Source organism: Halorussus salinus (assembly GCF_004765815.2).
GTDB classification, from domain to species: domain Archaea; phylum Halobacteriota; class Halobacteria; order Halobacteriales; family Haladaptataceae; genus Halorussus; species Halorussus salinus.
Genome location: NZ_ML974128.1, coordinates 486,636 through 542,917, shown reverse-complemented (window position 1 = coordinate 542,917; position 56,282 = coordinate 486,636). Strand labels below are relative to the sequence as shown.

General features: G+C 65.5%; 55 protein-coding genes (1 of these 55 only partly in view). 28 read left to right on the top strand and 27 right to left on the bottom strand.

Features of this window, described 5'->3' with window-relative positions; all coding sequences use genetic code 11:
* Positions 1-640 carry the 5' portion of a Single-stranded DNA binding protein gene (locus EPL00_RS10820; protein ID WP_135852696.1) on the bottom strand. 629 nt of this gene lie to the left of the window's left edge, so the window shows 640 of its 1,269 coding nt (coding positions 1-640); it begins with the start codon at positions 638-640; its stop codon lies off the left edge, out of view.
* Positions 641-787: 147 nt separating this feature from the next.
* On the opposite strand from EPL00_RS10820, the gene EPL00_RS10815 reads away from it, so the two are divergent.
* Positions 788-1,519, top strand: coding sequence for a hypothetical protein (locus EPL00_RS10815; RefSeq protein ID WP_135852697.1), 732 nt, complete (start codon positions 788-790; stop codon positions 1,517-1,519).
* A 4-nt stretch (positions 1,520-1,523) separates the two neighbouring features.
* Here the strand turns inward: EPL00_RS10815 and EPL00_RS10810 are convergent, their stop codons facing one another.
* Complete coding sequence (locus EPL00_RS10810; RefSeq protein ID WP_202932600.1) at positions 1,524-2,852, bottom strand: arylsulfotransferase family protein; 1,329 nt, start codon at positions 2,850-2,852, stop codon at positions 1,524-1,526.
* Positions 2,853-2,922: 70 nt separating this feature from the next.
* On the opposite strand from EPL00_RS10810, the gene EPL00_RS10805 reads away from it, so the two are divergent.
* Positions 2,923-3,585, top strand: coding sequence for a 2,5-diamino-6-(ribosylamino)-4(3H)-pyrimidinone 5'-phosphate reductase (locus tag EPL00_RS10805; protein ID WP_135852698.1), 663 nt, complete (start codon positions 2,923-2,925; stop codon positions 3,583-3,585).
* A gap of 26 nt (positions 3,586-3,611) precedes the next feature.
* On the opposite strand, the gene EPL00_RS10800 is transcribed toward EPL00_RS10805, so the two are convergent.
* Positions 3,612-3,767, bottom strand: a complete 156-nt coding sequence (locus EPL00_RS10800; protein WP_162224198.1) for a hypothetical protein — start codon at positions 3,765-3,767, stop codon at positions 3,612-3,614.
* 194 nt (positions 3,768-3,961) lie between these two features.
* Entirely contained in the window at positions 3,962-4,261 is a 300-nt protein-coding gene (locus EPL00_RS10795) for a DUF7545 family protein (protein WP_135852699.1), read from the bottom strand.
* 146 nt (positions 4,262-4,407) lie between these two features.
* On the opposite strand from EPL00_RS10795, the gene EPL00_RS10790 reads away from it, so the two are divergent.
* Together EPL00_RS10790 and EPL00_RS10785 are read left to right on the top strand one after the other, a co-directional pair.
* On the top strand, positions 4,408-4,983 hold the full coding sequence (locus EPL00_RS10790; RefSeq protein WP_135852700.1) for a TetR/AcrR family transcriptional regulator: 576 nt from the start codon (positions 4,408-4,410) through the stop codon (positions 4,981-4,983).
* Entirely contained in the window at positions 4,980-6,449 is a 1,470-nt protein-coding gene (locus EPL00_RS10785) for an MATE family efflux transporter (RefSeq protein ID WP_135852701.1), read from the top strand. Before EPL00_RS10790 ends, EPL00_RS10785 begins: the two co-directional genes overlap by 4 nt.
* Positions 6,450-6,473: 24 nt before the next feature.
* Here the strand turns inward: EPL00_RS10785 and trxB are convergent, their stop codons facing one another.
* On the bottom strand, positions 6,474-7,790 hold the full coding sequence (gene trxB / locus EPL00_RS10780) for a thioredoxin-disulfide reductase (RefSeq protein ID WP_135852702.1): 1,317 nt from the start codon (positions 7,788-7,790) through the stop codon (positions 6,474-6,476).
* Positions 7,791-7,958: 168 nt separating this feature from the next.
* Between trxB and EPL00_RS10775 the strand changes: the two genes are divergently transcribed.
* Positions 7,959-8,243, top strand: coding sequence for a DUF357 domain-containing protein (locus tag EPL00_RS10775; protein ID WP_135852703.1), 285 nt, complete (start codon positions 7,959-7,961; stop codon positions 8,241-8,243).
* Between the two features lie 115 nt (positions 8,244-8,358).
* Positions 8,359-8,955: a COG4315 family predicted lipoprotein gene (locus EPL00_RS10770; protein WP_135852704.1), complete on the top strand. Its 597-nt coding sequence runs from the start codon at positions 8,359-8,361 to the stop codon at positions 8,953-8,955.
* 52 nt (positions 8,956-9,007) lie between these two features.
* Here the strand turns inward: EPL00_RS10770 and EPL00_RS10765 are convergent, their stop codons facing one another.
* Positions 9,008-9,715: a hypothetical protein gene (locus EPL00_RS10765; RefSeq protein ID WP_135852705.1), complete on the bottom strand. Its 708-nt coding sequence runs from the start codon at positions 9,713-9,715 to the stop codon at positions 9,008-9,010.
* A gap of 162 nt (positions 9,716-9,877) precedes the next feature.
* Between EPL00_RS10765 and EPL00_RS10760 the strand changes: the two genes are divergently transcribed.
* Positions 9,878-10,057: a DUF7836 family putative zinc-binding protein gene (locus EPL00_RS10760; RefSeq protein WP_135852706.1), complete on the top strand. Its 180-nt coding sequence runs from the start codon at positions 9,878-9,880 to the stop codon at positions 10,055-10,057.
* Here the strand turns inward: EPL00_RS10760 and EPL00_RS10755 are convergent, their stop codons facing one another.
* Positions 10,058-10,465 carry a translation initiation factor IF-2 subunit beta gene (locus EPL00_RS10755; RefSeq protein WP_135852707.1) on the bottom strand — a complete coding sequence of 136 codons (408 nt, stop codon included), beginning with the start codon at positions 10,463-10,465 and terminating at the stop codon, positions 10,058-10,060.
* Between the two features lie 250 nt (positions 10,466-10,715).
* Between EPL00_RS10755 and EPL00_RS10750 the strand changes: the two genes are divergently transcribed.
* Positions 10,716-10,955, top strand: coding sequence for a UPF0058 family protein (locus tag EPL00_RS10750; RefSeq protein WP_128475973.1), 240 nt, complete (start codon positions 10,716-10,718; stop codon positions 10,953-10,955).
* Between the two features lie 268 nt (positions 10,956-11,223).
* On the opposite strand, the gene EPL00_RS10745 is transcribed toward EPL00_RS10750, so the two are convergent.
* Positions 11,224-11,682 (bottom strand): DUF555 domain-containing protein, encoded by a 459-nt coding sequence (locus EPL00_RS10745; protein WP_135852708.1) that lies wholly within the window; start codon positions 11,680-11,682, stop codon positions 11,224-11,226.
* 85 nt (positions 11,683-11,767) lie between these two features.
* Between EPL00_RS10745 and EPL00_RS10740 the strand changes: the two genes are divergently transcribed.
* A complete protein-coding gene (locus tag EPL00_RS10740) occupies positions 11,768-12,670 on the top strand; it encodes a DNA-3-methyladenine glycosylase family protein (protein WP_135852709.1) in 903 nt (300 codons plus the stop codon).
* 27 nt (positions 12,671-12,697) lie between these two features.
* Here the strand turns inward: EPL00_RS10740 and EPL00_RS10735 are convergent, their stop codons facing one another.
* Positions 12,698-13,867, bottom strand: coding sequence for a zinc-dependent alcohol dehydrogenase (locus EPL00_RS10735; RefSeq protein WP_135852710.1), 1,170 nt, complete (start codon positions 13,865-13,867; stop codon positions 12,698-12,700).
* Positions 13,864-14,568: an SRPBCC family protein gene (locus EPL00_RS10730; protein ID WP_162224197.1), complete on the bottom strand. Its 705-nt coding sequence runs from the start codon at positions 14,566-14,568 to the stop codon at positions 13,864-13,866. The genes EPL00_RS10735 and EPL00_RS10730 overlap by 4 nt, the downstream gene beginning before the upstream one ends.
* 105 nt (positions 14,569-14,673) lie before the next feature.
* On the opposite strand from EPL00_RS10730, the gene EPL00_RS10725 reads away from it, so the two are divergent.
* Positions 14,674-14,976, top strand: a complete 303-nt coding sequence (locus EPL00_RS10725) for an acylphosphatase (protein ID WP_135852712.1) — start codon at positions 14,674-14,676, stop codon at positions 14,974-14,976.
* A 129-nt stretch (positions 14,977-15,105) separates the two neighbouring features.
* Here EPL00_RS10725 and EPL00_RS10720 read toward each other — a convergent pair whose 3' ends face one another.
* Complete coding sequence (locus tag EPL00_RS10720) at positions 15,106-16,569, bottom strand: hypothetical protein (protein WP_135852713.1); 1,464 nt, start codon at positions 16,567-16,569, stop codon at positions 15,106-15,108.
* Between the two features lie 472 nt (positions 16,570-17,041).
* On the opposite strand from EPL00_RS10720, the gene EPL00_RS10715 reads away from it, so the two are divergent.
* Both EPL00_RS10715 and moaC read left to right on the top strand, forming a co-directional pair.
* Positions 17,042-18,484 (top strand): NAD(P)H-hydrate epimerase, encoded by a 1,443-nt coding sequence (locus tag EPL00_RS10715; RefSeq protein ID WP_135852714.1) that lies wholly within the window; start codon positions 17,042-17,044, stop codon positions 18,482-18,484.
* Positions 18,477-19,025: a cyclic pyranopterin monophosphate synthase MoaC gene (gene moaC / locus EPL00_RS10710; protein ID WP_135852715.1), complete on the top strand. Its 549-nt coding sequence runs from the start codon at positions 18,477-18,479 to the stop codon at positions 19,023-19,025. The genes EPL00_RS10715 and moaC overlap by 8 nt, the downstream gene beginning before the upstream one ends.
* 6 nt (positions 19,026-19,031) lie before the next feature.
* On the opposite strand, the gene EPL00_RS10705 is transcribed toward moaC, so the two are convergent.
* The 4 genes from EPL00_RS10705 to EPL00_RS10690 form a co-directional block, all read right to left on the bottom strand.
* Positions 19,032-19,289, bottom strand: coding sequence for a hypothetical protein (locus tag EPL00_RS10705; protein WP_135852716.1), 258 nt, complete (start codon positions 19,287-19,289; stop codon positions 19,032-19,034).
* Between the two features lie 68 nt (positions 19,290-19,357).
* Complete coding sequence (locus EPL00_RS10700) at positions 19,358-20,071, bottom strand: DUF7344 domain-containing protein (RefSeq protein ID WP_135852717.1); 714 nt, start codon at positions 20,069-20,071, stop codon at positions 19,358-19,360.
* A 193-nt stretch (positions 20,072-20,264) separates the two neighbouring features.
* A complete protein-coding gene (gene hflX / locus EPL00_RS10695; RefSeq protein ID WP_135852718.1) occupies positions 20,265-21,560 on the bottom strand; it encodes a GTPase HflX in 1,296 nt (431 codons plus the stop codon).
* Positions 21,557-21,913 (bottom strand): DUF2209 family protein, encoded by a 357-nt coding sequence (locus tag EPL00_RS10690; RefSeq protein ID WP_135852719.1) that lies wholly within the window; start codon positions 21,911-21,913, stop codon positions 21,557-21,559. The genes hflX and EPL00_RS10690 overlap by 4 nt, the downstream gene beginning before the upstream one ends.
* Positions 21,914-22,212: 299 nt before the next feature.
* Here EPL00_RS10690 and EPL00_RS10685 point away from each other — a divergent pair, with 299 nt between their 5' ends.
* Both EPL00_RS10685 and EPL00_RS10680 read left to right on the top strand, forming a co-directional pair.
* Positions 22,213-23,490: an RNA-guided endonuclease InsQ/TnpB family protein gene (locus EPL00_RS10685; protein ID WP_135852720.1), complete on the top strand. Its 1,278-nt coding sequence runs from the start codon at positions 22,213-22,215 to the stop codon at positions 23,488-23,490.
* A 158-nt stretch (positions 23,491-23,648) separates the two neighbouring features.
* Positions 23,649-23,963, top strand: coding sequence for an FUN14 domain-containing protein (locus EPL00_RS10680; protein ID WP_135852721.1), 315 nt, complete (start codon positions 23,649-23,651; stop codon positions 23,961-23,963).
* On the opposite strand, the gene EPL00_RS10675 is transcribed toward EPL00_RS10680, so the two are convergent.
* The 3 genes from EPL00_RS10675 to EPL00_RS10665 all read right to left on the bottom strand — a co-directional run bounded on the left by EPL00_RS10675 (position 23,926) and on the right by EPL00_RS10665 (position 25,572).
* Positions 23,926-24,297, bottom strand: coding sequence for a hypothetical protein (locus EPL00_RS10675; protein WP_135852722.1), 372 nt, complete (start codon positions 24,295-24,297; stop codon positions 23,926-23,928). The two genes, EPL00_RS10680 and EPL00_RS10675, sit on opposite strands and share 38 nt — an antisense overlap.
* Positions 24,298-25,023 carry a ribosome assembly factor SBDS gene (locus EPL00_RS10670; protein ID WP_135852723.1) on the bottom strand — a complete coding sequence of 242 codons (726 nt, stop codon included), beginning with the start codon at positions 25,021-25,023 and terminating at the stop codon, positions 24,298-24,300.
* A 69-nt stretch (positions 25,024-25,092) separates the two neighbouring features.
* The gene (locus EPL00_RS10665) at positions 25,093-25,572 is read right to left on the bottom strand and encodes a phosphate-starvation-inducible PsiE family protein (protein ID WP_135852724.1); all 480 of its coding nucleotides are present in this window, start codon (positions 25,570-25,572) and stop codon (positions 25,093-25,095) included.
* A gap of 161 nt (positions 25,573-25,733) precedes the next feature.
* On the opposite strand from EPL00_RS10665, the gene EPL00_RS10660 reads away from it, so the two are divergent.
* Positions 25,734-26,114: a hypothetical protein gene (locus EPL00_RS10660; protein WP_135852725.1), complete on the top strand. Its 381-nt coding sequence runs from the start codon at positions 25,734-25,736 to the stop codon at positions 26,112-26,114.
* A 54-nt stretch (positions 26,115-26,168) separates the two neighbouring features.
* Here the strand turns inward: EPL00_RS10660 and EPL00_RS10655 are convergent, their stop codons facing one another.
* Both EPL00_RS10655 and EPL00_RS10650 read right to left on the bottom strand, forming a co-directional pair.
* Positions 26,169-26,618, bottom strand: a complete 450-nt coding sequence (locus EPL00_RS10655; protein WP_135852726.1) for a UPF0179 family protein — start codon at positions 26,616-26,618, stop codon at positions 26,169-26,171.
* A gap of 40 nt (positions 26,619-26,658) precedes the next feature.
* The gene (locus EPL00_RS10650; protein ID WP_135852727.1) at positions 26,659-27,105 is read right to left on the bottom strand and encodes a DUF5820 family protein; all 447 of its coding nucleotides are present in this window, start codon (positions 27,103-27,105) and stop codon (positions 26,659-26,661) included.
* A gap of 332 nt (positions 27,106-27,437) precedes the next feature.
* Between EPL00_RS10650 and EPL00_RS24030 the strand changes: the two genes are divergently transcribed.
* The 5 genes from EPL00_RS24030 to EPL00_RS10630 all read left to right on the top strand — a co-directional run bounded on the left by EPL00_RS24030 (position 27,438) and on the right by EPL00_RS10630 (position 35,937).
* Positions 27,438-27,569: a hypothetical protein gene (locus tag EPL00_RS24030; protein ID WP_274380992.1), complete on the top strand. Its 132-nt coding sequence runs from the start codon at positions 27,438-27,440 to the stop codon at positions 27,567-27,569.
* 575 nt (positions 27,570-28,144) lie between these two features.
* Positions 28,145-30,208 carry a PrkA family serine protein kinase gene (locus tag EPL00_RS10645; protein WP_135852728.1) on the top strand — a complete coding sequence of 688 codons (2,064 nt, stop codon included), beginning with the start codon at positions 28,145-28,147 and terminating at the stop codon, positions 30,206-30,208.
* A 128-nt stretch (positions 30,209-30,336) separates the two neighbouring features.
* Positions 30,337-32,610: a PrkA family serine protein kinase gene (locus EPL00_RS10640; RefSeq protein ID WP_135853225.1), complete on the top strand. Its 2,274-nt coding sequence runs from the start codon at positions 30,337-30,339 to the stop codon at positions 32,608-32,610.
* Positions 32,601-33,911 (top strand): YeaH/YhbH family protein, encoded by a 1,311-nt coding sequence (locus EPL00_RS10635; protein WP_135852729.1) that lies wholly within the window; start codon positions 32,601-32,603, stop codon positions 33,909-33,911. The genes EPL00_RS10640 and EPL00_RS10635 overlap by 10 nt, the downstream gene beginning before the upstream one ends.
* A 40-nt stretch (positions 33,912-33,951) precedes the next feature.
* On the top strand, positions 33,952-35,937 hold the full coding sequence (locus EPL00_RS10630) for a SpoVR family protein (RefSeq protein ID WP_135852730.1): 1,986 nt from the start codon (positions 33,952-33,954) through the stop codon (positions 35,935-35,937).
* 9 nt (positions 35,938-35,946) lie between these two features.
* On the opposite strand, the gene EPL00_RS10625 is transcribed toward EPL00_RS10630, so the two are convergent.
* From EPL00_RS10625 to EPL00_RS10615, 3 genes are all read right to left on the bottom strand, one after another.
* The gene (locus EPL00_RS10625) at positions 35,947-38,190 is read right to left on the bottom strand and encodes a PQQ-binding-like beta-propeller repeat protein (protein WP_135852731.1); all 2,244 of its coding nucleotides are present in this window, start codon (positions 38,188-38,190) and stop codon (positions 35,947-35,949) included.
* A 106-nt stretch (positions 38,191-38,296) separates the two neighbouring features.
* Positions 38,297-38,872 carry a hypothetical protein gene (locus EPL00_RS10620; protein WP_135852732.1) on the bottom strand — a complete coding sequence of 192 codons (576 nt, stop codon included), beginning with the start codon at positions 38,870-38,872 and terminating at the stop codon, positions 38,297-38,299.
* Between the two features lie 431 nt (positions 38,873-39,303).
* Positions 39,304-40,506 (bottom strand): amidohydrolase, encoded by a 1,203-nt coding sequence (locus EPL00_RS10615; protein WP_135852733.1) that lies wholly within the window; start codon positions 40,504-40,506, stop codon positions 39,304-39,306.
* A gap of 516 nt (positions 40,507-41,022) precedes the next feature.
* Here EPL00_RS10615 and EPL00_RS10610 point away from each other — a divergent pair.
* Positions 41,023-42,888 carry a S9 family peptidase gene (locus EPL00_RS10610; protein ID WP_135852734.1) on the top strand — a complete coding sequence of 622 codons (1,866 nt, stop codon included), beginning with the start codon at positions 41,023-41,025 and terminating at the stop codon, positions 42,886-42,888.
* 54 nt (positions 42,889-42,942) lie between these two features.
* Positions 42,943-43,227, top strand: a complete 285-nt coding sequence (locus tag EPL00_RS10605) for a hypothetical protein (RefSeq protein WP_135852735.1) — start codon at positions 42,943-42,945, stop codon at positions 43,225-43,227.
* Here EPL00_RS10605 and EPL00_RS10600 read toward each other — a convergent pair.
* The gene (locus tag EPL00_RS10600; protein ID WP_135852736.1) at positions 43,215-45,392 is read right to left on the bottom strand and encodes a serine hydrolase domain-containing protein; all 2,178 of its coding nucleotides are present in this window, start codon (positions 45,390-45,392) and stop codon (positions 43,215-43,217) included. The genes EPL00_RS10605 and EPL00_RS10600 overlap by 13 nt on opposite strands.
* A 334-nt stretch (positions 45,393-45,726) precedes the next feature.
* Between EPL00_RS10600 and EPL00_RS10595 the strand changes: the two genes are divergently transcribed.
* The 5 genes from EPL00_RS10595 to EPL00_RS10575 all read left to right on the top strand — a co-directional run bounded on the left by EPL00_RS10595 (position 45,727) and on the right by EPL00_RS10575 (position 49,489).
* Positions 45,727-47,097, top strand: coding sequence for an NAD(P)/FAD-dependent oxidoreductase (locus EPL00_RS10595; RefSeq protein WP_135852737.1), 1,371 nt, complete (start codon positions 45,727-45,729; stop codon positions 47,095-47,097).
* A gap of 82 nt (positions 47,098-47,179) precedes the next feature.
* Positions 47,180-48,241 carry a dipeptidase gene (locus EPL00_RS10590; protein WP_135852738.1) on the top strand — a complete coding sequence of 354 codons (1,062 nt, stop codon included), beginning with the start codon at positions 47,180-47,182 and terminating at the stop codon, positions 48,239-48,241.
* Positions 48,242-48,313: 72 nt separating this feature from the next.
* Complete coding sequence (locus tag EPL00_RS10585; protein ID WP_135852739.1) at positions 48,314-48,574, top strand: AbrB/MazE/SpoVT family DNA-binding domain-containing protein; 261 nt, start codon at positions 48,314-48,316, stop codon at positions 48,572-48,574.
* Positions 48,571-48,957 (top strand): PIN domain-containing protein, encoded by a 387-nt coding sequence (locus EPL00_RS10580; protein ID WP_135852740.1) that lies wholly within the window; start codon positions 48,571-48,573, stop codon positions 48,955-48,957. The genes EPL00_RS10585 and EPL00_RS10580 overlap by 4 nt, the downstream gene beginning before the upstream one ends.
* Positions 48,958-49,060: 103 nt before the next feature.
* Positions 49,061-49,489, top strand: coding sequence for a GtrA family protein (locus EPL00_RS10575; protein ID WP_238398175.1), 429 nt, complete (start codon positions 49,061-49,063; stop codon positions 49,487-49,489).
* Positions 49,490-49,594: 105 nt separating this feature from the next.
* On the opposite strand, the gene EPL00_RS10570 is transcribed toward EPL00_RS10575, so the two are convergent.
* From EPL00_RS10570 to EPL00_RS10560, 3 genes are all read right to left on the bottom strand, one after another.
* Complete coding sequence (locus EPL00_RS10570) at positions 49,595-50,938, bottom strand: S8 family peptidase (RefSeq protein ID WP_135852742.1); 1,344 nt, start codon at positions 50,936-50,938, stop codon at positions 49,595-49,597.
* Positions 50,939-51,050: 112 nt separating this feature from the next.
* Positions 51,051-52,637 (bottom strand): S8 family peptidase, encoded by a 1,587-nt coding sequence (locus tag EPL00_RS10565; protein WP_238398174.1) that lies wholly within the window; start codon positions 52,635-52,637, stop codon positions 51,051-51,053.
* Between the two features lie 264 nt (positions 52,638-52,901).
* Positions 52,902-54,053: an acyl-CoA dehydrogenase family protein gene (locus EPL00_RS10560; RefSeq protein ID WP_135852743.1), complete on the bottom strand. Its 1,152-nt coding sequence runs from the start codon at positions 54,051-54,053 to the stop codon at positions 52,902-52,904.
* A gap of 115 nt (positions 54,054-54,168) precedes the next feature.
* On the opposite strand from EPL00_RS10560, the gene EPL00_RS10555 reads away from it, so the two are divergent.
* A complete protein-coding gene (locus tag EPL00_RS10555) occupies positions 54,169-56,148 on the top strand; it encodes a 3-hydroxyacyl-CoA dehydrogenase/enoyl-CoA hydratase family protein (RefSeq protein ID WP_135852744.1) in 1,980 nt (659 codons plus the stop codon).
* Positions 56,149-56,282: the final 134 nt, after the last annotated feature.

Genomic DNA, 56,282 nt, shown 5'->3' with positions numbered 1-56,282 from the left:
AGTCGGTGAACGGGAGGCGGGCGCTCTCGTCGGCGAGGACGCCGCTCTTGATTTCGGTCTCGCCGTCGCGGCCGTCGATGGTCTTGGTCTCGACTTCGACCACCTGCACGTCGAGGTTGATGCCCCGGTCGCCGGGTTCGAGGTCCGCGAGGTCCGCGTCGCCCCCGACGGGGTAGGACACGTCGATGCCCTCCTCGAAGGCGACGTTCGTACTCTCACCGAGGTTCAGTTCGGGGTCGCCCTCCCACTCGCGGACGCCAGCGTTGCCCGCGGTAATCGTGTCGCCCGCCGAGAGACCGAAGTCCTCCCACGCGGTGTAGGAGATTTTCCCGGTCTCGTCGGCGAGTTCGCCCTCGTGGATGGTCTGCTCGTTGCCCTGATACCGAATCGAGCGTTTGCCGACCGTCAGCACCTTCGCGGTGACGGTGACGTTGCTGTCCTCGGTGGAGATGTCGGCCACGTCCGCGCGTGAGGGTTCGCTGGAACCTCCGCCGCCGTCGCCGTACTTCCGCCGGAGACTCTGTTTCGCTTCGTCCACCGGGACGCTGTACTCCACTAAGTTTTCGAGGTCCGCCTTGACCTCCTCCTTGTCTACGCCGAGGTCGGAGGCGAGGTCCTCGGCATGGTCGTCCAAACTCATCACCGGAACTTTGCCCGGACGGATTAAAAGTGTTCGTCACGGGGGTCGGCCGTCGCTTCCGCTGGTCGCGTCCGACGCCTCTCGGCTCTCGGACCGGTCCGCTCGCCGAAATTGTCATGTATCTGTCCGTCGTGCGTGCGTGGACGGATGGTCTCTGCACACGACGCCGGAATCGGGTTGGCGATACTCGGCGTCCTCCTGCTGTTGAACCCGATGTACCTCTACCCCGACGGCGGACCCGACCGGGTCACGTTCGAACTCCGAGCGGAGCGAGTCAACGCGTCCGCCCTCGACGATTCGAACCTGATAGCGACCGGCGACTCGGCCGTCGCCGCCTGCACCGGGACCGCACACCGACGGTCGTGTCTGTTCGAGCGGCGGGTCGGAGCGAACGGGACGCTCACCGTCGAGGAGACCCGACTGTATCGGGACGGGGACGGCGAAGTGGCCGTCTCCGCGGACTACCGGTACGTCTACCTCGACGGCGAGTTCTACGAACCGCGGGCGGAGGCGGTCGGCGGGTCGGCGGTCCTCCGTCTGGAGCGAGTGAACCGGACGGTGTTGGTGCGAGCGTTCAGCACCGAATTCGAGGCGGCACCGCCGCTCGTCCGACGCGCCGTCCGGAACGGGTCGGCCGCGAAGACGCTCACCGTCACCGAGCGGACTCCTCGGGAGGCGACGGTGGACCGGATTCGGCTCGCGACGCCCGCACTGGTCCGATACGATGGGGAGTACGTCGCGGTGCGGCAGGTCCGATACGAGCGGCGGCGCTTCGCGCTGGCGAAGTACCTGAGTTACCTCCAGACGGCCGCGTTCTTCGTCGGTCTCGGTCTCGTCGTCTACGCGTTTCAACTCCCGCGAATCGCGACCGAGGAGTAATCGTTCACTCCCGACGAACCGGCCACTGGAACGACAGCGAAACCGAGGAGTGCCGGTACTCCAACCCGGCCCACGCCAGCGCCGACAGGACGAGGAGGACCGCGGCCCCGGCGTCGCTCAGACCCATCCAGACGGGCAGGACGAACGAGATGCTGTTGCTGACCTTCCGGGGCGTGTACCCCGCGACGGAAGTCGTGTTGCCGTCTCTGTCGGTCGAGTCGGTAACACGCGAGTCCAAGTCCGCGGCGACGGCGCTCGGCCCGCCCGCACTCTCGTCGCCGGTGCCGAGGCGTTCGAGTTCGTAGGGCGCGTAGAAGGGGGCCTCCCAGACGACCGCGCCGGTCTCGTCAACCTCCAGCACGCGGTGGGCGTTGGTGTCGGCGACGAGCGTGTTGCCGTTCGGGAGGCGGTCGGCGTCGCGGGGCCACTTCATCTCGTCGTCCGACCAGACCCACGACTGCTCCCACGAGCCGTTCACGCGCTGGTACTCCACGAGGCGGTCGTTGAGCGAGTCGGCGACGATGACCGCCGGACCGCCTTCGGACTCGGGGATGTAGTCGGGGTTGTGCTGTTCGTAGAGGATTTGATGGGCACCGTCGGAGCCGAGCGTCCAGTTCTCCTGCACGCCGGTCCGGCGGTCCACGAAGACCACCGCGTCCTGATTCCGGAGGCTGGTCATGTACCGGCCGTCGGGCAGTCGCTCCACGTCGTTGAGATGCGCCCAGTCGGCCGGGTAGGGACCGCCGCCCGAGATTGGGTAGGCCTGCTTGGTGGACCACTCCCACGTCGTCATCCCGGTCGTCGTGTTGACGACGTACATCTCGTCGGTGTTGATGGCACCCACCAACAGTCGGTTTTCGCCGAGTCGGTCCACGTCGTGCCAGTTGGCTCCTCGGTCGGCGGGGATGACCCGCGAGTAGATGCGCTCGATTTCGCCGGTCGTGAGGTTGAGTCGCTCGACAACCGAGACGGTACACTTGCCGTTGCAGTCGTCGCCGTCGTAGTCGCGCTCGGCGACGTACTCGACGGTCGTCTCGGTCCCCTTCACGGGGTCCACGTCGAAGTAGCCGTGGAACGTGTCGTTGTGATAGAGGACTCGTCCCTCGGGACCGAACGCCACGAGCGCGGCGGACTCGCCTTTCATGCCGTGTCCGGCGACGACGGTGACGTTCCCGGTGGCGGGGAACACCGCGGTCCGCTCGTCGGCCGGGAGGTCGGCCTGTCGCTCGTAGGTCGTCACCGCGGCGTTGGCGGGCGACGAGACGTAACTGTACCCGAGCGTGCTGGCACAGACGAGGACCAAGAGGGCGAAGACGACACGATAGCGGCGCACACCTCGAAGTACACGGTCCGAGACATAAATCGACCGAAAGCGGTTTTCCGACTGACGCGTTAGCGGGGGTATGCGCGTGGTCGTCAACGCCGCGACGAGCGCCGACGGGAAACTCTCGTCGAAGCGCCGCGAACAGATAGCTATCAGCGGTCCCGACGATTTCGACCGGATGGACGCCCTCCGGGCGGAGAGCGACGCGGTGATGGTCGGCGTCGGAACCGTGCTGGCCGACGACCCGCACCTGACCGTCGAGGAGCCCGAGCGACAGGTCGCCCGGCGAGAGCGCGACGCGAGCGCCCACCCGGCCCGCGTCGTCGCCGACTCCCGAGCGCGAACCCCGACCGACGCCCGGATTCTGGACGACGAGGCGACGACGTACCTCCTCGTCTCGGAGGCCGCGCCCGCCGAGCGAATCGAGGAGCTAGAGGCCGCGGGCGCGCGACTCGTCACCGCGGGCGACGAGCGCGTGGACCTGACGAGCGCGCTCGCCTCGCTGGAGCGGGAGGGCGTCGAGCGACTGATGGTCGAGGGCGGCGGCGAACTCCTCTTCTCGCTGTTCGAGGCCGACCTCGCCGACGAACTCCGGCTGTACGTCGGGTCGAAACTCATCGGCGGCCGGGACGCGCCCACGCTGGCCGACGGCGAGGGGTTCGTCGAGGAGTTCCCGGAGTTGGAACTGGAAGACGTAGAGCGCGTAGACGACGGCGTTCTCCTGCGGTACGCCGTCGAGTGAGTGAGAATCGAGCGCGCGAACCGCAGTCAGTCGTCCATCCGGTCGATAGCGAGCGTGTGGCCGGTTCGTTGGCCGTGGTCGATGAGGACCTCCGCGGGTTTCTCGTCGTCGTCGCTCGCTACGACTTTCTCGAACGGGCAGTCCCGACAGTGGACTCGAATCCGAGTTCCTTCCTCGCCCATTTGTGTCGTCCGAAAGGGTATTCGGCGGCCTCGGTGGAGTGATTGTCCCCTGCCATACAACCGGTTTCTTAATGCCCGGTGAAACAAGAGCCGCCTCGATGAGGTGGCCGGACCGGACGACGAGAAGTCACCGTCCGCGTCGGGCTAACCGCTAAACGCGATTGTCTCGAAGAAAGGGGAGTCCGAGCGACGACTCAGTGAGAGTGGCCGGTCATCTCGCCGAACGTCTGGCCGAAGCGCTCCTCGAACAGTTCCATCGTCTTCTCCTCGTTGGCGAGAACGTCGTCGTCGGGCTCCTCGGGCGCGTGGTGGACGAGCGCGTGGGCCTGCTGTGCGAACGACAGCATCGTCAGGTCGCCCAAGACCTCGGTGTCGGTCTCGGAGTCGTCCTCGCGCAGGAGGTCCACGACGCCCGTCGGGAGCGTCAACTCCTCGGAGTCGCCCTCCGGCGATTCGATGGTGTACGTCACCGTCTCGACTTCGTGGTCTGTCATACCCTCCCCTTCCGCGGGCGAACGTAAAGATGTGCGGGTATCGAGACACGACGCCGCGGGCCTCGTCGTTTCGCCCGCGGACTGACCGAGGAGGTGTTTCGATTCAGAACCCTTTTGACTGACTAGTCAGTAAGTTCCGATAGCAAATGGACGCAGAGACAGCCGACCAAATGATGGAGGCGACGTACCGAGCCCTCCGGGAACACGGGTACGCCGACCTGACGATGCAACGCATCGCCGACGAGTCGTCCGTGTCGAAAGCGACCTTCCACTACCACTTCGACACGAAAGAGGAGTTGCTGAACGCCTTCCTCGACCACCTGTTGGAGCAGTTCGAGGGACGACTCGCGTGCGAGGCGAGCGACCCCGAGGAGCGACTGGACACGTTTCTGGACGCGATTTTCGCGCCCGCCGAGGACGCTTCCCCCATCCCGTTGATAGAACTTAAATCGCAGTCGCCGTACCACGAGACGTACCGCGAGCGGTTCGTGGCGATGGACGAGCGACTCCGAGAGGTCGTCGCGGGCGCGGTCCGGGACGGCATCGAGTCGGGGCAGTTCGACGAGGCCGACCCCGACGAGGTGGCCCGGTTCGTCGTCACGGCGATAAACGGCGCGCACGTCCGGGAAGTCGCGCTCGGTGAGTCCCCGAGCGAGACCCGGCGACTGGTCGAGGAGTACCTCGAACGGCGACTCGGACGGCGACCGGAGGTGGCCGCGTGAGCTTCTTCAAAGGGCAGGAAGAACTCGACCTCACCGAGGGCGGCATCCTCAAGCCCCTCGTCTTCCTCTCGCTCCCCATCGTCGTCACGAACCTGATGCAGACGGCGTACAACCTCGCGGACACCTTCTGGCTCGGCCAGTACTCGACCGAGGCGCTGGCGGCCATCAGCTTCGCCTTTCCGATGGTGTTTCTGCTCATCTCGCTCGGGATGGGGCTGTCGGTCGCCGGGAGCGTCCTCGTCGCCCAGCACACCGGGGCCGACGAGACCGAGCAGGCGGAGTACGCCGCGTCCCAGACCGTCTCGTTCGCGTTCATCGCGTCGGTGATTCTCGGCGCGGTCGGCTACCCCTTCGTCCGGCCGTTCCTCGACTTCCTCGGGGCCTCGCCGGAGGTGCTTCCCGGCGCGACCGCGTACATGCAGGTCGTCGCGCTCGGACTCCCGTTCATGTTCGGGTTCTTCGTGTTCATCTCGCTGATGCGGGGCGCGGGTGACACGCTGACGCCGATGTTCGTGATGTTCGGCACGGTCGTCCTCAACGTGGCCCTCGACCCGTTCCTCATCAACGGCTGGAGCCTCGGCCCGATAGCGTTCCCGGAGATGGGCATCGAGGGCGCGGCGGTCGCGACGGTGTTCTCCCGGAGCGTGGCGATGGTCGTCGGCGTCGCCATCATGCTCTCGGGGGACCGCGGCATCCAGATCAATCTCCGGGACATGCGACCCGACTTCCAGTACCTCCGGAAGATTCTCCAAATCGGCATCCCCGCGAGTATCGAGGGGACCGGCCGCGCGCTCTCTATCAACGCGCTTTTGCTCATCGTCGGCCTGTTCCCGACGACCGTCGTCGCCGCCTACGGCATCGGGACGCGCGTCTTCTCGGTCATCTTCCTCCCGGCCATCGCGGTGGCGCGCGGCGTCGAGACGATGACCGGCCAGAACATCGGCGCGGGCAAGTACGACCGCGCGGCGAAGGCGAACTACCTCGCCGCCAAGGGACTGTTCGCCGTCCTCGCGGCCGCGGGGGTCCTCATCTTCCTCGTTCCGAGACCCATCGTCGCGGTGTTCACCGACGACCCCGCGGTGCTGGCCTCCGGCGCGACCTTCCTCCGGTACGTGTCGCTGTCGTTCGGCTTCATCGGCATCATGCGAGCGTTCACGGGCGGGTTCCGCGGCGCGGGCAAGACGATGGTCGCGGCCGCCATCGCCATCACGACGCTGGCGGGGATTCGACTCCCGGTCTCCTACGTCGCCTCGCAGTTCCGCCTCTCGATTCCGTTCGTCCCCACCGAGGCCATCTTCGGCGTCGAGGGCATCTGGGTCGGCTTCTTCGTCTCGAACGTCTTGGGCGCGACCATCGCGTACCTGTGGTTCTCGCGGGACACATGGCGCGAGGGCGACGTGCGGGGCACGCCGGGTCCGGGTCCCGCCAACGCCGACGACGGCGAACCGGCGGTCTCGGACGACTGACCCGAACCGAAAGAAAGAGCCTCCTCAGTCGTCGCTCGCGGCGGCCTCGGTCGCGCCTTCTTCGACTTCGAGTTCGGCGGTTTCGAGGTAGTCGTCCGCGTCGAGCGCCGCCTTACAGCCCATCCCCGCGGCGGTCACGGCCTGCTGGTAGTGGTAGTCCACCACGTCGCCAGCGCCGAAGATGCCGGGGACGCCGGTCTTCGTCTGGCCGCCGCCCTTGCCGCCCTCGGTCTGGATGTACCCAGCCTCGTCCATCTCGACGCCGGTGTCTTCGAGGTAGTCGGTGTTCGGCGTGTGGCCGATAGCGAGGAAGACCGCGCCCACGTCCATCTCGAACTCCTCGGTCTCGGGGTCGTCGAGTTTGTCGGTCGGGTAGCCCTCGGGGTTGCGAACCAACTCGACGTAATCGACGCCCTCCTCGACCGAGCCGTGAATCTCCCGGACTTCCGCGTTCTGGATTATCTCGATGTCGCCCTCCTCGACCTTCTCGTGGGTCCGGTCTATCCAGTAGTCCTCGGCGCGGAACTCCTCGCGCCGGTGGACCAGATACACCTTCGAGGCGAACTTCGTGAGGAAGTTGGCCTCCTCCATCGCCGCGTCGCCGCCGCCCACGACTATCATCTCCTCGTCGCGGAAGAAGGCTCCGTCGCAGGTCGCGCAGGTCGAGACGCCGTAGCCCATCAGGTCGTCCTCGCCGGGGATGCCCAGCGTCCGGGCGCTCGCGCCGGAGGCCGCGATGAACGCGTCGGCGGTGTACACGTCGCCGTTCGAGAGTTCGACGCGGTACGGACGCGACGAATCGTCTACCTCCTCGATGACGCCGTTCTTGACCTCCGCGCCGAACCGCTCGGCCTGCTCTTTCATGTTGTTGATGAGGTCCGGGCCGCTGATGCCCTCGGGGAAGCCGGGGTAGTTCTCCACGTCGGTCGTCAGCGTCAACTGACCGCCGGGTTCGTCGCCCTCCAACACGAGGGGGTCGTTGTTCGACCGCGCGGCGTAGATGGCCGCGGTCAGGCCCGCGATACCGCTCCCGGAGATGACGAGCTTGTGATGTTCGGTCCCGCCGTCGGCCGTGGCGATGCCCAACTTCTCGTCCAACTCGCCCGACTCGTCCAAGGCTTGGGTGTCGTCCCAGCCGCCGATTAACTCGTCGTCGATGAATACCTCAGGAGCGGTCTGGCGACCGTTCGCGCGCTCGACCATCTCGTCGAACAGTTCGTCGTCGCCGGTCACGTTGTACGTCTCGTACTCGACGCCCTTCCCGTCGAAGAGGTCCTTCGCTTTCTCGCAGTACGGACAGTCTTCCTTCGTATAAATCTCGACGTGCGGGTGTTCGCTCATAGTGCAATATTGCTACCGGGAGGGTATTTAGCTTGTGTTGTCTCCTCGATTTTCCGGTTCCTCGGTTGCCAGCGAGTCGGCGGGCGGGCCGATTTGTAGCCGTCGAGAGCCGGGGGATTCGGACAGCCTCTCGAAGCTCTTACCCCGGTACCTTTCTTCGTACCACGTATGCCCGCCGACCTCGAGGAGAAGACCGACCGATACGAGGGCCTGCTCGCGGAGGCCCTCGACGCCGCCGAAATCGCGCCGCCAGAGGAGACCCCGATGGGCGAGGCCGCCGCCGAGTGTCTGGAGATGGCGCGTTCGTACCTCGAAGACGGTCGTCACTTCCGGGAGAACGACGACCTCGTGAACGCGCTCGCCTCCTTTTCCTACGGTCACGCGTGGTTGGACGCGGGTGCGCGCGTGGGCCTGTTCGACGTGCCGCGCGAGGGACACCTCTTCACCGTCTGATTCGGCGAACCCGCGGTCCGACGTGTAACTCTCCGGGCCCGAAACGGTGAATTTGGCCGAAACGTAACGGGAACTTTCGATAACCGATTTGCGGAAGTTCGTGATAGATGCTAGCATGGCACTGACGAGGAGAACGCTCCTGCGAGCGTCCGGACTCGGCCTCGTGGGGTCGAGTATCGGGTTCGCGGGCGCGAGTGAAAATCGACAGGAGACCGAGACCACCGGGCGGGCACAGGAGACGACGACCCAGCAAGAGGAGACCCGGTTCACGTTACAAGTGACGACGCATCCCGAGTACGGCGTCGTCTTGACCGACGGTGAGGGGATGACGCTCTACCGGTTCACGCAGGACGAGGGCGGCGAGAGTACCTGCTACGACCAGTGCGCCGAAGCGTGGCCGCCCCTGACCGTCGAGGAGTCCCCGACCGTTCCCGACGGACTGGTCGGCGATGTCGGGACGACCGAGCGCGAGGACGGGTCGCGACAGGTCACGTACAACGGAATGCCGCTGTACACGTTCGCCGAGGACCAGCGCCCCGACGACGCGAACGGGCAGGGCGTCGGTGACGCGTGGTTCGTCGTGAACCCGGCCTGTCCGGGAGCGGCCGAGACGACGACCGAATCGGGCCGAGAGGAGACGGAGGCGACGACCGAATCCGGACGAGGAGGCACCGAAACGACCACCACCTCCGGGGGCGGCGGCCCGTACTGACTCGTCGGAGTCCCGATTTGGTGGAAAATAGATTACTCGCCCGGAGGCGTCGTCAGTGCGACGACTGGCGACGCTCGGTCTCGCGCTGGCTCCCGTGACCGTGGCGACTCCCGTAGCGGCGGTCGCGCTCGCTGGTCCCGCGCTCGCCGCCGTGGCGGTGTTCGCGCTCGCCGCGAGTCTCGTCGCGGAACTCCGACTCTCTCGGGTCGCCGTGACGGTCGGGACTGCCCCGCTGGCCGGTCATCCGACCCGAGACGCCCTCCTCGTTGTGACTCCCGCGCTGGCTCCCGGTCCGCGAGGAGTCCGCGCCGTGGCCGCCCTGTCGGCGGTCGGCTTTCCCGTAGTGGTCGCTGTCGGGTCGGTTCGACCGCTCGCTACCGTTTCGGTCGCCGCCGTGGGTCCGGTTGCTTCCCCACCGGTTCGCGTGTCCGTGCCCGGTCTCGTCGTGGTTCGGCTGGCGGTCGGACCGCGAGCGACGGTCCTCCTCGTGGGACTCGTGGCCGGTCCGGTGTCCGGTGCGACGCTCGTGGTCGCGGTCGGCGGCGTCCCCGTAGTCGTTCGTGTGTCGTTCGTCCGCGGGGTGGTCGCCGCTCCGGGTCTGCTGGTCTCCTCGTCGCGTCCGGTCGTCGTCTCGTCGCGTCTGGTCGCTTCGGTCCTCGTCCAACTCCGTCCAACTCTGGTGACGAGTTTCTCGGCTCTCGTGTAGTTCGTCCTCGTCCGCCGCGTCGCGCCGTCGCCGTTCCTCGTGTGGATTAGCCATGTTCGAAACCCCCGCGAGGAGGTTGCGCGAGAACGTCCTTAGCCGTACTGGCTGATGGTTCGAAACCGCCAAAACGACCGAAGGCACGACGACGCCAGCGGTTTCAACGAGTTGGCACTCCGCGACAAGTTTTTTCTATCAGCCACGCGCATGGTTCTTTGTATGAACGAAACGTACGTGCGGTTGCTCTGTCCGGAGTGTGGCAAGGACTGGGAAGCGTCGCCGGACGACCTGCCGGACCCCACCGACACGTTCCACTGCCCGAACTGTCACGCCTCGCGGCGGATGTCGGAGTTCACGCGGACCGAACGGGACTTGGAGACGCTCAAGCAGTTCAAGTAGTCAGTCGCTGGTCGCGGAGCGGGCACCGCACGCCTCGCACCGCAACAACAGCGCGCCCTGTTCTCGTTCGAGTTGCGTGTCGGGCAGACCGCACTCCGGACAGACGACGAACTCGTCGGCGTACTCGTCGATGGCCTCGTCGATGCGCCGCTGGCCGAACTCGCCGGTCAGGCGCGCGCGGCCGCTCTCGTCTATGTGCGCGCTGGTCCCTAATTCGTCTTGGAGGAATTTCAGCACGCGCTCCTCGTCGCGGCCGAGTACGTCGAGCGTGTCTTGGAAGTTCTCGTAGACGGTGACGTTGCCCTCTTGACGCACGTCGGCGTCGGGCACGTCGAAGCGGTCGCCGCCCTCCTCGATGTCGGGAGTCTCGTCCATCGCCCGTTCGAGGTGGTCGTCGTAACCTTCCATAGATGGTCCAACGAGTGCAATCCGATAAAAACTTTTCAGACTTGCACCGAATCCGAACGGAACGGGCGTTACGCCCGACCAAGCTTGCATTTCCCCATGAAACGAATACAACTGTGTGCAACAATAGTCCAATACCGTGTTACTGCCTATCACCTGCGATTACGGCGGTATCGAGAGGAGTAATGCGTACTCCGTGTTAACGGGACTCAAGATAATACTATAACCCTGCAACTGTTAGCGTCGTTTGGTTATGAAGAAGCAGGAACTCATCCACCTTCACGGGCTGCTCGCGGAGGTCGGGAACTACTTCGAGGCGGAGAACAGCACGGAAATCGACTTCGACGAATACGAGTCTCTCGGCGTACGACCGACTTCTATTCATAAATCGAAAACCGACCACAAAGCAGCAGTATTCGCGATGGCAAACGCGATCACATCCGAGATGACCGAAGCCGAGGCGGACGAGAAAGTCGCCGCCAAGGCCGACTGAACTGCGGCGCGACGCTTCCTCAGAACCTCGACCCCACACCGTAGCGGCGGCGCTCTCCTGTGAGCGGTAGTGTCTTCCTACGAACGGCAGTTCCCTCCTTCGAACGACGTTTCTCCGACCCTAACTGGACGGATTCGATTCCCGAAAACCGAGAGCAGTCAGGTCACCACTCCCGAATCGTGAGAAGACAGAGCAGTCGTTACCGCGAGGAGACCCGAGTCGGACCCGCCGGTCGCGCCCCGCGACCGGAGACGAACGGCGTCGAACGTTACTCGATGAGGTCCTCGAACTCCGGCAGGACCTCGTCGTCTTCGTCGCGGTCGCTCGTCTCGACCTCGGACTCGTCGTCGCCGTCGTCGGTCTCGGCCTCGGATTCCTCGTCGTCGTCCTCCTCGATGACTTCGACTTCGAGGACGGTCAGCGGGATGTTTTCGAGACGCTGGCCGATCTCCTTCCGGGCGATGCGCGAGGCGTGTTCCTCGCGCTCGACGTTGAACACAGTCATCTCCAGTTCGAGCGCGACCAAACTCTCGTCGGCCGCGATGAACGCCGGTTCGAGTTCCTCCCCGCAGTGGGGGCAGGACCGCTCGCCCATGTTGATCTCGACGTAGTTGAGGTCGGGGTTGAGCAACTCGCCGGTCTTCGAGATGGCGATCCGAACTGCTTCGTCCGGCGTCTCCACGTCGTAGACCGGAACCGCGGCTTCCACGACAACTCTGCAGTTCATGACGCATAGAAGTAGTAGCGCCAACAGTATCAACTTTGGCCCTAAAGCGAAAGGTTTGCCCGTGTCCGGCGCTTGGGGTCCCGCGATGGAGTCGGGTTCGATACCGGTCGAGAAGCTATCGGGCGGCGTAGACGTACAGGCGACCGTCGAGAGCGGCCAGACGTTCTGCTGGCGACGGGAGGACGACCGGATGTACGAGACCGTCGGTCCCAGCGGCGGGTCGGCGTGGTACTCGACGGTCGTCGGGGGCCGCGCCGACCACCCCGAGGTCGTCCGCGTCCGCCAGCGTGACGGGGTGGTCGAGTGGGAGGCGACCACCGACGCCGACTCGCTGGTAATCGAGCGACTCCGGCTCGACGACGACCTCCCGGCCATCTTCGAGGAGATACCCGACGACGACCTCCTCGATTCGGCCATCGACGCCTACCGAGGGCTTCGCATCGTGGACGACCCGTTTTTCCCCTGCCTGATTTCGTTTATCTGCTCGGCCCAGATGCGCGTCGAGCGCATCCACGAGATGCAGACCGCCCTCGCCCGCGAGTTCGGCGACGAAGTAGTCTTCGACGGCGAGACCTACCACGCCTACCCGACGCCCGACCGCCTCGCGCGAGCGACCGAGGAGGAACTCCGCGAGTTAGGCTTAGGTTATCGCGCGCCCTACGTCCAGCGTTCCGCGGAGTTGGTCTCCTCGGGCGAGGCGACGGCTGACGACGTTCGGGGACTCGACTACCGTGAGGCCCGCGACGAGATACAAGCGTTCGTCGGCGTCGGCGACAAGGTGGCGGACTGCGTGCTTCTCTTTTCGCTGGGCTATCTCGAAGCGGTCCCGCTCGACACGTGGATTCAGACCGCCATCGGCGAGTACTACCCCCACTGCGAGCGGGGGTCGTACGCCGCCACCTCGGACGCGATTCGGTCGGAGTTCGGCGGCGAGTACGCCGGGTACGCCCAGACGTACGTGTTCCACTACCTGCGGAATCGGGAGTGAGTTTTCGAGAAGAGAGAAAAGAGCGTTTCAGGGCCGGAAAACGGCTCTGACACAGCCGTCTTCCTTCTCTTTGAACATCTCGTAGCCGCGAGGTGACTCTTCGAGCGAGAACTCGTGAGTCGCCAGATACGAGGGGTCCATCCGGCCCTCCGCGACGTGGTCGAGGAGTTCGGGGACGTACCGCTGGCCGTGCTGTTGGGCGGTGCGGATGGTCAGCCCCTTGTTCATCGCGACGCCGAGCGGGAACTTGTCCATCACGCCGTAGACGCCCAGAATCGAGAGCGTACCGCCCTTCCGACAGGCGACCATCGCCTGCCGGAGCGCCTCGCCGCGGTCGGTGTGGAGTCGCATTCGCTGTTTGGCCTCGTCGTAGGCGTGCATCGGGCCGGTGCCGTGGGCCTCCATCCCCACCGCGTCGATGCAGGCGTCCGGGCCGCGCCCGCCGGTCATCGCCTTAAGTTCGTCCACGACGCTGTCTACTTCGGTGTAGTCGATGGTCTCGGACCCCGCCTCGTTTCTGGCCATCCGGAGTCGCTCCGGGAACCGGTCGATGCCGACGACGCGCTCGGCACCCATCAGCGCGGCACTCTGTTGGGCCATCAGCCCCACGCCGCCGCATCCCCAGACCGCCACCGTGTCGCCCTCCTCGATGTCACAGAAGTCCGCGCCCATGTAGCCGGTGGGCCACGCGTCGGAGGCGAACAGCGCCTGCTCGTCGCTCAGTTCGTCGGGCACCGCGAAGCAGTTGGCGTCGGCGTGGGGCACCCGGACGTACTCGGCGTGCGAGCCAGCGTACCCGCCGAACGCGTGGGTGTAGCCGTAGATGCCCGCGGTCGGGTAGCCCAGAATCGGCTCCTGTAGCTCCGGGTTCGGGTTGGTGTTGTCACACAGCGACCAGAGGTCATCCACGCAGTAGCCGCAGTTGCCACACCCGACGAACGACGGGACGACCACGCGGTCGCCCTCCTCGACCGACTCGACCTTGCGGCCGACCTCCCGGACCTCGCCCATGAACTCGTGGCCGATAACGTCGCCCTCCCGCATCGTCGGGAGGTAGCCGTCGATGAAGTGGAGGTCCGACCCGCAGGTCGTCGTCAGGCCGACCTCCAGCACCACGTCGCGCGGGTTGACGAGTTCGGGGTCGGGCACGTCTTCGACCCGCAGGTCCTCGACGCCCTCCCAACAGAGCGCCCTCACACCCAATCACCCCGGCCGCGGGCCGACGGGTTGCGTTCGAGCGTCGGAATCTCGCCGGTCTCCGCGAGGCTCTTGAACCGGTAGAGCGCCTTGCTCGCCAGCGTCTCGGGCACGACGCCGAGCAGGTCCAGCGCCTTCGCGCCCGCCGACCCGCCCGGCGGGTCGACGAGCAGTTCGAGCGTCACCTCGGTCCCGCGGTCGGCCGGTGCGGGGCGGAAGCGCACCGACGCCTCGTGCGGGACCAGCGCGCCCGCTTCGGACCGCCAGCGCAGGACCTCGCCGGGCCGGTCTTCCAGTATCTCGGTCTCCCACCCCACCGTCAGGCCGAGCGGCGCGGCCAGCGTCCAGCGGTGACGCTCGTCGCCCGCGGCGGCGACCTCCGCGACCTCCCCCGCGATTCGCGTCAGTCGCTCCGGGTCGCGCCAGAACTCGTACAGGTCGTCGGCGGGCGCGCCCACGGTGACGGCGCGTCGGATTGTGATGCGCTCGGGCGCGCTCTCCTCGTCGTCCGACCGGGAGCCTCTCGATTCCCGGTTCAATCGCCGGTACACTAGCCACCCCGCGACGAGTGCGAGCGCGCCCCCGACCAGCGTCGCGGCCCCCGTTCGCGCGTTCGCTCCGCCGGTCTCGCTTCCGGTCGCGTCGTCGGTCTCTCTCCCGGTCCTGTTCCCGGTCCGTCTTTCGGTCGTGTACTGTCTCACGTCGTCTCCCCCACAATCTCCTCGGTAGAACCCCCGTTGTATCTTGTGACCGATTCGCGTCCATCCAAATCGCCTTCCGTCAGCGCGACGAACGACCGACCGGCCATGTCGAACGACTCCGGAAGTGACGACGAGGAGCGAACCCGCGCACGCGTCTTCGTCTCCGGGACGGTACAGGGCGTCTACTACCGAGCGAACACCCGCGACACCGCCCGCGAGAAGGGCATCGACGGCTGGGTCCGGAACCTCTCGGACGGGCGCGTCGAGGCCGTCTTCGAGGGTCCCGACGAGACCGTCGGCGAGATGGTCGAGTGGTGTCACACGGGCAGTCCCGCCGCCGACGTGGACGACGTGAGCGTCGAGTACGAGGACCCCGAGGGCGAGGAGGGCTTTCGCGTCCGGCGGTAGTCGAGGTAGAACGACCCTCGACGAGAGTCCCGTCGCGCCCACGACCGACCGTGCGCGAGAACGCGCGCGACGAAGCGGTCCGCCGGAAACGCGAAGAATAGCGGCGTTTCGGTTCGGCGAGTGCGGTCGTCAGTACCGGTCGTCCCGTCGGTCCGAGGAGCGATACTGCTCCTCGTCGGCGTGCGACCGGTCCGCGTCGCGGTTCTCGACCTGCTGGCTGTAGGTCTCACCCTGCGACCGGTCGGACCGGTCGCTCCGACCGCTAGCGCGCCTCTCCCGGCTTCCGTACCGCCGGTCCGTCTGCTGGCGCTCCTCGCGCCCGCGCTCGTCGTGCTGTTGGGGCGTCCCGGCCGGGCCGGTCGGAACCGGGCCGGACCGGCGCTCGGTGCGCTGGCGAGTCACTTCGAGTCGCCGGGAGTAGGACTGCCCGCCGCTCGGTTGCTGGTGGGGTTGCTTCGACTGCGTTCGTCGCTCCTGTTGGCGCTGTCCCGAGGACTGCCGTTGCTCGGCGGGCTGTCGCCGTCCGGACGATTGCTCGTGTCGCGGCGACTGTTGGTGCTGAGACGACTGCTGATGCTGAGACGACTGCTGATGCTGAGGCGACTGCTGATGCTGAGGCGATTGCTGATGCTGAGACGACTGCTTGGGTGACTGGTTCTGCGACGAGTGGCCACGAGACTCCTCCTGTGGCGACTGGCGGTGGGACTCCTCGCGAGACGACCCCCGTTGGTGGGACTGCTGTGGCGACGGTCGTCGCCGAGGCGACTCGGCCGACGCGCCGCGTCCCGACTGCTGGCCCTGCGGTCGCTGGTCGCGGTTCGGTCGCTGGCCTCGGTTCGACTGCTGACTCCGCTCGGACTGGCCGCCCCGTCGCTCCGACTGCGAGAACTGCTCGCCGCCCTCCGGTCGCCCGGCGTGGCCCGACCGGTGGCGCGACTCGCCGCCGAACGAGAGCGTGTGACGACTCGTCCGCTGGCGCTCGGACTGGCGTTGACCGCCCGTCTGCTGGAAGTCCCGCGTACGCTGGCGGCCCTGCGACTGCTGCTGACCTCGCGCGTGCTGTTGGCTCCGCTGTGTGTGGTGCTGGTCCTGCGCGCCCTGCTGGCCGGAGAACTGCTGGCCGCTCGACTGACGACCGGCCGACCGCTGGCCGGACTGCCGACCGCCGGACTGGTACGCCGAGGAGCGTCGGTCCGACTCCCGACCGCCGGACTGCCGACCCGCCGACTGCCCGCTACCGGACCGTTGGCCACCCGACTGCCCGCGCCCGGTCTGCGAGTCCTGCGAGGAGTCCCGCTCGCGCGGGATGTGGTTGCCCCGCTGGCGCGAGCCGCCGCCGAAACGCACGCTGACCTGCCGCCCGCGGGCCGACTGTCGGGGCTGGCGGTCCCGTCCTTCGGCGCTGTTTGCGGGGACGATGTTTTCGCCGCCCTGCATCCGACGCTTCACGTCCTGTTCGACCTGCTCGGGACTTCGGTCGTCTCCTCGTGGCTGATTGCCCTGCCGCTGGTCGTTCCCGCGCTGGTCGCCCCGCCCGCGCTCCTCGGTGTGTCGATACTCCCGGCCTCCTCGTCGGTACGGCTCGTGAGACATCAGTACTCTCCCCGGCGACAGTTTCGGACGGCGAGCGTCTTATCCGTGCTGGCTAGCCAGCGTCGAACTGCCCGATATAGAAATAAATACAATTTTATGAACTATATTTTTCTTCTTTTAGAACACCTACGTATTTCTATCTCGGAAGTCACGTCACCGTCTTTCGGTCGGCCCCACAGCGGGAACCGCAGTATCGCCGACGCCAATCAGACCGCACCGCCACTGCACCGCCACCGCACCGAAGCCACTGCACCGCCACCGCGCCGAAGCCACTGCACCGCCACCGCACCGCGCCGAAGCCACCGCACCGCCACCGCACTGCGCCCGAAGCCACCGCACCGCGCCCCGAACCTCCTCGCCTGCGCGCTCGGCCGCGCAGCACCGCGAGCGGGGCCGAGCGCGCGGCGCATCCGGGTGGTCGGGTGAGCCGACAGCGACAGGACTTAACGCCGTCGCCGACCAACGACCGGACATGATACCCTCCGAGCGGATGGCACAGGTGGACGCCAACGCGGCGGCCCTCGGGGTGCCACAGAAGCAGTTGATGGAGTCCAGCGGCAACGCGGTCGCCCGCGAGGTCCGGGCGGTCGCCGACCCCGGCGCGCGAGTCGCGGTCGTCGCCGGACGCGGGAACAACGGCGGCGACGCCTTCGTCGCGGTCCGATTTCTGGAGGATTACGAAACCTCAGTCCATTTACTCGGCCGCGAGGAGACCGTCGCCACGGACATCGCCCGCGAGAACTGGGCGGCCCTCCGGCGGGGCGACTACGCGACCGAGACCGTCACCGACTCGCGGGACTTCGACCTCCCGGACTGCGACGTAATCGTGGACGCGATGCTCGGCACCGGCGTCACGGGCGCGCTCCGGGAACCGGAAGCCACCGCCGCCGAGCGCATCAACGACGCCGACGCGACCGTAGTCGCGGTAGACGTGCCCTCAGGCGTGAACGCCGACACCGGCGAAGCGGAGGGCACCGCCGTCGAAGCCGACCGCGTGGTCACGTTCCACGACCGGAAGCCCGGCCTCGATTCGCTCGACGCCGAGGTCACTGTCGCGGACATCGGCATCCCCGCCGCCGCCGAGGAGTTCGTCGGGCCGGGCGACATGCGCCCCGTCCGCCGCGGGTCGGGTGTCGAGGACGCCCGCGCCTACGTCGTCGGCGGCGGGCCGTACACCGGTGCCCCGGCGCTGGCCGCGCAGGCCGCGCTCCGGGCGGGCGCGAACCTCTCGTTCGTCGCCGCGCCCGGCCCGGTCGCGCCCCAGATTCAGGGCTACGCCGAGGACCTCATCGTCCAAGCCTACGAGGGCGACCACCTCGCACCCGAGCAGGTCCCCGACCTCGTGGACACCGCCGAGAGCTACGACGACGTGGTGGTCCTCGGCCCCGGTCTCGGCACCGCCGACGAGACCTTGGCGGCCGCGAAACGGTTCCTCGAATCGTTCTCCGGCCGGGCGGTCGTGGACGCCGACGCGCTCCCGGTCGTCCCCGAGGTCGAGACCGACGCCACGCTCGTCTGCACGCCGAATCGCAAGGAGTTGGCCAAGATGGGCGGTCCGGAAGTCGAGTCGGCCGACGCGCTCCGCGAGCGCGCCGACGAAGTCGAGGAGTTCGCCGCGGACCTCGGCCACGTCGTGCTGGCGAAGGCCAAAGACGACGTGATTTCGGACGGCGACGAGACCCGCGTCTCGCGGGCCGGGACCTCGGGCATGACCGTCGGCGGAACCGGCGACACGCTCGCGGGCACGACAGCGGGCCTGCTGGCGGCTCACGACCCCTTCGAGTCGGCCTGCATGGCGGCGTACGCCAACGGTCGCGCCGCGGAACTGCTGGACGACGACCGACGCGACGGTCTGCTGGCCTCGGACCTGCTGGACGCGCTTCCCCGCGCAATCTGGGGTGAGGACGATGAGTGAGGGCGGCGATGCGACGGAGGCGCATCGAAACGGAGGCGGTGAAACCGCCGGAGACGGGAGCGACGGCGAGACCGAACTGACCCACACCGACGAGGAGGGCGAGGTCCAGATGGTGGACGTGGGCGACAAGCCCGACACCGCCCGGCGAGCGGTCGCCGCTGGCGCGATTCGCCTGCAACCCGAGACCATTGCGGCCATCCGCGACGACGAGGTGAGCAAGGGCGACGTGCTGGCGACCGCCCGCGTCGGCGCGGTCCAAGCGGTCAAGCACACGTGGGAGACCATCCCGATGTGCCACCAGATACCCATCACGAACGTCGAGACGGACTTCGAACTGCACGACGAGCGCGTCGCACTCGAAGTCGCCGTCGAGACGACCGGCAAGACGGGATGCGAGATGGAGGCGCTGGAAGGCGTCACGACCGGCCTCAACGTCGTCTGGGACATGGTGAAGGCCGCCGAGAAGGACGCCGAGGGGCAGTATCCCGACACGGGCATCGAAGACGTGCGCGTGGTCGAGAAGCAGAAACGAGAACTGTGACCGTCCTCACGGTCGCTCGCGGGACCCGAACGCCGTCTCGGCGTAGCCGAACACCCCGTAGAGACCGCAGAAGGCGACGGCCGTACTCGTCACCGTGACGAACGACGAGTAGCCGAACAGCGCCTCCCAGAGCGCGGAGAGTTCCCACGAGACGACCCATCCGAAGACAGCGGTGAGGCAGAGGACCGCGAATTTCCGGCGCGCCGAGTCGAAGTCCGTCGAGTCCGCCCACGTCTCGCGGAGGGTGTCGAACGACGGGAACATGCTGTGATAGACAGCTCTCCGACACCTAAATCGCACGATCTGGCGACGGGCGGCGTCACGACGCCCGGTCAGCCTCCGCGGTCGTCGGCCGACCCTTCATCGGCCGGTTCACCGTCCGCGTCACGTTCCGACTCGATCCCGGATTCGCCGTCGGACTCGTCGAGGTCGTCCAACGACTCCCGATACCGGACCTCCTCGTCGAGCGTGACGGCGAAGTCCGGGGGCATCTCCTCGGTCGCGCGACGCCAGCGGTACACGTCGTACCAGTGGCCGAGGCTCGCCACCGCGAACAGGGCGACGACCAGCGCGGCCGCGGCGATGGGTTCCACCGCGTCGAACGGCGGCACGTCGAGTCGCACCAACCCGAGGAGTCCGGCCGACAGAACCGTGACGAGCAGGTAGACCTTGTACCACGGGAGTCGCGTCCGGGGGTGGTTGGCCAGCAGGACCTCGGCCGTCGGGTCGCTCACGGTTCCCACCACCCGGTCGGCGTCGGCGTCGTACGCGACGAGTCCGGAGTCCGCCAGCGCCGGGAGGTGACGCTCCCGGAGTGACGACGCGACTCGCTCGGCGAGTTCCGAAGCCACCTCGTCGGGCGTCGCGGTCCGCTCCCACGCCGCCACCTGTCGCGCGAGGGCGGCGACGGCGACGGGACCGGACCGCTGATGCAGGTAGTAGAGTGCATATCTGCGACGGCGATTGCGGGCGGCCGCGGCGACCAGTCGCTCCCGAGTGCGCGAATCGTCGGTCTCCGAATCCCTCCGCGTTCGGTCGCTGACCATCGTCCGGGACGGAGCGTCCGACGCGCCGGGCGCGGCCACCCCTGCCGTGCGTGACTGACGGTCGGGACCACTTTGTTATTGACTCTGGTCGAACGCGGGCGGCGAGACAATCGGAGATACGACCGGCGACATGGCCGTTACCGGCGGCTACGGACGGCGTAACGAGCGTTGTCGGAGCGAAAACGACCGGCAGTCAGGCCGAGAGCGCGCTCGCCAACTCCCCGGCCTTCGCTCTGGACTGCTCGACGATGGCGGGCCGGGCCTCGAAGTCCACGACCACCTCGTCGTCGGCGTAGGTCACGTCGTTGACTCGCGCGTGGTCGTGGACCCACGAGACGACGCTCATCGTGTCCTCGGTCATCGGCAGGACCAGTTTCTCGCGCTGCCAGTCGGGGAGTTCGGCGTCGATGCGCTCGCGCAGGTCGGTCAGGTTTATCTGCTCCTTGCCCGAGACCGCGATGGGGTTGGGCGCGAGCGCCGACAGCGCCTCGGCCTTCTCGGCGAGTTCGTCGTCTTCCACCGCGTCTATCTTGTTCAGCACGGTCACGATGGGCGCTTCGTTGCGCTCGTAGAGGGTGTCGTGGCTGGTGACCAACTTCTCGCGTATCTCCTCGACCGGTTCGCTCACGTCCACGACGAGCAACACGAGGTCGGCGTGGTACACCGCGTCGAGCGTGGACTTGAACGACTCGACCAGCCAGTGGGGCAGGTCGCTGATGAACCCGACCGTGTCGGTCAGCAACACGTCCCGTCGCTCCATGTCCATCTTCCGCGTGGTGGTGCCCAAGGTGGTGAACAGACGGTCCTGTGCTTCCGCGGTCGTGTCGAGGTCCGGGTGCAACTCCTCGTTCTCGCCCAACTCGATGTCGGCCGCGAGGCTCTGCATCAGCGTGGACTTCCCGGCGTTCGTGTAGCCAGCCATCGCCACGAGGTCGAATCCGGACTCGCGTCGCCGGTCCCGGCGGTCGGCCTCGGTCCGGGCGATGGAGTCGAGTTCGTCCTTGATGTTCGAAATCTGGTCTTTGATGTCCTGCTCGCGGCTCTCGTCGTACTCGCCCAGCCCCATGAACCCCGGCCGCTCGTCGCGCTTGGCGAGGCTGGTCTTGGCCTCGGCGCGCGGTAGTTCGTACCGCAACTCGGCCAACTCGACCTGCAGTTGGGCTTTCCGGGTCTGGGCGCGCTGGCCGAAGATTTCGAGGATGAGCCGGAACCGGTCGATGACCTTCGTCTCGGCGGGGAACTTCTGGCCGAGATTGTACGTCTGGTAGGGACCCAACTCGTTGTCGAAGATGACCACTTCCGCGCCGGTCTCCGCGACCGCGGCCCCGATTTCGGCGGCCTTCCCCTCGCCGACCTGTAGCGCCGAGTCCTCCTTCCGTGACTGGGTGAACTCCCCGACTATCTCGTAGCCCGCGGCGCGGGCGAGGTCGCGTATCTCTTCGGTGTCTGGCGTGCCGGAATCGACTCGCTTGACGATTATCGCTTTCATAGGAACAGTTTTCGGGCGGCGTACGCGGCGTGGTGTGCGGCTTGCACGGTCTTGCGTTCGGCTATACTCTCGACGTACTTGAAACTCGGGCCGAGGAACTGCTCGACGCGGACCGCTGGCTCCTCGTAGAACTCGCCGCGCTCGGCGACCACGGGGCCGTCTGGCGGTTCGGGCAGTTCTTCGACCGCGCCCGCGACGACGCGGGCGGTATGTTCGAACGTGGGCGGATTCTCGCTCGTGGCGAACCCCATCCCCTCGACCGATCGGAGTCGGTTCGTGCCGACGGCGGCGTACACCGCCGCCGCGACCATCAGGTACTCGCCGGACTCCTCGTGGCGGCCGCTGATGTCCACGCCGACGACGGCGGTCTCGCGGGCGTCAACCTCGCCGGGCCTTCACCTCGGTTCGCCGAGCCACGTTGCCCATACGCGGACGCTACGGTCCCATTCCATTTCAACTGTGCGGTAGCGCGGAGTCCCCGTCCTCAACGAGTAACGCAGACCGAAGGTCGAGTAGCGTTAATGAGAGCAACGCTCTCGTTCGCACATCAGAACGCGAAGCGTTCTGAGGACGCAGTAGGGCAGGGAGGAGCGCGTCACTCACAAACAGCCAAACACCAACTATTAACTAATCATAACTCTTCTTTGAATTTGTGGCGGATGACAGCTACCTGAGACGCACCGCGATAACACGCCTCTCCGTATCTCCTGAGCAGGCCGACCTGCTCGAAGACACCATCGACGAGTGGCGCATAGGTGCGGACATCGCTACGGACATCGGCTGGGAGCACTACGAAACCCGCAAACGCAAACTCCAGTCGCTCGCCTACCACGATGTTCGTGACGAGACACGTCTCGGGAGTCAACACGCCATTCTTGCGTGCTTCCAAGCCGCACAAGCCCTGAAAGGCGTCGATGAACGCAAACAACAGGGTCGCACCTACTCGAAACCCGAGTTCACCGCACCTACGGTGAAATACGACGCCAACACGATGACCCTGTTCGATGACAACACCGTCTCACTCGCCACTACTGACAGTCGAGTGCGGTGTGAATTGGTACTGCCCGACGACGAAAACGGCCACCAGTACCAATACCTCGACAACGACGAGTGGGAAGTCACGGAATCGACGCTGACAGCGCGTGACGGTAACTACTATTTGCATCTCGGCTTCCGTAAGCCGAAACCCAATGCCGATGAGTCTCCCGCCGAGGACAGGACAGTTCTCGGGGTTGACCTCGGTATCGAAAACCTCGCCGTCACCAGTACAGCACACTTCGAGTCAGGGCAAGAACTCTTGCACGAACACCACGAGTTCGAGCGCGTGCGTGGGGGCCTCCAAGAAACAGGCACCGAGTCCGCGCATCGCACGCTCGTCCAGCGTGGCAACCGTGAAGAACGCTACAACCGTGACTACCTGCACAGGGTGTCGAATCGGTTGCTCGCGGAGGCAGTCACCTACGACTGCACGCATATCGCGTTCGAAAACTTGACCCACATCCGCGACTCGATGCCGAGCAAGCGTAAATTCCACCGGTGGGCGCACGCCCAACTCGTCCAGTACGTCGGTTACAAGGCCGACGAACTTGGTATCGAGGTCGTATACGTTGACCCGGCGAACACGTCGAAGCGGTGTTGTGAGTGCGGGCACACGAGTGATGGCAACCGCACGGAACGCGACTTCTTCGAGTGCGAAAAGTGCGGTGCGACGGCGAACGCGGATTATAACGCGGCGAAGAACGTGGGCTGGCGGTTTGTCCGTCGTGGGCGACATGACTCACGGCGGACGGGCGACAGTCAACTCGCCCTGAAGTCGGGGACTGTGAAACCGAACCGAGGATTTGTCTCGTACTCTGCCACAGAGTCAGAGGTTGAATCCACCGGCAAGCCCCACCCTCAACGAAGCGAGCGCGTCAGCGCGAGCGAGTAGGGTGGGGTAGTTGACTCATGCGTCGGTCGGCCGCTTCGCCGAGCGCCTCGAGTCGGCGTTTCGAGACCCAGCGTCGTTCAGCTCCGTCTACTCGTCGGTTTAACGCGCGCCCAATCTTACCACAAGAACCTTAACCTATCAATGAGCCATTCCTGCCTATGCAACTCGACCCCCAGCAACTCGGACTCGAATTCGGGTCCGGAGCCGTCGTGGGTGGCGTCATCGGCTTCGCCGCCAAGAAGATAGCGAAGCTGTTGGCCATCATCGTCGGTCTCGAACTCGCCCTGTTCAAGTTCCTCGAATCGCGCGGCATCCTCACCGTCGATTGGAACAAGCTCACCGCGGGCGCGCTGAAGGCCAGCGAGAGCGCCCAAGGCGGCGCGCCGCCGTCGTGGGTGACGACCATCCTCTCGACGCTCTCGGTCGGTGCCGGGTTCACCGGCGGCTTTCTGCTCGGCTTCCGGAAGGGATAGTCTCGAAGTCGTACTCCTCGGCCGCGTCCCGCCGCTCGACGCCCTCCGCGGCGACGCTCGGCACGAACCGCCTCATTTTCGACACTTGATAGAGCGTCAGTCCGAACGCGCCCAGCGCGGCGACCAGTCCGAACAGCGGTCGCTGGACTATCAACAGCGTGTAGCCGAGCGCCGCGGCGCTCGCTACCGCCGCGAACCCGAGGAGAACGAGCCGACGTTTCCGTAGCTCGTCTTCGTGGGCGGCGACGATGTCGCCAGCACGGCCCGCTTCGACCGCCCGGTACGCGGTCTCGCCGTCCGGCTGGTCGTACGCCAGCACGTCTACGAGTGCCATCTACCGCATGCTGATGTCGTCCTCGTCTTTGATGATGCGGGTCTCGGCCTCGCCGCTGGTGTGTTCGTTCACGAGGTCGTAGAACTCGTTTTGCATCCCGGCGGGGAACGTGAGGACGCCGACCCACCCGCCGTCGTTCTGCCACTCCTCGCGTTCGAGGTCGCCGAACTGGCGAATCTTCGCCTGCGCGCTCCCGGCGTAGTCGGCGGGCACCTGCACCGCGACGGTGACCTCGTCGAACCGAATCGGGATGACCGGCCGGAGCGCGTCGAGCGCGTCGTCCACTTGGGTCTCGACGGGTTCCATCGGGTCCACGCGGAAGTCGGTCTCTTCGAGCGCGGACTCGATGCGCTCGGGCGGGTGGGGCGCGTTGTCCATCTGGGGATTGACCGCGTTGCGCGTGATGCGGTTGACCAACTGCTTGTGCTTCTGTTCCTGCATCTCGCGGCGCTGTTCGGCCGTAATCTGAATCTCCCCGTCCGTGATGACCTGCGGGATTATTTCGAGCGGGTCGGTCGTCCCGAAGACCTCCTCGAGCGCCGACTCGGCGGGTCGGTCGCCGCGGCTCGCGTTCTCGAACACGTCTTCTGCCGCGATAACGTCCTCGAGTTCGCCGTCGAAGTCGCCGCGCTTGATTTCGAGCGCCGCGTCCGGGTCTACTAGCACCTCGAACCGCTCGCCGTGGGATTCGAGGCGAGCAGTCACCGCCTCTTCGAGTGGTATCATACCGTACGGTAGTGCCCCGTCGCTAAAATAAGCTTCCCGTCGAGGGTGTCGTCTTCGGCCCGGCGTCCCCTACTTGCCGGTCCGCCGTTCCACGAGGAGCAACACGGCCAACCCGAGGATGATGATGGTGTAAGCGGCCGCGGCCAGTAGCGCGGCGCGCTCGGAACTGTACTCGCCGGTCCGGAAGATGATGGCCTTCCGGACCATCGCGATGACGCCCGTGTAGATGACTAACTTGACGATGCGTCGGGTGTCGCTCTCTTGGGTGTAGGCGACGACGGTCTGGTACACCTCCACGATGATGAACAGCAACAGCGCGGTGTCGATGAACCCGACGACGACGAGCGGGTCGGTGATGTCGCCGCCGAGGGCGCTGGTGACGATTTGCAACGCGAGGTCGAAGACGCCGATGGCGAACAGAACGACCAACACGAGCGCCGCGACCACCTCGACGTACCGGATGAGCGACTCGCTGATGTCCACGATTCGCTCCGGCGTGGCATCGGCCTCCGAGGTCGAGGCGTCCGGCGTCTCCTCGTCGGCGGCCATACGCCCGACACGGGCTACACGACAAAGAATCTAGGTTTCGGTCAGCGATTCGACGGCACCTCACGAGAGGCAGAAAATATATTTCATTTTAAAATTTTTTCTTAGATACTAATTTGTTAGTTAGAAAATTATAACTTAAGATAGTAATATTTCCAACTGCAATGTCCGAAACCCGACGCTCGGTACTGAAGAAGGGAATCGCCGCGGCAACCGTCGGTAGTGCCGGACTCGCTAGCGTCACCGGTTCGGCATCGGCGGCGACGTACGATACCGTAATCAGAGTCGAACCCAAGAATACCTCGACCGGGCCACAGAACTACGAGATTGAGTTCCCGAGCGCGTACGTGGAGGGCGAAGACGGGAGCATCGAGAGTGACACGTACTTCCAATCGGAGAACGGCACGATTCAGTTCGGTGGAACCGTCAACTTTGACGGTGACAGGTTCGACGAGATCTCCACCACCGCCGACCCGGCGAACGTATCGGTGAACTTCGCCGACGAGGTGTACGTTCTCGTCAACGACGAATTCATCTACTACTGATTTTCGACGGGAATCCGAAATCGGCCCGTCGCCATTACTGGAATTTTTGAGAGGTCACTCGTCTTTCGCCGCGAACTCGACTAATGTCAGGTCTCGGTCGAGCATGCAGTAGTCGTGCGGAGGGTCGCCTAAAATCTCGGTGATCTGGTAGTCCTCGTCGAAATCCGCGCCGACCGGTTCGCAGTACTCGTGGCTCGGACACTCGGTGTGGGGACACGGCCCGGCGAGACTCGCCTTGCTCCCGGCGTAGGCGTTCTTCGCCGGGACGTTGGCCTTCATCCCGACCGGTTCGACCTCGACGGCCGTGACGCCGGTGTCGTGGACCGCGCAGTCGAGGGTCTGGGCACCGTCGCGCACGTCGCTGACGCGGTAGCGCACGCCCTCCGAGAGGTTGAGACACTGGTCGCGATACGGACAGCCTTCGCAGGCCGAGGAGGCCCCCTGATAGACGAACTCCTGTCCGGGGTCGGCGAGGCGGGTTCCGATGAGGGTGATGGAAGACATGCGAACCGATATGGCGGCCTCGCGGTTAAGACTCTCGTCCTCACTCCGGGTCGGCGCGGCCCGTCAACTCGTCCAACTCGTCGAGGTACTCCTCGCGGGGGACCTGATACGCGCCGCGGTAGTCCAGTTCCCCGCGAGCGAACTCGGCCGCGAGGTCGCGGGCCTCGGCTATCGCCTCTTCTCTCGTGTCTCGCGTGCGTGCGGGCACGAGTTCGACCTCCGGTTCGAGGAAGAACTCGACGCGCCAGACGTTCGTCCGTCCGTACTCGGCTTCCGAGGCCGGTCGGTTGGGCTGTCCGGCGGCGACGTACAGCGTCGGCATGCACGCCGCGGGGAACTGGTCGGCGTCGAACACGTCCGGGCGGTAGGCGAGGATTCGTCTCCCGCCGGGTTCGTCGTTCCAGACCGTCCACTCCTCGGGCAGGTCGGGTTCCGTGTCGCCGGTCTCGGGAGAATCGGCGTCGCTCGACTCGTCGCCGTCGCTCATACTCCTCGTTTCGGTCCTGTCGGGGAAGACCTTGCCGGTCGCCGTCGGAGAAGCCTTACCGGTCGCTATCGACCGACGGCGACCGGTTCACGAGGCGATATATAAAGAGGGCGCGCACTCGTTGGCAGTGAACCCCGCGGCGGTGGTCTCCGCGGACGAATTCGCCAAACCGGTCGAGAGTGTGGAACGTCGTAACCGGCGACAGGTATATCAGTTCGCTCGTCAAGGATTAATCGTCGCCTCCGGCGGAAACTACTCGGAGGGTTCCAGACGACCGCGTTTTGTGTCGGTATCGAGTGACAGAAATGACCGAAACGGAGAGCGCCAGCTACATGACGAATCCAACTACCCCATCGAGCGACGGTATCACTTGGTTCCAGATACTCGTGATCGTCGAGACGGTGCTGGGCGTACTCTGGCTTCTGTTCAAAATCTGGACCGACGTTTTCGCCCCCATCGCGTGATTTTTCGCCGCGAGGAGGGCCGAAGCGGATACGGCGGTACGGAGATGTCGGCATCCGAGTAGGAGAGGCGGGCGAATCGAACTTAAACCTGTTAGGAGTTACCACGTACCACGAATAGCTCGATGTCGCTCTCCCGCGTCAGTCGTCGTTTTCAATACTATTAATTCATCTTAACAGCTTTTTGCAACGAGCCAACAATTATATATCGCTTCATCCCATCTATTAAATAGTATCGGTGGTACCGACCCACGCGGTACTCGATAACACCTACCAATACCCATTCACGTCCGCCCGAATCCTGTCGCCCTCCGATGTCCCGTCGCAGTGAATGAGGTGTGGGGATGGCACGCACATGAACGGCCAGCACGCGAGCGTCCCGCGAACGAGCGGGACCGACGGGGTTGGAAGGGGCAATTGGCATGGACAGCGCCGAGACTGCCAGAAACTGTCAGTCGTCGGACTGGCCGATACCTCTTTGTGCGTGTACGACTACCACATATTCCGATCGCGGACCGCCCGAACCACCGGTCAGCCGTTCGCGCTCTCGCGACTCTCCCAACGAAACACGTGATACGATGACAGAATCACTGGAAGAACTCAGCCAGCGGTACCAAGAATCGATGCCCGAAGACCTCCGCGAGACCAAATCCTTCGACTGGTATCTCGACGAGGTGTACGAGGACCCCAAAATCGCCAGAAACGCCCACCAGCGGGTCGCCGACATGTTCGACTACTACGGCACCGAGTACGACGAGGAGGCCGGGGTAGTCGAGTACTTGCTGGCCTCCGAGGACCCGCTTCACGACGGCGAGAACACCTTCTACGGCCACGAGATTCACCGCGCAATCCACGAGTTCGTGAACAAAGTGAAGTCCGGCGCGCGGGGTCTCGGCCCGGAGAAGCGTATCAAGCTCCTGTTGGGTCCGGTCGGGTCCGGCAAGTCCGACTTCGACCGGCAGGTCCGGACCTACTTCGAGGACTACACCCTCAGCGACGAGGGTCGGATGTACACGTACCGGTGGACGAACCTCTGTGACGTGATTCACGACCAAGACCCGGCCGACGACACGGTTCGGTCGCCCATGAACCAAGACCCGCTCGTTCTCCTCCCGGTGGACCAGCGCCAGCGCGTCGTCGACGACCTGAACGAGAATCTCGACGCGCCCTACACCATCCAGAACGAGCAGAGTCTCGACCCCGCGTCGGCGTTCTACATGGACGAACTGCTGGCTCACTACGACGACGACATCAAGCAGGTGCTGGACAACCACGTCGAGGTCGTCCGCCTGACCGCCGACGAGAACAAGCGCCAAGCAGTCGAGACCTTCGAGCCGAAGGACAAGAAGAACCAAGACGAGACCGAGCTGACCGGCGACGTGAACTACAGCAAAATCGCCATCTACGGCGAGTCTGACCCCCGCGCGTTCGACTACTCGGGGGCGTTCTGTAACGCCAACCGGGGCATCTTCAGCGGCGAGGAGCTACTCAAACTCCAGCGGGAGTTCCTCTACGACTTCCTCCACGCCACCCAAGAGCAGACCATCAAGCCGAAGAACAACCCCCGAATCGACATCGACCAAGTCATCGTCGGCCGGACGAACATGCCCGAGTACCGGGACAAGAAGGGCGACGAGAAGATGGAGGCGTTCAACGACCGGACCAAGCGCATCGACTTCCCGTACGTCCTCGAATACGACGAGGAGTCCCAGATCTACCGGAAGATGCTGTTCAACGCCGACGTGCCCGACGTTCACATCGAGCCCCACACCCTCGAAATGGCGGGGCTGTTCGGCGTCCTGACCCGCATCGAGGAGCCCGACAGCGAGACTGTGGACCTGATGCAGAAGGTCAAGGCCTACAACGGCGAAATAAAGGACGGCGAGGACGTGGACGTGAAGAAGCTCCGCGAGGAGGGCGAGGAGTCCGCCGACATCGGCGAGGGCATGGAAGGGGTTTCGGCCCGGTTCATCGGCGACGAAATCGCGGAGGCCATCATGAACTCGACCCACCGCGACCGCGGGTTCCTGAGTCCCCTATCGGTGTTCAACCACTTCGAGGAGAACCTCGAAAACCACGGCTCCATCCCCGAGGAGAACTTCGACACCTACTACCGCTACCTCGAAATGGTCCGCGAGGAGTACAAGGACCGCGCCATCGAGGACGTGCGCCACGCGCTGGCCTACGACATCGAGGAGATTCAGCGCCAAGGCGAGAAGTACATGGACCACGTGATGGCGTACATCGACGACGACACCGTGGAGGACGAACTCACGGGCCGCGAGCAGGAACCCGACGAGAGCTTCCTCCGGGCCGTCGAGGAGAAACTCGACATCCCGCGCGACCGGAAGAACGACTTCCGGCAGGAAGTGAGCAACTGGGTCTCCCGTCGCGCCCGCGAAGGCTCGCCCTTCGACCCGCAGGACAACGACCGCCTGCGCCGCGCGCTGGAGCGCAAGCTCTGGGAGGACAAGAAGCACAACATCAACTTCTCGGCGCTGGTCTCGTCCAACGAGATGGACGACGACGAGCAGAACGCGTGGATAGAGGCGCTCGTCGATCAAGGCTACTCCCGCGAGGGCGCGAAGGAGGTGCTGGAGTTCGCCGGAGCCGAGGTGGCCCGCGCGGAGATGGAGGACTAACCGTGGCGACCGGCCACGACGACCGGACCGGCCGCGACGCCACCGGCCACGACGACCGGACCGGCCGCGACGCCACCGGCCGCGAGGAGTCCTCCCGCCCCGACGAGACGCCCGACGGCGACGAGTTCATCGAGGCGGCCGACCGCGAACTCCGGGAGACCTACGAGGAGCCGAAGGGCCTCGCCGACTTCGTGGACGAGGCCTTCGAGAACCCGACCGTCGCGGCCCACGCCAGCAAGTACCTACTGGAAGCCATCGAGTCGATGGGCACCCGGACCGTCGTCGAGGAGGGCGACGAGAAAGAGCGGTACGTCTTCTTCGACGACCCGCACAACGACGGCGAACACGCCATCTTGGGCAACACGGAGGTCCTGAACGCCTTCGTGGACGACCTGCGCTCCATCGCGGCCGAGCGCGGCAAGGCCGAGAAGATAATCTGGTTCGACGGGCCGACCGCGACCGGCAAGTCCGAACTGAAGCGGTGTCTCGTCAACGGACTCCGGGAGTTCTCGAAGACCGAGGAGGGCCGCCGGTACACCGTCGAGTGGAACATCGCCAGCGCGAGCGAGGCCCGGAGCCTGAGTTACGGCGACGAGCGCGCGGTCGCCGACGAGGAGAACTGGTTCCCGAGTCCGGTCCAGACCAACCCCCTGACGGTCTTTCCCGAGGAGGTCCGCGAGGACATCCTCGCGCGAATCAACGAGGGCGTCGAGGACCACATCGACCTGAAAGTCGATAGCGCGCTCGACCCCTTCAGCCGCGAGGCCTACGACTACCTCGAAGAGCAGTACCGCCGAACCGGCGAGGACGACCTGTTCAGCGCCATCACCGACCCGAATCACCTCCGCGTGAAGAACTACGTCGTGGACATCGGCACGGGCATCGGCGTCCTCCACTCGGAGGACTCCGGCCCGCCGAAAGAACGCCTCGTCGGGTCGTGGATGCGCGGGATGCTCCAAGAACTGGACTCCCGCGGGCGCAAGAACCCCCAAGCGTTCAGCTACGACGGGGTCCTCTCGCAGGGCAACGGCCTGCTGACCATCGTGGAGGACGCCGCCCAACACGCCGACCTGCTCCAGAAGCTCCTCAACGTCCCCGACGAGAAGACCGTCAAACTGGACAAGGGCATCCAGATGGACATCGACACGCAACTCCTCATCATCTCCAACCCGGACTTGGAGGCCCAACTCAATCAGCACGCCGAGGCGGGCGGCGCGGACCCGCTGAAGGCGCTCAAGCGCCGCCTCGACCGGCGACGCTTCAAGTACCTCACCAACCTGAGTCTCGAAGCCGAACTCATCCGGCGCGAACTGACCAACGAGACCGACGTGTGGAAGGCCGAGAGCTACGACGAACTCGAAACCCTGATTCGGGAACCGCTCTCGGTGCAGGTCCGCAACGACGAGAGCGGCGCGGGCGTCGGGCAGCGCGAACTCGCGCCCCACGCCATCGAGGCCGCCGCGCTCTACAGCGTCGTGACGCGCCTCGACGGCGAGGACGTGCCCGCGGGACTCGACTTGGTGGACAAGGCCAAGTTGTTCGACCGGGGCTACCTGCTGGACGGCGACGACCGCCTCGACGCCGACGACTTCGACTTCGACGACGACGCCGACGACGGCGAGCAGGGGATTCCGGTGACCTACACCCGCGACGTTATCGCCGACCTGCTGAACGACGAGAGCGAGCGCGCACACGCCGACTACGCCGTCGAGGAGGTCATCATGCCCCGCGACATCCTGAACGCGATGGCCGAGGAGTTGACCGGCGCGCCGGTCTTCTCGACCGCGGAACGCACCGAGTACGAGAACCGACTCGTCCCGGTCAAGAATCACGTCTTCCAGAAGCAAGAGGAGGACGTGCTGGACGCGATAATGGCCGACAAGCGCGTTGACGAGGAGACCGTCGAGGAGTACATCGAACACGTCTACGCGTGGGCGACCGACGAGCGCGTCGAGAACGACCGCGGCGAGCGCGTCGAGCCCGACCCGCTGAAGATGAAGGTGTTCGAGACCGAGCATCTGGGCCGGTTCTCGCCCGAGAGCTACGACGGCGACCACGCGCCGACTCCGGCGGTCGAGGAGTTCCGGCGCAACAAGGTCATCACCGCGCTGAACCGCCACGCGTGGGAGAACCGCGACGAGGGGTTCGAGGCGGCCGACATCGACCCAAAGGAGATTCCCATCATCAAGACGGTGCTGGCGAACTACGACTGGGACGACGTGCGCCGGGTGTACGAGGACTTCGACCCGAACCAGTGGGCCGACCCGCCCGGCAACACCGAAACGGCCGCGGTGAAAGCCGAGACCATCGACAACCTCGTGGAGATGTTCGGCTACAGCGAGGCGTCGGCCGAGTTGACCAGCCAACACGTCATGAGTCAGGTGAGTTACAAATGGGACTGAGAGACGACGTAGAACGGTACCGAGAGGTCGGCGAGGCCAAGCGAGAGGACCTCGCGGACTTCATCCAGTACGGCGACCTCGGCCAGAGTCTGCCCGACGAGATAAACATCCCCATCAAAATCGTGGACCTGCCGGAGTTCGCCTACGACCAGCGCGACAAGGGCGGCATCGGGCAGGGCGAACCCGACGTGGGCGACCCCGTGGGCGAGCCACAGCCCCAACCCGGCGACGGCGACGAGGAGGGCGACCCCGGCGACGAGAGCGGCGACCACGACTACTACGAGATGGACCCCGAGGAGTTCGCCGAGGAGCTAGACGACGAGCTTGGGCTGGACCTCGAACCGAAGGGCAAGGAGGTCATCGAGGAGAAGGAGGGCGACTTCACCGACATGACTCGGACCGGCCCGGACTCCACCCTCGACTTCGAGCGGATGTTCAAGGAGGGCCTGAAGCGAAAGCTGGCGATGGACTTCGACCCGGACTTCCTCGAAGAAGTCCTAAAGATAGACGGCTGGGGGCCAGACAAGACGTTCTCGTGGGCGCGCGAGAACAGCATCAACGTCTCGAAACACTGGCTCGAAGAGGCCTACCGCCAGATTCCCGACGACGAGAGGACGACCTACGACTCCATCGAGGAGGTCGAGGAGAGCGTCACTCGCCGAAGCACTGCCCAGAAAATAAAGGAGGAGGGCATCACCCACGTCCCCTTCCGGAAGGAAGACGAGCGGTACCGCTACCCCGAGATTATCGAGGAGCGCGAGAAGAACGTCGTCGTCGTCAACATCCGAGACGTGTCCGGCTCGATGCGCGAGAAGAAACGCGAGTTGGTCGAGCGAACGTTCACGCCGCTGGACTGGTATCTGACCGGCAAGTACGACAACGCCGAGTTCGTCTACATCGCCCACGACGCCGAGGCGTGGGAGGTCCAGCGCGACGAGTTCTTCGGCATCCGGTCGGGCGGCGGCACCAAGATTTCGTCGGCGTACGAACTCGCGGCCGCCATCTTGGACGAGCGGTACCCGTGGACCGACTGGAACCGCTACGTCTTCGCGGCGGGCGACAGCGAGAACTCCCGGAACGACACCAGCGAGAACGTCATCCCGCTGATGGACGAGATTCCGGCGAATCTCCACGCCTACGTCGAGACCCAACCCGACGGGAAGGCAATCAACGCGACCCACGCCGAGGAGGTAGACGACCACTTCGGCGAGTCGAACGAGGTGGCGGTCAGTTACGTCAACAGTCCCGAGGACGTGACCGACGCCATCTACGAAATCCTCAGCACGGAGGCCGAATCGTGACCCGACAACGCACGCCGACGCACACCGCGGAGGCCCGATTATGAGAGAGCGACCCCGAACCAAGAAAGCCGCCGAACCGTTGCAGGAACCGGCCGACGAGGCCCGGAATCTGGCCCACAAGCTCGGGCTGGACCCCTACGACGTGAACTACTGGGTGGTCGATTACGACGAGATGAACGAACTCATCGCGTACAACGGCTTCCAAGAGCGGTACCCGCACTGGCGGTGGGGCATGCAGTACGACCGCCAGCAGAAGCAGGGCCAGTACACCGGCGGGAAGGCCTTCGAGATAGTCATCAACGACGACCCGTCTCACGCCTTCCTGCAGGAGTCCAACGCCGTCGCCGACCAGAAGGCGGTCATCACCCACGTCGAGGCCCACGCCGACTTCTTCGCGAAGAACCGCTGGTACCGGATGTTCGCCGAGCAACTCGACGCCGCGGCGATGCTCGAACGCCACGCCCGGCGCATCGAGGAGTACATGTCCGACCCCGAAATCGACCGCGAAGCGGTCGAACAGTGGATAGACAGCGTGCTGTGTCTCGAAGACAACATCGACCAGCACGAACCGTTCAAGCGCCAGTTCGAGCGCCGAGACGATGCCGACGACGACGAGATAGACGACGAGTTGGCCGAGAAGCTGGACGAGATGGACCTCAGCGACGAGGTGAAACGCCAAGTCTTCGACGAGGAGTGGATGGACGAGCAGGCCGACGCGGGCGAGTTGGACGAACCCGAGATGGACGTACTCGCGTTCCTCCGGGACCACGGCAAGGCCTACGACGACGACTCCGGGAAGGCCGAGGAGATGACCGAGTGGCAGAAGGAGATTCTGGAGATGCTCCGGGCCGAATCGTACTACTTCGCGGCTCAGAAGCTCACCAAGGTCATGAACGAGGGGTGGGCCGCCTACTGGGAGTCGGTCATGATGGGCGAGGAGGCGTTCGCGGGCGACGACGAGTTCCTGCTGTACGCCGACCATCAGGCCCGCGTGCTGAACTCGCCGGGGCTGAACCCCTACCAACTCGGCAAGGAGCTGTGGGAGTACATCGAGAACACCGAGAACAGGCGGGAGGTCTGTCGGAAGCTCCTCCGGACCGAGGGAATCACGTGGCGCAACTTCCACGACACCGTGGACTTCGAGCAGGTGCAGGACCTGCTGGCACCCGACCCGCGAATCGACCGCATCGACCCCGAGAATCTGGACGAACTCGACGCCCTCGCGCCCGAGAAGGTGGACGAGGAGATGCTGGCCCGCGCCAAGGACGGCGAGATAGACCTCGAAGAGTACCCGTGGAAGGTCCTGACCTACGAGGGTCTCGCGGAGCGTCACTTCTCGCTGTGCAAGCGCCAGAACCGAGGGTTCCTCCGGTCGGTCTCCCAGCAGGACTTGGAGCAGTACGCCCGCTACATCGTGGACGACGCGCGATTCGAGTCGGTCGAGGAGGCCGTCGCGGACGTGGACTACACCACCGGCTGGGACAAGATGCGGGAGGTCCGCGAGTCCAACAACGACGTGACCTTCCTCGACAGCTTCCTCACCCAAGAGTTCGTCACGGACAACCAGTACTTCACGTACGAGTTCAGCCAGACGACCGGCGACTACCGGGTCGCCAGCACGGACTACGAGGACGTGAAGAAGAAGCTGATGCTCCAGTTCACCAACTTCGGCAAGCCGACCATCGCGGTGTACGACGGCAACTACAACAACCGCAACGAGTTGCTGTTGGGCCACCACTACAACGGCGTGATGCTGGACGTAGAGCAGGCCAAGCGGACCCTCGAACGCGTCTTCGACCTCTGGGGTCGCCCGGTCAACCTCAAGACCATCGTGAAGGAGGTGGACGACCGCGACGCCGAAATCGCCCGGCGGCGCGACCGCGAACCGGAACCCGAGGAGGTCGGGAAGCTCCTGCGCTACGACGGCGAGCAGTTCACGATGGAGGACTTGGACTGGACCGAAGTCGAGGACATCGCGGCGACCGAAGTGGACTACGACACCAAGCCGGACGACTGGCTGGCGTAGCGACTTCGGTCAGGCTTCCTTTTCGACGGCGTGTCGGAGACAGACCACCGTCAGTAGCGCGAGAACCGCCGACAGCCCGGTGAATCCCGGCACGGACCCGTCCGTCTCCGACGCCCCGTCTTCCGGGGGCGCTTCGCCGGTCGTCGATTCCGCCATCGCTTTCCCAGTCTCCCGACCGCAGTCCGCGACGACCGTGTCACCGTCTTCGACCGAGACCGCTCCGGAGACCGCGAACTCTACTCCGACGGAGTGCCCGCTCGTCGTTTGCACGTCGAACTCGTGGGCTTCGCCGCCCGCGAGTTCGACCGTCCGCGACTCGCCGGGTTGCACCGTCACCGTCTCGTCGCCGCCGACCGAGTACACGAGGGGAATCGACGCCGGATTCTGCAACACCGCCCGCGGTTGCCCGTCTTTACACGCGACCTCGACGCTCGCGGTCGCGTTATCGGGCGAGATTTCTTCGATTCCGAACCGGAGTTCCTTCCGTCGGTCGCCCTCGTGGCCGTACGGCTCGACGTACAGCACTTCGGCCGTCGAACCGTTGGCGGCCATCTCGACTTGATAGTTCCCCCGAGTCAGCTTCTGGTTGTACTGGTTGTCCAGCGTGCGTCCCGGTATCTCCTTGCTCTCGGCCATCGGCTTCCCGCGGTCGGTCCGGTACAGGGACGCCCGCCCGAGGTAGGTCCCGTTCAGGTCTCTGACGCGGATGGACTCGCGTCGGTTCACGCCCTCGGAATCCGACAGCTCATCGACTGTCGTGTACAGGAGGAGTCCGTCGGTCTGGACCATCCCCCCGATAGCCAAATTGCTACTGGAGGGCGCACCCTCGACTTCGAGCCACTCGCGGTCACTCGGGCGGACGAAGACGCTCGACTTGTAGAGGTCGGAGGTGTTCGTCTCGCCCCGAATCAGGACAGTCATCCGGAAGCTTTCCGGCGGTCCCATCGTCTCGGCGGTGTACGTCAGATAGCGCAACTCGTCGGACACCTCCTTGGCCTTCTCGTAGGCCGTCGCGACTCGCTTCGGCGGGTCGAACGTTGTCACGGTCTCGCCGGTCGTCGTGTTGACGAACACGCGAGTCGGTGCCGGGTCCACCGTGAACGAGAGGTACGCCCCGCCGTCTATCGTTGCGACGCTGTCCCACTTCCACGAGTCCAACCTCGGCGGCTCCGGTCCGGCGTGTCGGGCGAGAACCTCGCCGGTGGAGCGGTTTCTGAGGACGTACTCGCCATCGACGTGCAACAGCACCCGAGACGGACTGTCGTAGAGAATATCGTCGTTGTGGTAGCTCCACCGCACGTTCCCGGTATCGGGATTCACGACGAACTCGCGGTTGTGGTTCGTCCAGAAGCGGATGTCGGCCCCCATCCGTTCGGCGATGTAACCGCTGTTCGGAGCCTCCCACGTCCACGCCGGTTCCCCGGTCGCCACGTCACGGGCGTAGAACGTGGCCTTGCTTCCGGGGTTCGTGACCAGCAAATCACCGACTCGCTCGGTGAGAACGTACTCCTCGGCGACGAACTGCGTCCACCGCTCGTTCAGGTCCGTGTCCAAGGCACCGTACCGGGACCCGTCGCCGATTTCCCCCGAGCAACCGCTCGCGCCGTCGGCTTCGCAATCGGTGTCGTCCAACGTCTCGAACGTTATCGTCCCGTCGGCGTAGTCCACGCTCTCCAGTTCGTACTCGGCGTCGTAGCGCGCCAGTTCGGTCGGTTCCGTCCCGACACCGTACTTCCAGATACCGGCTTTACTGACGACGAACACGGCCGAATCCGTCGCGAACATCGTCTCGAACTGGCCGTCGAGCGTGCCGAGGTCGAACTGCTTCCACTCGCCGCCGCGCTTCGCCACGGCGGAAATCGTCCGCCCGTACCGGACGACGAGCGTTTCGTCGACCGCTCGACCGTCGAACCGCTTGCTGCTATCTTGGTTCCACTCGGCGTCCGCGACGACTTTACTCGCCGCGAGGTTCGTGGTGTTGTTCCCGATGAGTACGTGAACGGCGGGCGAAATGGTCGGCCCCGAAGACGGGAAACTCGCCCCGCCGACGAACACGAACTCGCCAGACGAGTCGAGGCGATTAGGTATCGACTCCGTCTCGTTCACCGTCACGTTCCACTCGGTCCGTGTCGGTTCTCGAACCTCCTCGACGGTCGCCGTCCGCGCGCGGTCGGCCTGCTGGCCCGCGGCGTAGCCAGCGGGGACCAGAAGCGACGACAGGAGGACGACCGTGAGAAAGAGAGACCATCTCATGCCACCACCTGCCCATGTCTACCGTATAGTATTTTCGAACGAGTGGCAGTTCGGAGGGACGGCTCCGGTAGCGGCGACGGTCGAGAGCAGTTATATTCCCGAGGTTCTACGAGTCGGACTCGGAGTCGAAGTTCGCCAGCAGTCGGTCCCCGAACACCAACACCAGCGTCGCGCCGACCATGTTGAACACGAGGTCTAACAGCGTGTCCTGCGCGCTGTACGAGACCAGAATCGGTTCGATACCGAGACGGCGCGACACCGCGTGGATGAGATACTCCAGCAGTTCCCAGAACAGTCCGGCGAAGACGACGACGGCGAGGACCCGCGGCGCGGGGTCCCGACCCCGCCTATCGGCGGCGGCGTGGACGAACCCCGCCAACAGCGTGGTCGAGAGCGTGTGGGTGACGTGGTCCCACCACCACGTGTCGTCGTAGGGACCGAGCATCCCGACGGCGTGGGCCAGCATCGCTCCTCCGGCGTAGACTCGTTGCCACGGCCGGAACTCGACGCCGTACAGGCGCTCGACAGCGTCGGGCAGGAACGTCGCCGCGAGCGCGAAGACCGCGTTGACGATAGCGCCCGGATTCCGACGGCGGAACCCCTCGCCGAACACCGCGACGATGCCGTACCTGATGGCGCGCTCGGCGACCGACCCCAACGTGGTCAGCGTACTCCGACTCATGCGTGTTACCGGATAGTAGGTCGCGGAAGGGGGAAATACTGTTCGTCTACGGACTCGAAACAGACGCGACGGTATCGCGACAGCGAACTCCACGACAATCCGTCTCGACCGCACCACCACAGCGGACCGCACTGCGACCGCCACAGCAGACTGCACTGCGAACATGAACACGAACCGTACAGCAACCGCGAACCGCGTTATCGCCGACAAAAAGGAGTTGACCGCAACCGCCACCGCACCCGCGACGGCCACGTCCTCCCCAACCGCCTGCGTTGCTCGTCTCCGCTTTGCTCCGACTGCGCTACTCGGCCCTCGCGCGGAAGGGCGCGGCCACGAGGGCCGCGCCCGCACGCGTTGGGGAATGGTAGAAATTTCTTTCGTAACGTCGTAGAATTGTTAGAGCAACAATAATATACCTCCTACTCAGTATCCTACCACGCGTACTCCTCGCGCGGGTCCACGTCGTCGCGCTCGCTGTCGTAGACGCGCTCACCCTCCACGAACACCTGCTCGGCGTCCGAGTCCAGTTCGAACATCGGCCCGTCCCACACCACGAGGTCGGCGTCGGTGCCCGTCTCGATGGTCCCGACGCGCTCCTCGACGCCCAGAATCTCGGCGGGGTTGCGCGTGACCGTTCGCAGGGCAACCTCCTCGGGCAGGCCCTCCCGAACCGCGAGACCGACGCACACGTCCAGATGCTCTTGGGGCAGGACCGGCGCGTCGGTCTGGATGGCGACTTTGACGCCCGCCTCGTGGAGGATACCCGGCGTCTCGAAGGTGATGTTCCGGAGTTCGTACTTGCTCGCCGACGAGAGAGTCGGTCCCACGACCGCCGGAACGTCGCGCTCGACGAACTCGTCGGCGAGGACGTGACCCTCCGTCGCGTGTTCGATGGACAACTCGTCGATGCCGAACTCGTCGGCGATGCGGAACACCGTGGCGATGTCGTCGGCGCGGTGGGCGTGGACTCGGAGCGGTAGGTCGCCCTCTATCACGCGCGCCAGATTCTCCATCCCGAGGTCGCGCTCGAAGGGGTCGCCCTCCTCGCGCGACTTCTCGCGGCGCTCCACGTAGTCCTCGGCCTCCATCAGCGCCTGTCGGAGCGTCGCTGCGACGCCGGGCCGCGTCGAGGGCTGGCGGTCCTTCTCGTCGCCGTGGAACCGCTTGGGGTTCTCGCCGAACGCCGCCTTCATCCCGTCCTCCCGGATGAGCATCCGGTCGGCCACGTCGCCGTAGGTCTTCATCGAGCAGATGATGCCCCCGACGACGTTCGCGCTCCCCATCCGCGCCGAGACGGTCGTCACGCCGCCCTGAAACGCGTGTTTCAGTTCGTCGTCGCGCGGGTGGAACCCGTCCAAGGCGTTGACTTGCGGCGTCACCGGGTCCGAGACCTCGTTGAAGTCGCCGTCCTCGGGTTCGCCCCACTCGGCCATCCCGGCGTGGCTGTGGGCGTCTATCAGTCCGGGCGTGACGTGCGCGCCGTCTACGTCCACGACTTCGGCGTCGTCCGGGACCTCCACCTCGTCGCCAGCCCCGACCGCCGCGATGTCGCCCTCCTCGAAGAGAACAGTGCCGCCGTCGATAGTTCCGCGCTCCGCCACCGTGTGAACCGTACCATTGACGATTGCTCGCACACCACGACAGTCCGAAAGCGCGGGTTTCAGGATTTCGGTTCGAAAGTACCCTGACCGCTCGCTATTTGGTAGAATCGTCTGAAAATCAAGGAATGAGCCGGTGCAAAAAACGGTTTCTGAGCCGTGTTCGTCGTGACGAGAAGCGTTCGAAGCTACTATTTTCAGGTGTTATCGCTGAAAGAGTCACCACCGCCAAGACCACCGCCGAGACAACAGGCAGCACCGCCACCACCGCCACCACCGCCTCCGCCATCAGATATGGAATCGGATGATTGTAGAGGGGTAGTAAGTTGCGAAACCTTGTTCGACTGATTATCTGTAACGTCCGTGGTTACCGCTCCGACCTGTCCGGTCATGCCGAACAGCAGTCCGAGTGCGACAACCGCGATGATTAATTTCTTTCTCATAGGTTACAACCCAATTAGTAAATGGTTTGTAATAATATAAAACTATCGACAAAATAGCTGGGTCGCCGGTACCCGGACACCTAAACCCACGTCACTCGATACCACGCTCATGTATCGACGCGACCTGCGCGAGACCCGACACGACGACCTGCTGGCCGACGCCGCCACCGCCGAGATGGCCGAGCAGGTCGCGGCCGAACCCGAGGAGTCCGACGGAGACCGCCTCGCCTACGCGACCTCCCGCGAGCATCGCACCGACCTCTACCTGAAGGACGGCGACGAGACCCGCAAACTCACGAGCAGAGGTCTCCTCGCCCAACGCTACACCCACCTCGACCCCCGGTGGTTCGACTGGCACCCCGACGGCGAGTCGGTCGCCTACGCCGGAGAGGACGACGACGGCCTCTCGGTCTGGACCGTCGCTGTCGAGACCGGCGAGAAGACCCGCGTGACCGCCCACGAGGCCATCGACTCCCACCCTCGGTTCTCCCCCGACGGCGACGAAATCGCGTTCGTGACCGACTACCGCTCGCCGGGCGCGCTCGCGGTCGCCTCGGCGGACGGCCGCCGCGTCGAGGTCCTGCGCGACGACGAGTACCTGTATCAGGACCCGCGGTGGGCCGACGACGCTCTCTACGCGGTCCGGATGCGCCACCGGGACCTCTCGGACCGCGCGAGTCAGGTCGTCCGCGTGGACCGCGACGGAACCGTCGAGCCGATTTTCGCCAGCGACTCGGTGAACGCCTACGCGCCCCGGCCGCGGCCCGGAAGCGAGGACGAGGAGGTCGCGTTCGTCCACGACGCCAGCGGCTACGACGCGCTCTACCTCGCGGGACCGGACCGTGCCGAACCCGAGCAGTTGCTCGCCGAGTCGGGCACCGACCTCGGCGCGCCAGCGTGGGATTCCGACGGCGACCTCCTCGCGTTCACGGCGACCCGGCAGGGCGAGGTCCACGTCCGGACCCTCGCGGTCGAGTCCGGCGAGGAGACCGCCCTGACCGACGAACCGGGCGACCGTTACTTCCCCGAGTGGCGCGACGGCGACGTTCTCGCCGTCGAAGCGACCCCGACCAGACCCCCGGAAGTCCGCAACCTCACGACCGACGAGCGCGTCGCGGGGCGACCGCCCGCGGGACTCGAATCCAGATTCGTCCGCCCCGAGAGCATCATCTACGATTCGACCGGCGGCGTCGAGATTCACGCGATGGTCTACCTGCCGGAGGGCCACGACGACGCGGACCCCGACTCGATTCCCCTGCTGGTCCACCCCCACGGCGGCCCGACCGCCTTCGACGGCTACGAGTTCAACCACCGCGCGCAGTACTTCGCCGCGCAGGGATTCGCCGTCATCGAGCCGAACTACCGCGGGTCGTCGGGTTTCGGCCGCGAGTTCCGGAACCGCAACGACTTCGCGTGGGGCGAGGGCGACTTGGACGACGTGGTGAACGCCGCCGACGCGCTGGCCGACGCCTACCCCGCGGTGGACGGCGACCGCGCGGGCATCTACGGCGGGTCGGGCGGCGGGCTGATGACCGTCAACGCCTTGGGCCGCACCGACCGCTTCGACGCCGGAGCGGCCTTCTACGGCGTCTACGACTACGAGACGTTCATGGACGATACGGACGACGTTGGCTGGCGATTGATGAAACGCGAGTTGGGCTACCCCGCGACCGACATCGACAACTATCGAGAGGCTAGCCCCATCCGTCACGTCCCGGACATCGACGCGCCCCTGCTGGTCCTCCACGGCGAGGAGGACGTGCGCGTCCCCCCGAGCCAGTCCGAGCAACTGGTCGCCGAGCTAGAGAAGCACGGCAAGACCCACGAACTGCAGACCTACGACGACGAACCCCACGGGTTCCTCAAGCGCGAGAACGTCCTCGACGCCTACTCGCGGGTCGCGGACTTGTTCGCCAAGTACCTCGAAGTGGACCCCGACGACGGGTCGAGTCGGCCCCATCGCCCCGACGAGTAAGCGACGCTCGTCCGACCGCCAGTATTTTAGCATTCCGACACGAATCGGGCGAGTGTGAGAGACGACGTTCGCCGCTTCGGTCCGCTCGCAGGTCTCGCCCTCCTCGTCGTCGGCGGCTACGCGCTCCGGGCGCTGGTCCGGTCCGCAGTAGTCGGCGAAATGAGTCGCACTGGGACGCTCCCGTGGCCCCTCCCGGCGTTCGGCACGACCGGTGAGACCGTCACCGTCTACCTCCTCGGCGTCTCGCTGGTCTCGTACGTCGCGATTCCGGCGGTGGCGTTCGCGCTGGGCTATCGGTTCCGGCGGACGGCCGACCGGGCCGGGCCTCAGAGCCAGTAGCCCAACAGCTTCCAGTACGAGAGTTGCCAGAGGAGGACCACCGCCGCGACGGCGACCAGCGTGTAGTGAACCCGGCCGACGAGTCCCCAGTAGCGGTCGGTCCACGCGAGGACCGCGGACGCGACGACGCCGAGCGCCGCCACCGCGTACACCAGCGGCACCGCGAGGAGGGCCTCCAGACTCGCCGGGCGGTAGACGACGCTGTTGGGACTGGTCGCGACGAGCGCGAGGAACCCCACGACGAAGCCGACCGCGAGCAGGCCAGCGAACCCGGCCAGCCACCGGGCCGCGCGGGGTCCGCCGGTCGGCGTCGCGCCGCCGTCGCTGGCTCGACCGCCGCCGCGCGACCGCCTGCGGCCGTCCGCGCTTCTGCCGCCCCGCGCGCTTCCGTCCGCGCTCGCGGGACCGCGCTCCCGCCCGCTCCGACGTCGTCGCCACGCCCGGAACCGCCGCCAGAGCGCCGCGAGCGGCCACCCGACGAGACCGGTGAGGAGGACGACGAGCGCGGCCGCGAACACGCCGCCCTGCGCGAGCGTCGTCTCCCAGACGGCGATGCGCTCGAAGCTCACCGGCGGGCGACTGTCGAAGAAGGCGTAGGTTGCTCGGCCGCCCTCGACCCGGAAGGCCATTTCGTCGTCGCCAGCGACCTCCTCGAAGACGGTCGGCCCGGTCCGAACCCACCGCCGGGTTCCCTGCCCCGGAACCGAGGTCACGAGCGTCCCCTCGTCGGCGCGGCGCACCCGGAAGTCCGAGCCGATTCCGGCTATCTTCGTGAAGTCGCTGTAGGGCAGTCGCGTCGAGCGGTACGCGCCGGTGAACGTCGAGAGCGGAGGGGTCGAGGCGGCGCGTCCGTCGTTCGCTCCGCCGTCGCCGCCCCCGCCGTCCACGGCGACGGGACCGGTCGCCGGGTCGGCGGTTCCCTCGCCCTCGGCCGGGAAGAAGCGGTCCACGAACGAGTCGAAGAACTCCCCTCGGGCCTGCGCCCCGCCGACGCTGTTGTAGGAGACGAATACCCCGAGGTCGCGCTCGGGGAACAGCCACAGCCCCGAGTGGAACAGTTCGGTGTCGCCGCCGTGGCCCACGATGCGCACGCCGTTTCGGCTCTCCTCGTAGAAGCCGAAGCCCATCCCGTTCAGCGCGGGGTGATTGGTGAAGTGCTGGCGGTGCATCTCGGCGGTGGCCTCCGCCGAGAGGAGACGCGCGTCGCCGTACCGGCCGCCCTGTAGGTGCGCGAGCATGAACTTCGCCACGTCGGTCGAGGTCGCGCTCATCGACCCCGCTGGCGGCGTGCCGATGGTCTCGAACTCGCCGCGGACGAACCGCCCGTTCCGGTAGCGATAGCCCTCAGAGAGCCGACCCGGAACGTCGGCCGGGACCGGTTGCCGGAACGTACTCCGGGTCATGTTCAGCGGCGCGAAGATTCGGTTCTCGACGTAGCTGTCGAACGTCGTGTCCGCCCGTCGGGCGACGATGTGACCCGCCAACGCCGCGCCGTAGTTGGAGTAGGACGTGACCTCGCCCGGCGGTCGGACGCGGGCAGGCACGTTCCGTAACACCTCGCCGAGCGGCCGCAGGTCGTCGGGCGACTCGACGGCCAGTCCCTCGTAGCTGTCCTCGAACCCGGCGGTGTGGGTCGCGAGGTGTTCGAGCGTGACCGGTTCGCCGTACGTCCGGGGAATCCGAACCTCGTCGAGGTACCGGTTGACGCTCGCGTTCGGGTCGAGGTCGCCCTCCTCGACCTGTTGGGCCGCCGCGGTCCAGACGAACAGCTTCGAGACCGACCCGACGCGGAACAGCGTCCGGTCGGCCGCGACGGGCGTCCGGTTTCGGCGGTCGGCGTAGCCGTACCCCTCCGCGAAGAGGAGTTCGCCGTCCTTCACCACGGAGACGGTCGCCCCCGAGACGTGATGCTCCGGGAGGTCCTCGGCCATCGCGGCGTCCACGAACGCCTCGACCTCGGCGCGCGAATCGACTCCTCGGTCGGCGGTCTGGGTCGCGTTCGCAGTCTGGGCCGCGTTCGCCGTCCGAGTCGCGTTCGCGGTCGGCGTCGCGGTCTGGGCACCTGTCGCGCCCGCCGAACCCGTCGCGCCGACCGCGGGACCGACCGGCGCGAGGAGGACGAGGAGAACCGCCGCGACTGCCGGACCGTGGGTACGAGGTCGCATGGCACCGGAGTACGACGCCTCGGTACTTAGGTCTCGGGCGAGTCGTCAGGTCCCAGTTCGACGGGTCGCATCGTCGTCTCGCTCAGGCCTCGTCTCGTGGCCGATACCGGAGTCCGATTGCCGACGTGACTCGCGGCCGAGACGATGCCACTCGAACGAGTCGTTTCGCTGCCACCACTGTCCCGGTGGCGTTACAGCGTCGCTTCGGGCTTATTTCCGGCTCTCGGCTGCAGGAACTCCTGTCGTTCTGACGCCACGTCTCGAAAAACCACGTCGATTCCGTCACGAAATCGGAAGGTCAACCATTTAATACCCAGCGGGGAACCCTAATCGTATGAAGCGAGTCGACGTTGCTATCGTCGGCGGGGGTCCCGCCGGAACGTCCGCCGCCCGTGCGGCCGCCGAGCAAGGAGCCGACGCCCTCCTCGTCGAGAAGGGCGTGCCGCGCGCCGACCGCGAGGAGTTGGGACCGGACTCGACCGACGCCGCCGGGATGCTCGACTACTGGGTGGACATTTTGGACGTGTCGTTCGACGAGATTCCCGACCGCGTCGTCCTCCGGGAACTGGAGCGGACCGAGTTCTTCGGTCCGACCGAGGCCGCCGTCATGGAGGAAACGGGCATCGAGTCCTCGTACGACGGGTTCGGGTTCACCTTCCACCGCGCCCGGATGGACGACTGGCTCCGCGACCGGGCGGAGCGCGCCGGTGCGGAGTACCGCGTCGGCCTCGGCGTGACCGACGTGACGACCGACCTCTCGGGGTCGCCGACCCACACCCTCCACTTATCCGACGGCGAGGAGGTCGTCGCCGACTACCTCGTGTTGGCCGACGGTCCCCAGCGACAGGTCACGATGCGGGCGCTCGACCGGTTCTCGCCCGACGACCGCCCTATCTCGGACGTGATGGCCCCCAACGAGGCCAACCACATCGCGTATCAGGAGTACCGGGAGTTCCCCGAGGAGCTGTTCGACCCGAGTTCGCTCAAGTTCTGGTGGGGCGTGATGCCCGGCGAGACCGCGTACCCGTGGATTTTCCCGAACGACGGCACGGTCGCGCGCGTCGGCCTGACGATGCCTATCGGGATGGACTTGGCCGACGTGGCGAACCCCGAGAAGTACGACCTCCTGAGGCCGGAGGACGACGCGATTCCCCGTCCCGCCGAGTACATCGAGCGACTCCTCGACCGCCAGTTCGGCGACGAGTACGACCTCGCGGACTTCCCGCTGGTCACCGACCGGGGCAAGAGCGAGGGGACCGAGACGTATCCCATCTCCTCGACCCGGCCCATCGAGTCGCCGACTGCCGCGAACATCGCCGTCGCGGGCGGCGCGATGGGCACGACCTCGGCGTTCCACGAGGGCGGCTACCACGTCGCGGCCCGGACCGGCCAAATCGCGGGCGAACTCGCGGGCAAGGGACGCCTCGACGGCTATAACGACCGCTGGAAGGACGCCATCGGCGACGAAATCGTCCGGAACGTCACCTTCGCCGACATCGTGGCCGACTACGGTCCCGACGACTGGGACAAGGCGTTCTCGGCCGCGAGCGACATTCTGGCCGGGAAAGACGAGAGCGGCCTGCTGAAGTACAAGCTCAGGTCGGGACTCACGGGCGCGAAGATAGTCACGAAGTACAAGACCGCCAAGCGGAAGTTCAAGAACGGCAAGTACGTCCAGTTCCGCGAAGACGAGTACACGGTCTGACGAGCCTTTGGGTCGGCGTCGCGCCGTCGTTCTCCGCCTCCGATAGGTTGACACTCGTTCGCATCTGTTCTCGTGCTAACGGATGACCGACGCCGATTTGCGACTGTTCGACGGCCACAACGACACCCTGCTGGACCTCGCCGACGAGACCGGTTCCGGACGCGCGTTTCTCGACCGGAGCGACGAGGGCCACCTCGATTTGCCGCGAAGCCGCGAGGCGAACCTCGGCGGTGGCTTCTTCGCCGTCTTCGTCCCGAACGAGGAGTACGAGTACGAGCGCCGCGAGACCGACGCGGGCTACGAGATGGACCTGCCGCCAGCCGTGAGCCACGAGCGCGCAAAGTCGTTCACCTACGACGCGCTGGCGCGCCTCCACCGCATCGCGGCCGACTCGGACGGCGCGGTCCGGGTCGTCGGCGAGTACGACGCCCTCGAAGCGACGCTCCTCGATTCGGACGCGCTCGCCGCCGTGCCGCACCTCGAAGGTGCCCAAGCAGTCGCGCCGGACCTGTCGAACCTCGACCTCCTCTACGCCGCGGGCGTGCGCTCCATCGGCCCGGTCTGGAGCCGCCCCAACGCGTTCGGCCACGGCGTCCGGTCGGCGTTCCCCGGCACGCCCGACACCGGGCCGGGACTCACCACGGCGGGGAGGGACCTCGTCCGCGCATGTAACGACCGGGGGATGCTGGTGGACCTCGCGCACGCGACCGCCGCCGGATTCGAGGAGGTCGCCGACCTCTCGACGGACCCGCTGGTCGTCAGCCACGGCGGCGTCCACGAGGTCTGTCCGGCGAGCCGAAACCTGACCGACCGGCAACTCGACGCCCTCGCGGACTCGGGCGGTCTCCTCGGCGTCACCTTCGCGAGGAGCCACCTCCGGCCGGACGGCGACAACGACCCCGATTCCCCCACGCCGATTTCGACGCTCGTGGACCACGTCGAGTACGTCGCCGACAGAGTGGGCGTCGAACACGTCGCGCTCGGGTCGGACTTCGACGGCGCGACCGTCGTCGAGTCGGTGGGCGACGCGACCGGGCTTCCGGCCGTGATTCGGGCGCTTCGGGACCGAGGGTTCGGCGACGAGGAGGTCCAAGCTATCGCGCGGGACAACTGGCTTCGGGTGATTCGAGAGACGTGGAGGTAAGGAAGCACCGACGGTACCATCGAGAAGCGTTCCGTGGTAAGATATTTTTGTTTCTCCACTCTACGCTCTACCATGTCGACGGAGACCGACGGACAAGGCCGCATCTACCTGCCGAAAGCGGTCCGCGAGAAGTACGGAGACAAGTACCACATCGTGGAGTACGACGACAGAATCGAACTCGTGCCGGTCGCCGACGACCCGCTGGCCGCGGTCCGGGAGGCGGCGGGCGAACTCCGCGACTCGTCGGTCGAGGAGATTCGCGACGACATCGAAGCCGAGGCGAACGCCGACGCCGAAATCGGAGACGCCGAGGAGAGGGACGCCGAACGATGACGGTGTACGTCGAGACCGACTTCCTCCTCGCGCTCGCCAAGGACTCCGATTGGTTGCAGTCTTCCGCCGAGGAGGCGCTGGACCGCTACGAACCCGAAACGTCCGCGTTCACGTATCTCGAACTCCTGTTGGCCCGCGAGCGTCACGAATTCGACTACGTGGCGCTCGTCTCGAACCTCCTCGAACTCGTACCGGTCGAGAGCGAGCGCGAGAAGCAAGTCGTTCTCAAGGCTACCAAGTACTACGACGACGGTATGACACCGTTCGACGCCTTCCACGCCGCGACCGCCGAGACGCGCGATAGAGGCGTTCTGTCCTCCGAGCAGGACTACGAAGAAGTCGATGTCGAGCGCGTACCGCTGGAGCCGACGACGGAAAGCTGAGGCCCGGATATCGACTAGTGAGTACCGTCCCGTAGGAGCAGACACTCCTCGAATCGACGCAATGCAAAACGTTCTACACGCTCGAAGCCTTCTTCCGGTTGCCGTGGGGAACTCTCCATACCGAAACGTAGTCGAACACCCGACGTTCGTTCGGCTCTACCGGTTCGTCGTCGTCGGCGCGAGCGCCGCGCTCGTCCAGACTGCGGTCCTCTGGTTGCTGGTGGAGGTCGGCGGCCTCAACTATCTGGTCGCGGCCACCATCGCCATCGAGTTGACCATCATCCTCCAGTTCGTCGTGAACAACGCGTGGACGTTTCAGCACGCCAGCTACACCGCGCGCTCGGACTACCTCGTGGGGTTGCTCCGGACGAATCTGGTCCGCGGGAGCGCGATTCCGCTCCAGTTGGGACTGCTGTGGGCGTTCGTCAACTGGGCCGGACTCGTCTACCTGCTGGCGAACGGCTTCGCCATCTTCATCAGCGGTCTCTACCGGTACTATCTGGACTCGCGGTGGACGTGGCAGATAGCGTGAGAGCGCCGGGGACGTGAGAGATACGAGGAGAGAACGTCGAGTGCGAAAGGGAAGGGGAGAGAAAGTCGGGTGCGGGAGATAAGGGGAGAAACCCGAGTGCGGGAGCTAAATCGACTCGTTCAGCGCGGCCTCGATGTCGAGGTGGCCCTCGCCGTGGTACTTCGCCGGACCCACGTCGCGGGCGGTCGATTCCAGATGCTCGCGAATCTCGGCCGGGGTCGCGTCGGGGTTGGCGCTCTTGACCAGCGCGGCCGCGGCGCTGACCTGCGGGGCCGCCATGCTCGTGCCCGCCTTCCAGCCGTGGGCCGGGACCATCCCGCCGTCGTCGCCCCACTCGAAGACCGTACTCAGCACCATGTCGTACTGGGCGTTCGCGTCGCTCCCGGCGTCCGGGTCCTCGTTCCCGCCGGGCGCGCTGATGTCGATGGCCTCGCTCCCGTAGTTCGTGTAGGGCGCGGGTTCGGTCGGCGCTTCGTCGAGTTTGTTGAACGCGGCGTGGTAGTTCCGGATGAACTTCCCGTTACCTTTGTCGTCCCACCGGTAGCCGATGGGTCCGGTCGCGCTGACGCTCATCACGTTGTCTGCCTCGTTGGGCAGGCTGAGAACGTCGCCGTCGGCGTCGAGGTTCGTCCCGTCGTTGCCAGCGGCCGCGACCATGAGCGTGCCCCGCGAGGCGGCGTGGTCGGTCGCGCGCTCGATGGTCTCTCTCAGTTCCCGGTTGGACTCGTTGTCGGGCATCGGGTACGTGCCGAGGCTCATGTTGGCCACGTCGGCCTCGATGTCGCCCGCGTAGGTCATCGCCGCGACGATGTCGCCGAAGAACGCGAACGGGCCGATGAACACACGCAATGCGACGAGTTCGACGCCGGGCGCGGTACCGACGACGCCCTCGTCGTTTTGGTCGTTGCCCGCGATGATGCCCGCGACGTGGGTGCCGTGGTCGTTGTACCACGGCGTGTAGTCGCCGCCGTCGCCCGTGAAGTTGCGCGAGAGGTCGGTGTTGAGCGCGTGTTCCAAGTCCGGATGGTCGGGAATCGTGCCGGAGTCCAGCACCGCGACGCGGGTCCCCTCGCCGCGAGTCCGACCGTGGACGCCCGAAACGCCTTGGGCCTGCTTGTCCCACTGGAGCTGCGAGAGCTTCTTCGGACCCGGCTCGTCGCCGTTCCCGTTGTCCTCGGCCGCCGCGAAGTCGAACTCCATCTCCACGTCCTTGGAGAACGCCGCGCCCTCGACCTGTGACTCCTCGGCTTCGACCACGGCGAGGTCGATCTGGCTCAAGTCGTGGACGACGTTCAAGCCGTCGAGAACGCCGTCTGACGCCGACTGCAGGTCCACGATGTACCGCTTGTCCGCCGTCTCCGCGGAGACGACGTTCGTCGGCACCGCCAATCCGCCCAGCGCCGCGCCCGCTCCTTTCAGGAACGACCTTCGGTTGGTCTTGTTTACCATAGGCAAGCCATGAAGACAGCCGGATTTAATTCTAACGGAAATATACGAATATATAACTTAAATTGATAGAATTATTCTCCAGAAGCAGTGTTAAAACGCCGAAGGCACCGAGTCAGTCGTCTCTCTCCTCGTCGTCCTCTTCTTCGTCCTCTCGTTCCTCCTCGTCTTCTTCGTCCTCTCGTTCCTCCTCGTCTTCTTCGTCCTCCTCGTCTTCTTCGTCCTCCTCGTCTTCCACTTCGATCTCCTCCTCGACCGCTTCTTCGAGGTCGAGGTGCCCCTCGCCGCTGTACGACCGCTGGCCGACATCCTCCGCGGTCGCTTCGAGGTGGCGGCGAATCTGACCGGGCGTAGCCTCGGGATTGACGCTCTTGACCAGCGCGGCCGCGGCGCTGACCTGCGGGGCCGCCATGCTCGTCCCCGACTTCCACCCGTAGTCCGGGACCATGTTGTCGTCCTCGTCCCACGTGAGCGTGGTACTCAGAATCATGTCGTACTGCCAGTTGGCGTCCGACGGCGGATTCGTCGCGGAGTTTCCGCCGGACGCGCTCACGTCGATGGCTTCCCGCCCGTAGTTCGTGTACGAAGCGGGCGTCGTCGTCGGCTTCCGCAGATTTTCGAACGGCTCCTCGTCGTCGTCTTCGTCGTCTTCCGCGTCCTCCTCGCTCGACGCCGCGTCCCACCGGTAGCCGATGGGACCGGTCGCACTGACGCTCATCACGTTGTCCGCCTCGTTGGGCAGGCTGAGAACGTCGCCGTCGGTGTCGAGGTTCGTCCCGTTGTTACCCGCGGCCGCCACCATGAGCGTACCCTGCGAGGCGGCGTGGTCGGTCGCGCGCTCGATGGAATCGCGCAGGAGTTGGTTCTCCTCGTTGTCGGGCATCGGGTACGTGCCGAGGCTCATGTTGGCCACGTCGGCCTCGATGTCGCCCGCGTGAGTCATCGCCGCGACGATGTCGCCGAAGAACGCGAACGGGCCGGTGAACACCCGGAGCGCGACGAGTTCCGTGCCGGGCGCGGTGCCGACGACGCCGTCGGTGTTCGACCCGTCGGCGGCGATGATGCCCGCGACGTGGGTGCCGTGGTCGTTGTACCACGGCGTGTAGTCGCCGCCGTCGCCCGTGAAGTTGCGCGAGAGGTCGGTGTTGAGCGCGTTCTTCAGGTCCGGGTGGTCCGGAATCACGCCGGAGTCCAGCACTGCGACGCGGGTCCCCTCGCCCGTCGTCTCCTCGAAGACTTCGTAGATTTCTTGGGACTGTTTGTCCCACTGGAGTTGCGCGCGAGTCGGCTTTCCGGATTCTCCTTCCTCGTCGTCGTCCTCGTCTTCTTCTTCCTCGTCGTCGTCCTCGTCTTCTTCTTCCTCGTCGTCGTCCTCGTCTTCTTTTTCCTCGTCATCATCCTCGTCGTCATCGTCATCATCCTCGTCGTACTCCTCGTCCACCTCGAACTGCATCTCCACGTCCTTGGAGTAGCGCAGTCCACGGACGGCCTCCTCGTCGCCTTCGACGACCACGAGGTCGATCTGGCTCAGGTCGTGAACCACGTCGAGACCGTCCAAGTCGGCCTCGGCGGTCTCCTGCATATCGACGATGTATCGATTCTCGGCCTCCGTCGCCGAAACCGTCGTCGTCGTGAACGTGAGACCGCCGAGCAACGCGCCCGCTCCTTTCAGAAACGATCTTCGATTGGTTTTAGATTTCACGATATGAAATATCTATCACCCATATTTAAAAATACGGTTTTCGGCACTAGATACCATTAATTTCAAACAACGTGGCCCTCGTTTACGGAAAATCGGAACGAGGAGACCGGCCGCGAGGCTCGCCGGAGAGACACCGAACTGACCGAAAAACGTGAGCCCCAGTCCCGAGACGGTCAACGAGGAGTTCCCCCGACCGCTCCTAGACCCTACGCTCCGGTCGCCCGGACGGGGCGGCGCTCGGATTTCGGCCGGAGACCGTCCCCGCTAGAATCCTTTTCCGAGGAGTTCCCGAGCGATGATGTTCTTCTGAATCTCGGTGGTGCCCTCGTAGATTTGAGTAATCTTGGCGTCGCGGTAGAACCGTTCGACCGGGAAGTCGTTGACGAAGCCCGACCCGCCGTGAATCTGGACTGCCTCGTTGGCCACGTCAACTGCGACGCGGGAGGCGAACTCCTTGGCCATGCTGGCAAGTTTGGTGATGTCCTCGCCCTGATCGACGTTCCACGCGGCCTTGTAGGTCAGGTTGCGCGCGGCCTCGGTCTCGGTGTGCATCTCGGCGAGTTTGTGCTGGATGGCTTGGAACTCGCCGATTTCGCGACCGAACTGCTCGCGCTCCTCGGCGTAATCGAGCGCCGCCTCGGCGGCCCCCTTGGCGATGCCGACGCCTTGGGCGGCGACCGCGGTCCGGGTCTCGTCGAAGAACTGCATCTGCTGGAGGAAGCCCATCCCGCGGGTGCCAACGAGGTTCTCCTCGGGCACGCGCACGTCGTTCAGGATGAGTTCTGCGGTGTCCGACGACCGGATGCCGAGTTTTCCGGTGATCTTCTCGGACTCGAAGCCGTCGCGGTCCGATTCCACGACGATTTGAGAGAAGCCGTTGTACCGGCCGTCGGCGTCGGGGTCGGTCTGACAGAGGACGACGTAGTAGTCGCCGACCGAGCCGTTCGTGATCCACATCTTGTTCCCGTTGATTACCCATTCATCGCCGTCCTTCTCGGCGCTGGTCGAGACGCTGGACACGTCCGACCCGGTGTCGGGTTCCGAGATGGCCGCGCCCATGATGGCCTCACCGTCCGCAATCGGCGACAGGAACCGCTCTTTCTGGTCGTCGGTACCGTACTCCATGATGGCGTGGGCACCGAACGACGCCGAGGTGATACAGAGTCCGATGCCGGGGTCCACCGCGAACAACTCCTCGGTGATGATGGCCGATTCGAGGTTGTTGTAGCCCGCACCGCCGTACTCCATCGGGATGATAGAACCCAACATCCCCATCTCGGCGGCCTTGTCCATGACCTCGTGGGGGTACTTCTCTTCTACGTCGTACTCCTTGGCGACCGGGGCAACCTCGTTCTCGGCGAATCGCCGAACCTCCTCGCGAATCTGTTTCTGCTCGTCGGAGAGTGCGAAGTCCATGTGCCCAGATTACATACCCACCCCTAAATTACTTCGTAACCGACGGTAAACTCGCCGAGAGTTTCTAACCTGTGAGAGGGAAACGTTGAAACGCCCGGCAACCGACCCCACGAACATGGAGGTAGACGATATCAACACCATCGCGGTTCTCGGAGCGGGCAACATGGGCCACGGCATCGCCGAGGTCGCGGCCATCGCAGGGTACGAAGTCAACCTGCGGGACATCAAAGACGAGTTCGTCCAGAACGGCTACGAACAGATCGAGTGGAGCCTCGACAAGCTGGCCGAGAAAGACCAGCTCACCGACGAGGAGGCCGAGGCCGCCCTCGACCGCGTGACGCCGCTCGTGGACTTCGAGGAGGCCGTCGAAGACGCCGACTTCGTGGTCGAGGCGGTCCCCGAGAAGATGGACATCAAGAAAGACGTGTACGGCGAGCTAGAGGAGTACGCCGCCGACGACGCGGTCTTCGCCACGAACACGTCCAGCCTCTCGATTACGGAACTCTCGGAGGTCACCGAGCGCCCCGAGCGGTTCTGCGGGATGCACTTTTTCAATCCGCCGGTCCGGATGCAGTTGGTCGAGGTCATCTCGGGCGAACACACCGACGACGAGGTGCTGGACCTGACCGAGGACCTCGCCGAAGAGATGGGCAAGACGCCCGTCCGCGTCCGCAAGGACAGCCCCGGCTTCATCGTCAACCGCGTCCTCGTCCCGCTGATGAACGAGGCGGCGTGGATGGTCGAGTCGGGCGACTACACCATCGAGCAGGTCGATAGCTCGACCAAGTTCGACATGGGCCTCCCGATGGGGAGCTTCGAGTTGGCCGACCAAGTGGGCGTGGACGTTGGCTACCACGTCCTCGAATACATGAACGAGGTTCTGGGCGAGGCCTACGAACCGTGTCCCCTCCTCGTTGAGAAGGTCGAGGCGGACAAACTCGGCAAGAAGACCGGCGAGGGCTTCTACGACTACGACGACGGCGGCGCGGACATCCCGACCGACGCCGGAAGCGAAGACGCGGTTCACCGCCTGCAGGCCGTGATGGCCAACGAAGTCGCCAAGCTGGTCGGCAACGACGTGGCCGACCCCGACGCCATCGACGACGCCGTGATGCTCGGCGCTGGCTTCCCCGAGGGTCCCGCGAAGATGGCCGACGACGCCGGACTCGACACCCTGCTGGAGACGCTCGAAGACCTCCACGACGAGACCGGTGAAGAACGCTACGAACCCAGCGACTACCTCCGCGAGGCCGCCGACGAGGGCGGCTTCTACGGCGGCGAGGACGACGAGAGCGACGAAGGCGCGTACGACTACGACACCATCCGCGTCGAGAAACCCGGCGACATGGTGGGCAAAGTCGTCCTCGACCGACCCCACCGGATGAACACCGTCAGCGAGGAGCTACTGGACGACCTCGGCGACGCGGTCGAAGCACTGACCGAGGACGACGACGTGCGCGCGCTTCTCCTCGTCGGCGAAGGCGACAAGGCCTTCTCCGCGGGCGCAGACGTGCAGAGCATGGCCGCGGGCGGCGGCGACCCGATTCAGGCCGTCGAACTCTCGAAGAAGGGCCAAGACACCTTCGGCAAACTCGAAGCCTGCCCGATGCCCGTGCTGGCGGCCATCGACGGCTACTGTCTCGGCGGCGGGATGGAGATGGCCACCTGCGCCGACATGCGCATCGCCACCGACCGCTCGGAGATGGGCCAGCCCGAACACGACCTCGGTCTCCTCCCCGGCTGGGGCGGCACCCAACGTCTGAAGCACATCGTCGGCGAGGGCCGCGCCAAAGAGGTCATCTTCACCGCCGACCGCTTCGAGGCCGAGACGATGGCCGACTACGGCTTCGTCAACGAAGTGGTCGAAGTGGCCGACTTCGAGGAGCGCGCCCACGAACTCGCCGCGGACCTCGCGGCCGGACCGCCCATCGCCCAGAAGTACACCAAGCGCGCGATGCTCGCGGGCCGCGACGATACGGATGCGGGTCTGGCGGTCGAATCGCAGGCGTTCGGCCACCTCATGAACACCGACGACCTGATGGAGGGCATCACGGCGTTCATGGGCGACGGGGAGCCGGACTTCCAAGGAAAGTGAGCGACGCGCACTAACCGGCGGTAACTCGGGGTTCGGACCGTCTTTCGCTTTTCGAACGATATTTTCGGTCTCCGAGAGCCATCAGTTCCGTTCGGACGGAGGGTTCTCCTCGGTATCCTTTCGCCACCACACCG

Coding starts and splice junctions, on each gene's coding strand:
- EPL00_RS10815 (WP_135852697.1), top strand. CDS start 788: ATGGTCTCTGCACACGACGCCGGAATCGGGTTGGCGATACTCGGCGTC.
- EPL00_RS10805 (WP_135852698.1), top strand. CDS start 2,923: ATGCGCGTGGTCGTCAACGCCGCGACGAGCGCCGACGGGAAACTCTCG.
- EPL00_RS10800 (WP_162224198.1), bottom strand. CDS start 3,767: ATGGGCGAGGAAGGAACTCGGATTCGAGTCCACTGTCGGGACTGCCCG.
- EPL00_RS10795 (WP_135852699.1), bottom strand. CDS start 4,261: ATGACAGACCACGAAGTCGAGACGGTGACGTACACCATCGAATCGCCG.
- EPL00_RS10790 (WP_135852700.1), top strand. CDS start 4,408: ATGGACGCAGAGACAGCCGACCAAATGATGGAGGCGACGTACCGAGCC.
- trxB (WP_135852702.1), bottom strand. CDS start 7,790: ATGAGCGAACACCCGCACGTCGAGATTTATACGAAGGAAGACTGTCCG.
- EPL00_RS10775 (WP_135852703.1), top strand. CDS start 7,959: ATGCCCGCCGACCTCGAGGAGAAGACCGACCGATACGAGGGCCTGCTC.
- EPL00_RS10770 (WP_135852704.1), top strand. CDS start 8,359: ATGGCACTGACGAGGAGAACGCTCCTGCGAGCGTCCGGACTCGGCCTC.
- EPL00_RS10765 (WP_135852705.1), bottom strand. CDS start 9,715: ATGGCTAATCCACACGAGGAACGGCGACGGCGCGACGCGGCGGACGAG.
- EPL00_RS10760 (WP_135852706.1), top strand. CDS start 9,878: ATGAACGAAACGTACGTGCGGTTGCTCTGTCCGGAGTGTGGCAAGGAC.
- EPL00_RS10755 (WP_135852707.1), bottom strand. CDS start 10,465: ATGGAAGGTTACGACGACCACCTCGAACGGGCGATGGACGAGACTCCC.
- EPL00_RS10750 (WP_128475973.1), top strand. CDS start 10,716: ATGAAGAAGCAGGAACTCATCCACCTTCACGGGCTGCTCGCGGAGGTC.
- EPL00_RS10745 (WP_135852708.1), bottom strand. CDS start 11,682: ATGAACTGCAGAGTTGTCGTGGAAGCCGCGGTTCCGGTCTACGACGTG.
- EPL00_RS10740 (WP_135852709.1), top strand. CDS start 11,768: ATGGAGTCGGGTTCGATACCGGTCGAGAAGCTATCGGGCGGCGTAGAC.
- EPL00_RS10725 (WP_135852712.1), top strand. CDS start 14,674: ATGTCGAACGACTCCGGAAGTGACGACGAGGAGCGAACCCGCGCACGC.
- EPL00_RS10720 (WP_135852713.1), bottom strand. CDS start 16,569: ATGTCTCACGAGCCGTACCGACGAGGAGGCCGGGAGTATCGACACACC.
- EPL00_RS10715 (WP_135852714.1), top strand. CDS start 17,042: ATGATACCCTCCGAGCGGATGGCACAGGTGGACGCCAACGCGGCGGCC.
- moaC (WP_135852715.1), top strand. CDS start 18,477: ATGAGTGAGGGCGGCGATGCGACGGAGGCGCATCGAAACGGAGGCGGT.
- EPL00_RS10705 (WP_135852716.1), bottom strand. CDS start 19,289: ATGTTCCCGTCGTTCGACACCCTCCGCGAGACGTGGGCGGACTCGACG.
- EPL00_RS10700 (WP_135852717.1), bottom strand. CDS start 20,071: ATGGTCAGCGACCGAACGCGGAGGGATTCGGAGACCGACGATTCGCGC.
- hflX (WP_135852718.1), bottom strand. CDS start 21,560: ATGAAAGCGATAATCGTCAAGCGAGTCGATTCCGGCACGCCAGACACC.
- EPL00_RS10680 (WP_135852721.1), top strand. CDS start 23,649: ATGCAACTCGACCCCCAGCAACTCGGACTCGAATTCGGGTCCGGAGCC.
- EPL00_RS10675 (WP_135852722.1), bottom strand. CDS start 24,297: ATGGCACTCGTAGACGTGCTGGCGTACGACCAGCCGGACGGCGAGACC.
- EPL00_RS10670 (WP_135852723.1), bottom strand. CDS start 25,023: ATGATACCACTCGAAGAGGCGGTGACTGCTCGCCTCGAATCCCACGGC.
- EPL00_RS10665 (WP_135852724.1), bottom strand. CDS start 25,572: ATGGCCGCCGACGAGGAGACGCCGGACGCCTCGACCTCGGAGGCCGAT.
- EPL00_RS10660 (WP_135852725.1), top strand. CDS start 25,734: ATGTCCGAAACCCGACGCTCGGTACTGAAGAAGGGAATCGCCGCGGCA.
- EPL00_RS10655 (WP_135852726.1), bottom strand. CDS start 26,618: ATGTCTTCCATCACCCTCATCGGAACCCGCCTCGCCGACCCCGGACAG.
- EPL00_RS10650 (WP_135852727.1), bottom strand. CDS start 27,105: ATGAGCGACGGCGACGAGTCGAGCGACGCCGATTCTCCCGAGACCGGC.
- EPL00_RS24030 (WP_274380992.1), top strand. CDS start 27,438: ATGACGAATCCAACTACCCCATCGAGCGACGGTATCACTTGGTTCCAG.
- EPL00_RS10645 (WP_135852728.1), top strand. CDS start 28,145: ATGACAGAATCACTGGAAGAACTCAGCCAGCGGTACCAAGAATCGATG.
- EPL00_RS10635 (WP_135852729.1), top strand. CDS start 32,601: ATGGGACTGAGAGACGACGTAGAACGGTACCGAGAGGTCGGCGAGGCC.
- EPL00_RS10630 (WP_135852730.1), top strand. CDS start 33,952: ATGAGAGAGCGACCCCGAACCAAGAAAGCCGCCGAACCGTTGCAGGAA.
- EPL00_RS10625 (WP_135852731.1), bottom strand. CDS start 38,190: ATGAGATGGTCTCTCTTTCTCACGGTCGTCCTCCTGTCGTCGCTTCTG.
- EPL00_RS10620 (WP_135852732.1), bottom strand. CDS start 38,872: ATGAGTCGGAGTACGCTGACCACGTTGGGGTCGGTCGCCGAGCGCGCC.
- EPL00_RS10610 (WP_135852734.1), top strand. CDS start 41,023: ATGTATCGACGCGACCTGCGCGAGACCCGACACGACGACCTGCTGGCC.
- EPL00_RS10600 (WP_135852736.1), bottom strand. CDS start 45,392: ATGCGACCTCGTACCCACGGTCCGGCAGTCGCGGCGGTTCTCCTCGTC.
- EPL00_RS10595 (WP_135852737.1), top strand. CDS start 45,727: ATGAAGCGAGTCGACGTTGCTATCGTCGGCGGGGGTCCCGCCGGAACG.
- EPL00_RS10590 (WP_135852738.1), top strand. CDS start 47,180: ATGACCGACGCCGATTTGCGACTGTTCGACGGCCACAACGACACCCTG.
- EPL00_RS10585 (WP_135852739.1), top strand. CDS start 48,314: ATGTCGACGGAGACCGACGGACAAGGCCGCATCTACCTGCCGAAAGCG.
- EPL00_RS10580 (WP_135852740.1), top strand. CDS start 48,571: ATGACGGTGTACGTCGAGACCGACTTCCTCCTCGCGCTCGCCAAGGAC.
- EPL00_RS10570 (WP_135852742.1), bottom strand. CDS start 50,938: ATGGTAAACAAGACCAACCGAAGGTCGTTCCTGAAAGGAGCGGGCGCG.
- EPL00_RS10560 (WP_135852743.1), bottom strand. CDS start 54,053: ATGGACTTCGCACTCTCCGACGAGCAGAAACAGATTCGCGAGGAGGTT.
- EPL00_RS10555 (WP_135852744.1), top strand. CDS start 54,169: ATGGAGGTAGACGATATCAACACCATCGCGGTTCTCGGAGCGGGCAAC.